This window comes from Pseudomonas sp. 1 R 17, assembly GCF_900067035.1.
Classification (GTDB): domain Bacteria; phylum Pseudomonadota; class Gammaproteobacteria; order Pseudomonadales; family Pseudomonadaceae; genus Aquipseudomonas; species Aquipseudomonas marginalis.
In genome coordinates this window covers 114100-170708 of record NZ_FKLB01000038.1, presented here as the reverse complement: position 1 = coordinate 170708, position 56609 = coordinate 114100, and the positions used below count along the sequence as shown (strand labels likewise).

At 61.8% G+C, this 56609-nt stretch carries 50 protein-coding genes and 1 pseudogene (1 of these 51 running past the window's edge); 17 read left to right on the top strand and 34 right to left on the bottom strand.

The features are described from left to right. Positions 1-376 carry the 5' portion of a SagB family peptide dehydrogenase gene (locus tag BFP99_RS31990; protein WP_083221179.1) on the bottom strand. It extends 719 nt beyond the left edge of the window, so only the first 376 of its 1095 coding nucleotides appear in the window; the start codon lies at positions 374-376; its stop codon lies beyond the left edge, outside the window. A 603-nt stretch (positions 377-979) separates the two neighbouring features. On the opposite strand from BFP99_RS31990, the pseudogene BFP99_RS31985 reads away from it, so the two are divergent. Further along, positions 980-1115: pseudogene (locus BFP99_RS31985) on the top strand (fructose-1,6-bisphosphate aldolase); the annotation flags it as partial. Positions 1116-1279: 164 nt separating this feature from the next. Here BFP99_RS31985 and BFP99_RS14295 read toward each other — a convergent pair. After that, a complete protein-coding gene (locus BFP99_RS14295) occupies positions 1280-1573 on the bottom strand; it encodes a fructose-bisphosphate aldolase (protein ID WP_065947506.1) in 294 nt (97 codons plus the stop codon). Positions 1574-2228: 655 nt separating this feature from the next. Beyond that, positions 2229-2894, bottom strand: coding sequence for a polysaccharide lyase family 7 protein (locus BFP99_RS14290; protein ID WP_065925486.1), 666 nt, complete (start codon positions 2892-2894; stop codon positions 2229-2231). A 308-nt stretch (positions 2895-3202) separates the two neighbouring features. On the opposite strand from BFP99_RS14290, the gene BFP99_RS14285 reads away from it, so the two are divergent. Genes BFP99_RS14285 through BFP99_RS14275 form a run of 3 tightly spaced genes read left to right on the top strand, consistent with a single transcriptional unit; the run spans position 3203 to position 6168 of the window. Continuing rightward, entirely contained in the window at positions 3203-5308 is a 2106-nt protein-coding gene (locus BFP99_RS14285; RefSeq protein ID WP_065925485.1) for a putative bifunctional diguanylate cyclase/phosphodiesterase, read from the top strand. A 43-nt stretch (positions 5309-5351) separates the two neighbouring features. Beyond that, on the top strand, positions 5352-5852 hold the full coding sequence (locus BFP99_RS14280; protein ID WP_065925484.1) for a M48 metallopeptidase family protein: 501 nt from the start codon (positions 5352-5354) through the stop codon (positions 5850-5852). 19 nt (positions 5853-5871) lie between these two features. Beyond that, a complete protein-coding gene (locus BFP99_RS14275) occupies positions 5872-6168 on the top strand; it encodes a winged helix-turn-helix domain-containing protein (RefSeq protein ID WP_065925483.1) in 297 nt (98 codons plus the stop codon). Between the two features lie 22 nt (positions 6169-6190). Here BFP99_RS14275 and BFP99_RS14270 read toward each other — a convergent pair whose 3' ends face one another. Then, a complete protein-coding gene (locus BFP99_RS14270; protein WP_065925482.1) occupies positions 6191-6643 on the bottom strand; it encodes a GNAT family N-acetyltransferase in 453 nt (150 codons plus the stop codon). Between the two features lie 200 nt (positions 6644-6843). On the opposite strand from BFP99_RS14270, the gene BFP99_RS14265 reads away from it, so the two are divergent. Continuing rightward, positions 6844-7581, top strand: coding sequence for a substrate-binding periplasmic protein (locus tag BFP99_RS14265; RefSeq protein ID WP_065947505.1), 738 nt, complete (start codon positions 6844-6846; stop codon positions 7579-7581). Between the two features lie 26 nt (positions 7582-7607). Here the strand turns inward: BFP99_RS14265 and yccS are convergent, their stop codons facing one another. From yccS to betI, 10 genes are all read right to left on the bottom strand, one after another. After that, positions 7608-9791, bottom strand: coding sequence for a YccS family putative transporter (yccS, locus tag BFP99_RS14260; protein WP_065947504.1), 2184 nt, complete (start codon positions 9789-9791; stop codon positions 7608-7610). A gap of 219 nt (positions 9792-10010) precedes the next feature. Further along, complete coding sequence (locus BFP99_RS14255) at positions 10011-11189, bottom strand: NAD(P)/FAD-dependent oxidoreductase (protein WP_065938167.1); 1179 nt, start codon at positions 11187-11189, stop codon at positions 10011-10013. 182 nt (positions 11190-11371) lie between these two features. Then, entirely contained in the window at positions 11372-12709 is a 1338-nt protein-coding gene (dbpA, locus tag BFP99_RS14250; protein ID WP_235865629.1) for an ATP-dependent RNA helicase DbpA, read from the bottom strand. A 130-nt stretch (positions 12710-12839) separates the two neighbouring features. Next, positions 12840-14267: a multidrug transporter subunit MdtD gene (gene mdtD / locus BFP99_RS14245; RefSeq protein ID WP_065947503.1), complete on the bottom strand. Its 1428-nt coding sequence runs from the start codon at positions 14265-14267 to the stop codon at positions 12840-12842. 36 nt (positions 14268-14303) lie between these two features. Then, the gene (locus BFP99_RS14240; protein ID WP_065925477.1) at positions 14304-15194 is read right to left on the bottom strand and encodes an alpha/beta fold hydrolase; all 891 of its coding nucleotides are present in this window, start codon (positions 15192-15194) and stop codon (positions 14304-14306) included. A gap of 222 nt (positions 15195-15416) precedes the next feature. After that, complete coding sequence (locus BFP99_RS14235; RefSeq protein WP_065947502.1) at positions 15417-16733, bottom strand: TldD/PmbA family protein; 1317 nt, start codon at positions 16731-16733, stop codon at positions 15417-15419. Further along, positions 16733-18175 carry a TldD/PmbA family protein gene (locus BFP99_RS14230; RefSeq protein WP_065947501.1) on the bottom strand — a complete coding sequence of 481 codons (1443 nt, stop codon included), beginning with the start codon at positions 18173-18175 and terminating at the stop codon, positions 16733-16735. The genes BFP99_RS14235 and BFP99_RS14230 overlap by 1 nt, the downstream gene beginning before the upstream one ends. A gap of 205 nt (positions 18176-18380) precedes the next feature. Further along, positions 18381-20084, bottom strand: a complete 1704-nt coding sequence (gene betA, locus BFP99_RS14225) for a choline dehydrogenase (protein ID WP_065925474.1) — start codon at positions 20082-20084, stop codon at positions 18381-18383. A gap of 163 nt (positions 20085-20247) precedes the next feature. After that, positions 20248-21720 carry a betaine-aldehyde dehydrogenase gene (betB, locus tag BFP99_RS14220; protein WP_065925473.1) on the bottom strand — a complete coding sequence of 491 codons (1473 nt, stop codon included), beginning with the start codon at positions 21718-21720 and terminating at the stop codon, positions 20248-20250. A 110-nt stretch (positions 21721-21830) separates the two neighbouring features. Continuing rightward, positions 21831-22424: a transcriptional regulator BetI gene (betI, locus tag BFP99_RS14215; protein WP_053128113.1), complete on the bottom strand. Its 594-nt coding sequence runs from the start codon at positions 22422-22424 to the stop codon at positions 21831-21833. A gap of 390 nt (positions 22425-22814) precedes the next feature. On the opposite strand from betI, the gene BFP99_RS14210 reads away from it, so the two are divergent. Beyond that, positions 22815-24749, top strand: a complete 1935-nt coding sequence (locus BFP99_RS14210) for a BCCT family transporter (RefSeq protein ID WP_242001078.1) — start codon at positions 22815-22817, stop codon at positions 24747-24749. A gap of 110 nt (positions 24750-24859) precedes the next feature. Here the strand turns inward: BFP99_RS14210 and choV are convergent, their stop codons facing one another. The 3 genes from choV to BFP99_RS14195 all read right to left on the bottom strand — a co-directional run bounded on the left by choV (position 24860) and on the right by BFP99_RS14195 (position 27897). Then, positions 24860-26038: a choline ABC transporter ATP-binding protein gene (gene choV, locus BFP99_RS14205; protein WP_065925471.1), complete on the bottom strand. Its 1179-nt coding sequence runs from the start codon at positions 26036-26038 to the stop codon at positions 24860-24862. Next, positions 26035-26880 carry a choline ABC transporter permease subunit gene (gene choW, locus BFP99_RS14200; protein WP_065925470.1) on the bottom strand — a complete coding sequence of 282 codons (846 nt, stop codon included), beginning with the start codon at positions 26878-26880 and terminating at the stop codon, positions 26035-26037. The genes choV and choW overlap by 4 nt, the downstream gene beginning before the upstream one ends. Before the next feature lie 69 nt (positions 26881-26949). Next, positions 26950-27897, bottom strand: a complete 948-nt coding sequence (locus BFP99_RS14195) for a choline ABC transporter substrate-binding protein (protein ID WP_027606017.1) — start codon at positions 27895-27897, stop codon at positions 26950-26952. Between the two features lie 415 nt (positions 27898-28312). Between BFP99_RS14195 and BFP99_RS14190 the strand changes: the two genes are divergently transcribed. Both BFP99_RS14190 and BFP99_RS14185 read left to right on the top strand, forming a co-directional pair. Further along, complete coding sequence (locus tag BFP99_RS14190; protein WP_065947500.1) at positions 28313-29689, top strand: L-serine ammonia-lyase; 1377 nt, start codon at positions 28313-28315, stop codon at positions 29687-29689. Positions 29690-30140: 451 nt separating this feature from the next. After that, positions 30141-31244: a choline metabolism transcriptional regulator GbdR gene (locus BFP99_RS14185; RefSeq protein WP_065947499.1), complete on the top strand. Its 1104-nt coding sequence runs from the start codon at positions 30141-30143 to the stop codon at positions 31242-31244. 43 nt (positions 31245-31287) lie between these two features. Here the strand turns inward: BFP99_RS14185 and BFP99_RS14180 are convergent, their stop codons facing one another. The 6 genes from BFP99_RS14180 to BFP99_RS14150 form a co-directional block, all read right to left on the bottom strand. Then, a complete protein-coding gene (locus BFP99_RS14180) occupies positions 31288-31551 on the bottom strand; it encodes a hypothetical protein (protein ID WP_065925467.1) in 264 nt (87 codons plus the stop codon). A 468-nt stretch (positions 31552-32019) separates the two neighbouring features. Continuing rightward, a complete protein-coding gene (locus BFP99_RS14170; RefSeq protein WP_065947497.1) occupies positions 32020-33180 on the bottom strand; it encodes a gamma-butyrobetaine dioxygenase in 1161 nt (386 codons plus the stop codon). Positions 33181-33189: 9 nt separating this feature from the next. Further along, positions 33190-33666 carry a thioesterase family protein gene (locus BFP99_RS14165; protein ID WP_065925465.1) on the bottom strand — a complete coding sequence of 159 codons (477 nt, stop codon included), beginning with the start codon at positions 33664-33666 and terminating at the stop codon, positions 33190-33192. Between the two features lie 13 nt (positions 33667-33679). Continuing rightward, positions 33680-34645 (bottom strand): L-carnitine dehydrogenase, encoded by a 966-nt coding sequence (locus BFP99_RS14160; RefSeq protein WP_065947496.1) that lies wholly within the window; start codon positions 34643-34645, stop codon positions 33680-33682. Between the two features lie 83 nt (positions 34646-34728). After that, positions 34729-35616, bottom strand: coding sequence for a 3-keto-5-aminohexanoate cleavage protein (locus tag BFP99_RS14155; protein WP_065925463.1), 888 nt, complete (start codon positions 35614-35616; stop codon positions 34729-34731). A gap of 87 nt (positions 35617-35703) precedes the next feature. Next, positions 35704-36648, bottom strand: coding sequence for a choline ABC transporter substrate-binding protein (locus tag BFP99_RS14150; protein WP_065947495.1), 945 nt, complete (start codon positions 36646-36648; stop codon positions 35704-35706). A 193-nt stretch (positions 36649-36841) separates the two neighbouring features. Here BFP99_RS14150 and BFP99_RS14145 point away from each other — a divergent pair, with 193 nt between their 5' ends. The 3 genes from BFP99_RS14145 (at position 36842) to BFP99_RS14135 (ending at position 39689) form a co-directional block, all read left to right on the top strand. Then, positions 36842-37786 carry a GlxA family transcriptional regulator gene (locus tag BFP99_RS14145; protein ID WP_027606007.1) on the top strand — a complete coding sequence of 315 codons (945 nt, stop codon included), beginning with the start codon at positions 36842-36844 and terminating at the stop codon, positions 37784-37786. Positions 37787-37854: 68 nt separating this feature from the next. After that, a complete protein-coding gene (locus BFP99_RS14140; protein ID WP_065947494.1) occupies positions 37855-39030 on the top strand; it encodes an AAA family ATPase in 1176 nt (391 codons plus the stop codon). Between the two features lie 230 nt (positions 39031-39260). Next, positions 39261-39689, top strand: coding sequence for a hypothetical protein (locus BFP99_RS14135; RefSeq protein ID WP_065925461.1), 429 nt, complete (start codon positions 39261-39263; stop codon positions 39687-39689). Between the two features lie 6 nt (positions 39690-39695). On the opposite strand, the gene BFP99_RS14130 is transcribed toward BFP99_RS14135, so the two are convergent. Continuing rightward, positions 39696-40112 (bottom strand): DUF3010 family protein, encoded by a 417-nt coding sequence (locus BFP99_RS14130; RefSeq protein WP_065947493.1) that lies wholly within the window; start codon positions 40110-40112, stop codon positions 39696-39698. A 41-nt stretch (positions 40113-40153) separates the two neighbouring features. Continuing rightward, entirely contained in the window at positions 40154-40555 is a 402-nt protein-coding gene (locus tag BFP99_RS14125; protein WP_027606004.1) for a lysozyme inhibitor LprI family protein, read from the bottom strand. Between the two features lie 219 nt (positions 40556-40774). On the opposite strand from BFP99_RS14125, the gene BFP99_RS14120 reads away from it, so the two are divergent. The 6 genes from BFP99_RS14120 (at position 40775) to BFP99_RS14095 (ending at position 48512) form a co-directional block, all read left to right on the top strand. Next, positions 40775-41752, top strand: a complete 978-nt coding sequence (locus BFP99_RS14120) for a dipeptidase (protein ID WP_010207105.1) — start codon at positions 40775-40777, stop codon at positions 41750-41752. A 52-nt stretch (positions 41753-41804) separates the two neighbouring features. After that, positions 41805-42335: a DUF5943 domain-containing protein gene (locus BFP99_RS14115; RefSeq protein WP_065947492.1), complete on the top strand. Its 531-nt coding sequence runs from the start codon at positions 41805-41807 to the stop codon at positions 42333-42335. 15 nt (positions 42336-42350) lie between these two features. Next, positions 42351-44411 (top strand): dimethylglycine demethylation protein DgcA, encoded by a 2061-nt coding sequence (dgcA, locus tag BFP99_RS14110; RefSeq protein WP_065925458.1) that lies wholly within the window; start codon positions 42351-42353, stop codon positions 44409-44411. 156 nt (positions 44412-44567) lie between these two features. Beyond that, positions 44568-46511: a dimethylglycine demethylation protein DgcB gene (dgcB, locus tag BFP99_RS14105; protein WP_065925457.1), complete on the top strand. Its 1944-nt coding sequence runs from the start codon at positions 44568-44570 to the stop codon at positions 46509-46511. After that, on the top strand, positions 46511-47731 hold the full coding sequence (locus BFP99_RS14100; RefSeq protein ID WP_065947491.1) for an electron transfer flavoprotein subunit alpha: 1221 nt from the start codon (positions 46511-46513) through the stop codon (positions 47729-47731). The genes dgcB and BFP99_RS14100 overlap by 1 nt, the downstream gene beginning before the upstream one ends. A 10-nt stretch (positions 47732-47741) precedes the next feature. Next, the gene (locus tag BFP99_RS14095) at positions 47742-48512 is read left to right on the top strand and encodes an electron transfer flavoprotein subunit beta (protein ID WP_065947490.1); all 771 of its coding nucleotides are present in this window, start codon (positions 47742-47744) and stop codon (positions 48510-48512) included. A 118-nt stretch (positions 48513-48630) separates the two neighbouring features. On the opposite strand, the gene BFP99_RS14090 is transcribed toward BFP99_RS14095, so the two are convergent. Genes BFP99_RS14090 through gspG form a run of 9 tightly spaced genes read right to left on the bottom strand, consistent with a single transcriptional unit; the run spans position 48631 to position 56574 of the window. Next, positions 48631-50544, bottom strand: a complete 1914-nt coding sequence (locus BFP99_RS14090) for a secretin N-terminal domain-containing protein (RefSeq protein WP_065947489.1) — start codon at positions 50542-50544, stop codon at positions 48631-48633. 18 nt (positions 50545-50562) lie between these two features. Continuing rightward, positions 50563-51054 carry a hypothetical protein gene (locus BFP99_RS14085; protein ID WP_065947488.1) on the bottom strand — a complete coding sequence of 164 codons (492 nt, stop codon included), beginning with the start codon at positions 51052-51054 and terminating at the stop codon, positions 50563-50565. Then, positions 51051-51587 carry a hypothetical protein gene (locus BFP99_RS14080; RefSeq protein ID WP_065947487.1) on the bottom strand — a complete coding sequence of 179 codons (537 nt, stop codon included), beginning with the start codon at positions 51585-51587 and terminating at the stop codon, positions 51051-51053. Before BFP99_RS14080 ends, BFP99_RS14085 begins: the two co-directional genes overlap by 4 nt. 6 nt (positions 51588-51593) lie before the next feature. Beyond that, entirely contained in the window at positions 51594-52151 is a 558-nt protein-coding gene (locus tag BFP99_RS14075) for a hypothetical protein (RefSeq protein ID WP_065925452.1), read from the bottom strand. Beyond that, positions 52148-52873, bottom strand: coding sequence for a hypothetical protein (locus BFP99_RS14070; protein WP_256098134.1), 726 nt, complete (start codon positions 52871-52873; stop codon positions 52148-52150). The genes BFP99_RS14075 and BFP99_RS14070 overlap by 4 nt, the downstream gene beginning before the upstream one ends. Beyond that, a complete protein-coding gene (locus BFP99_RS14065) occupies positions 52854-54491 on the bottom strand; it encodes a GspE/PulE family protein (protein WP_065947485.1) in 1638 nt (545 codons plus the stop codon). The genes BFP99_RS14070 and BFP99_RS14065 overlap by 20 nt, the downstream gene beginning before the upstream one ends. Before the next feature lie 4 nt (positions 54492-54495). Beyond that, positions 54496-55680, bottom strand: coding sequence for a type II secretion system F family protein (locus tag BFP99_RS14060; protein WP_065947484.1), 1185 nt, complete (start codon positions 55678-55680; stop codon positions 54496-54498). Continuing rightward, complete coding sequence (locus tag BFP99_RS14055; protein WP_065947483.1) at positions 55677-56141, bottom strand: transglycosylase SLT domain-containing protein; 465 nt, start codon at positions 56139-56141, stop codon at positions 55677-55679. Before BFP99_RS14055 ends, BFP99_RS14060 begins: the two co-directional genes overlap by 4 nt. 1 nt (position 56142) lies before the next feature. Beyond that, positions 56143-56574: a type II secretion system major pseudopilin GspG gene (gene gspG, locus BFP99_RS14050; protein WP_065925447.1), complete on the bottom strand. Its 432-nt coding sequence runs from the start codon at positions 56572-56574 to the stop codon at positions 56143-56145. Positions 56575-56609: the final 35 nt, after the last annotated feature.

The window sequence follows — 56609 nt, the reverse complement described above, 5'->3', positions numbered from 1 at the left end:
TTTTATGAATTGACTTGCAAAAGTTTAAGTAGCTTTTGGCATATTCAATGTACATTTCAGGCTTGTCTGGGGTTGGCGAATTCGGGTGAGATGTCCCAATATGGAATATTTTTGATAGCACGTCCCAGCCCCATTCATCGGCTGGTTTCACTTCATACAGTACTCCGGAGGTGTCTATGGATATGTCATCGGCTGTATCCGATACGAAATCGCCTGCGGAAAAACTCACTAACCGCTCAAATTCTCTTGTGCTTATTTGGTATTGGACGTGATTTCTGTAGTCCCACAAATAAGCTGCGCCATCTTTAAGCACTAAAAATATGTCGTTCGAGAGCCATTTTTTTTTCGCAGTACACATAGCCGCCTGACCACCCATGAGTGAGGTTCATTTTTAGTGGCTGCCTGGGCCGAAGCCCAGGCGGTACATCATTATTTAATCGCTAGCTTTCTGCTATTAGAAGCTTCGATAACGCTACCCCCATCGTTGGGAATAAATTTGTAGTGAGGTACAGTCACCGTCTTAATTGAGAAGTGAGGGGTCTGGTACGCGTCGTTTGACTGATTGTTGAGCGTCGGTTCTATAATTGCACGTTTCATATATAGTTCCTCTGTGTTGGTGCCTTCGCAGATTTGCGATGCACTTAAACCGTATGAGGGCTTGTTATGGATGTCAATTTGTGTTTTTTGAATTGTATTGTTTTTCAGTTGAGTCTTTGTGTGTTTTTGTAGGGGGTTGTCGGATAGTTCTGATTGCTATTTCCTACATCTCGCTCCATCGCGGATATCTAAAAATACTGATTAATACACAAGGCGGTAACATCCAGTTGCACATATGCCGAAGATTCGGTTGTCGTTGTGGTTCACATGTGTTTATTCGCGGGTGCTCAATTTAGAGCGTTCAGTCGGGGGCACCAAGTGCGGCGTATGGAATGCCTACGTTGATAGTGACCTGTATCTGGGGTTTACCCTATCGGCCTTGAACGCCATGCGTGCTGTGTATTACGCGTTATAAAGCGTGTGGTACTGCGGGTAATGCTTCGAAGATCAAACCTGTCTCGTTGGAAGCGATGTATCAGCGGTATTTGAAAGGTGAGTTGAACGCTAAGGTGAACTGAGCCGAAAGCGTTTGAAAAGAAGCCCGCAGCGATGCGGACTTTTTTGTTGGTGGAATTTTATTTGTTGTATTTATTGAAATGTCCGTTAAAGCGGACATTTCGCGGCGGGCTCCCCAAAAAGTCCGCTATAGGTGACATTCAGGTTGTTTGAAGTGAAGCCTTGATCAGCCAGGGGCTGGTCTATCGAAACCCCGGTGCTCAATCACCCGAAACACATCGCTCACGTCCTGCACCAGGATGCGTGCGGTATTGGCCACGTTATTCAAGTCGCGCTCTGCAAAGTCCGGCAGGCTGGAGCAGGCCAGCAGGTTGAGGTGTTCGAGGGCGGCGTTGAGGCGTTCTCGCAGGCAGGCGTGGAGGTCGAGCAGTGGGGCGTCGCTGTCGATCAGGAGCACGGGATTGTCGGTGGCGGTTTCGGTGCAGGGGTAGAAGCGGCGGGGTGGTACTTGGCTCTTCATGGAAAATCCTTAACTCAATAGAAGAATGGCCACCGTTTGCTGCGAAACAAATAAGGTGGCAACTGTGCGCGGGTTCGCAGACCGAGGAGTTAAGACCCGGCAGACCCGAAGGTCTCCCACGCACAGCCGCCATAACAAAGACGGCCTTCGGCAGGAATGCCGGGGCTGTTTTGACGGGTGCGGTTTTAACTCTGTAGGGCTGCGAAACCCTATCGCCAGTCAATGCCGGCGACGGGGCGAACTATAAGCGGCGATTTTGCTTGTCGCAATGGTCGTGTAGGACGAGCACAGAGTCTTCAGGCAAAGCAGATCAACTGCGGGAGCCGGGCTTGCCCGCGATAGCCATGCATATCTGCACATCTTTGGTGAAAATATTACCCGAGCCCACGAGGCTCTTGTGGTGAGCGGGCTTGTCCCGCGCTGGGCTGCGCAGCAGCCCCAATAAGGTCACCGCAGAGTGCCAGAATCACTCAAGGTGAAGGTTTTGGGGCTGCTTCGCAGCCCAACGCGGGGCAAGCCCGCTCACCACAGAGTTATGTGTCAGCACTTTAAGTGCCTATGCCGCTATCGCGAGCAAACCCCGTTCCCACAGGGATGGTGGCGTGTTTAATACGGTCGCTTCACCGAGGAATCGTCCTTGGCGTCACCGGACACTTCACTCGTGATCAATATCCAACTTGGCAAACGTCACCTTGGCGCCTTCCTTGCTGTCCCCGCTGTTGTCCTGCACATAAGCGCCTGCCTTGAAGTACAGCGGCTTGGCGGCCCACGCGGCACCGATACGCTCGTTCCACTCACTGTCGGCGGCGTACACGCTGAGCAGGCCGGCCTTGTTGAGGTTGATCACGTAGGTGAAGCTTTTCTCCAGCGGCACATTGGACGCGACGATGATCACGCGGCTTTCATCTTCGTCCGGGCGCATGCGCACCTTGGCGACGATGTTGCCGGTCTGGGTCTTTTCCTTGAACTGGTATTCGAGCTTGATCAGCGGTTTCTGGCTGTCATAGGCGTGGATCTGGCCGATGACGATCTTGCCGCTGGAGGGCACCTGGTTCACCGCCAATGTGGCCCGCAGGAAGTTGTCGGCTTCGGGGTAGGTCCAATTGCGCAGGCGGCCGTCGGCGTAGGTTTCGCGCAGTTCGCTGCGCGGGTACACGGCGTTTTCGGTGCGGGTGCCGGTGACGGGGGTCCAGAATTGCACGTTGCTGCCTTCGGCCTGGAAGTATTGGTCGTTGAAGCCGCTGAGCAGCCTGGGCGTGTCGATCGTCGCGGGGGGCGAGCCGACCGGAATGCTCAGGTTCCAAGTGGAGAGGTCGATCATGGCATTGGCCTTTTACAGGGGGTGAAGGCTTTGGCCCGGGGGCCTGACAGGTTCTTTATAGGCGGTGGCCGGCCAGTTGTTAAACGTTTGCTGGCAATTTATTGGCGCCAAGGGAATGCCAAAAAGCCATGTTTCCCATGAACCGTGGGCTGTAGAGGTTGACCGTTAGTCGGCTGACTGAACTTTGGCGCAATGATGGCGTCCACGTCACTTCTGATTTTCAGGATCCGGGGCTAGAGTGAGGCCTCAATGTTTGTCCGGGTTTTCTCTCAGAAGTGACCGGAGTAGACCCAAGGAAGAGACCTAGCATGGAATGCGCTCCACCTCATGGCGATGGCAGTTCGGTTCTTCTGGTGGTCGATGACTACCCGGAAAATCTGATCAGCATGCGTGCGCTTCTGCAGCGTGATGATTGGGTGGTGATCACCGCCGCGTCCGGGGTGGAAGCCCTCGAGTTGCTGCTGCAGCATGAGGTCGACCTGGTGCTGCTGGATGTGATGATGCCCGGCATGGACGGTTTCGAAGTCGCTCGCTTGATGCGCGGCAGCCAGCGCACGCGCATGACCCCGATCATTTTTCTGAGTGCCAACGCCCAATCCCCCGCCGCCGTGCTGGAAGGCTACGCCAGCGGCGCCATCGACTACCTGTTCAAGCCCTTCGACCCGCACATCCTCAAGCCCAAGGTCCAGGCGTTGCTGGAGCATCAGCGCAACCGCCGGGCCTTGCAGCGCCTGAGCCATGACCTGGAGTCCGCCCGGGCGTTCAATGCCTCGGTATTGGATAACGCCGCCGAGGGCATCCTGGTGGTGAGTGAAGAGGGCGTGATCGAATACGCCAACCCGGCGATTTCGCGCCTGCTCAATGCCACGATCCAGGAACTGCAAGGCCAGGACTTCCTGAGTTTCCTGCAAAAGCCCCATGTGCCCACTTGGCCGGATTCGCAAATGTACGCCGACTACCGCCGCGGTGAAACCTGGCGCCTGCACGATGCGCTCCTGCGCACCAGCCGGGGCCAGCAAGTGCCGGTGGCGTTGTCCTGCGCGCCGCTGCCCGCAGAGCAGAAGGCCATGGTGGTGACGGTGCTGGATATGTCCGAAGTGCGCCACCTGCACCAGCAGCTGGAATTCCAGGCCGTGACGGATCCGCTGACCGGGCTGTTGAACCGGCGTGGTTTCTACCAGGCGGTGGAAAACACCTTATCCCGCAGTGAGCGGACAGAGCAGTCCCTGGTGTTGCTGTACCTGGACCTCGACGGTTTCAAGCGGGTCAACGACTCCCTGGGTCATGATGCCGGCGACCGTGTATTGCGCTGGGTCTCGGAGCAATTGCAGGGCTGTCTGCGCTCCTACGACATTATTGGCCGCATGGGCGGCGATGAATTCACGGCGCTGCTGGAGCTGGAGTTCCCGGAGCAGGCGGCAAAGATCTCGGAAAAGCTGATCGAGCGAGTGTCGGTGTGCCAGCAGGTCGACGGTTTGGATGTCATGCTCGGCGTCAGCATCGGCATTGCCACCTTCCCGGATTGCGGCGCGGATTTGAGTGGTTTGCTGCGCGCGGCCGACATCGCCATGTACGAAGCCAAGCGCGCCGGCCGCCAGCAATATCGCTATTACGACCAGGAAATGAACGGTCGCGCCCGCTCGCGGCTGATGCTGGAAGACAGCGTGCGTACGGCGATTCAAAACAAGGATTTCACCCTGGTCTATCAGCCCCAGGTTTCGCTGGTGGATGGGCGTTTGCGCGGCGTTGAGGTGTTGTTGCGCTGGCGGCACCCCAGCGTCGGCGATGTGCCGCCGGGGCTGTTTTTACCGTTGCTGGAAGAGGCGCGGCTGATCAGTCAACTGAGCACGTGGATCTATCAGCAGATCGCCGCCCAGCGCCAGGCGTGGCAAGCCGCGTTCGACGATGAATTGGTGTTGAGCGTGAGCCTGAGCAGCAGCCAGTTCAATATGCCGAACCTGGTGAACCAACTGCAGCAGATGCTCGAGCGCTATGGGCTGGAGGGGTACCAGTTGGAGGTGGAAATCAGCGAGGACTGCCTGATGAGTAACCTGGAAGAGGCCGCCAAGCAGCTCAAGTTGCTGCGCCGTATCGGGGTGCGTATCGCCCTGGATGACTTCGGTTCGGGACAGTGTTCCCTGGCGCATTTGCGCGACCTGGCCTTCGATACACTCAAGCTTGATCCGCAATTGGTTGCGCGGCTGCCGGGCTCGGTGCGGGACGCGGCGATGGCGCGCAGCATTATCGAGCTGTGCAGGCATTTTGAGGTGGTCGTGGTGGCCGAGGGCGTGGAAACCCAGGAGCAGGCCCAGTGGCTCAAGGCCCAGGGTTGCCCGTTTATCCAGGGGCCGTGGGCGGCGCAGCCCCTGATGGCTGAAGAAGTGGTCGACTGGTCACGCGCCCGCGTGCGCTGAATTCGCTACACTGGCGCCCATCCGAATCCTGTTGCAGACCCCAATGACCGCGCTGAAATACCTCCAGGCCTACCCCGCTGCCCTCCAGGAGCAAGTGCGCCAACTGATCGCCAAGGACCAGTTGGGCGCCTACCTGGAGCAGCGTTACCCCGATCGCCATGGGGTGCAGAGCGACAAAGCCCTGTACGCCTATGCCCAGGCCTTGAAGCAGGAACACCTGCGCAACGCGCCGGCCATCGACAAAGTGCTGTTCGATAACCGCCTGGACCTGACCCACCGCGCCCTGGGCCTGCACACCACGATTTCGCGGGTGCAGGGCGGTAATCTCAAAGCCAAGAAAGAGATCCGCATTGCCTCGCTGTTCAAAGAGGCCGCGCCGCAATTCCTGCGCATGATCGTGGTTCATGAGCTGGCGCACTTCAAGGAATCGGACCACAACAAAGCGTTCTACAAACTCTGCGACTACATGATGCCCGGCTACCACCAGGTGGAATTCGACCTGCGGGTATACCTCACGTATCGCGACCTGCAGGGCAAGCCCTGACCGCACAAGGCGACCAACCATGGATGTGAGCAAGACCAAAAGCAGCTTCTACCGCCGGCTGTACGTGGCGTACCTGATCGACAGTGGGCTGGCCAGCAGCGTCCCGGCGCTGACCGATGTCACCGGCATGCCCCGGCGCACCGCGCAGGACACGATTGCGGCGCTGGCGGACCTGGATATTGTGTGTGAGTTCGAGCAGGAGGATGGGGCCCGCAACCATGCCGGGCATTATCGGATTCGCGATTGGGGCGCGATTGATCGGGGGTGGATCGAGGTGAATCTCAGCCAGATCAAGCGGGTTCTGGGTTACCCCTGAGTTCAGCGGTGGCTGGGCGGCCTCAAGCGCGCCGCATCCCGATATGCGGAATGTCATCCTCCAGGTATTCCTCACCCGCCACCACAAACCCATACCGCCCGTAATACCCCTGCAGATGGGCCTGGGCTGACAGGAAGATCGGCATCTCAGGCCAGATCTCGTCAATCTGCCTGAGGGTTTCTTCCATCATCTGGTGCCCCAGCCCGGTGCCCCGTGCAACCGGCGCCACGATTACACGGCCGATCACCACGTCGCCGCCCTGGGACTCCGGGTCCAGCAGGCGCAGGTAGGCCACCAGCTCGTCGTCTTTCCACGCCATCAGGTGGTGGGTATCGCCCGCCAGGTCTTGCCCGTCGATATCCTGGTAGACGCACTTCTGCTCGACAACGAAGACCTCGCCGCGCAAACGCAAAATGGCGTACAGCTGCTCCTTGCCCAGGTCGGTGTGATGTTTACAGACCCAATCGACTGTCATGGTGTGTTCTCACTTGAATGTCTGTTCTGGATAGTAAGCGCGACGGACGACTCTGTCTAAATCGAGTATTTTTGTGAATGAAATCAATTTGCCATCATTGAGTGCTCTCGACATCCGTTTCTTTGTGTAATCTGAGCTAATGTTAGAACCTCAGGCCCTGCCTGAGCCAAGGCCACCGCCCGCCGCCAAGGATTTTGAGCATGCCGCGATTGTCTCGTGCCGTTGCTTTGATTGGAGTGTTGTTGCTGGCGACACCTGTGTTCGCACAGCGTCTGCGCCTGGTCGCGGATGCCTGGCCACCGTTTACCGATGCCACCTTGATCAACGGTGGCCTGGCCACCGATATAGTCACCACGGCCTTGGCCCGTGCGGGCTATGCCAGCGACTTCCAACAGGTGCCCTGGGCGCGGGCGCTGATGGGGGTGGGCGATGGGCGCTATGACGTGCTGGTCAACGCCTGGTACGACGAGGCCCGTACACAATTGGGGCAGTTTTCCGGCGAATATCTGCTCAATCGCGTGCGTTTCATCAAGCGCCGTGACGATCCCATCGAGTTTCAGAACCTGGAGCAGTTGCACGACTATCCCATTGCCGTGGTGCGCGGTTATGCCTATTCAGCGGCGTTCGATGGGGATGGGCAGTTGCAGAAAGTGCCGGTGCATAACTTCGCCATGGCGGTGCGCATGCTGGCGGCGCAGCGGGTGCGGTTGACCGTGGAGGATGAGTATGTGGCGCGCTATTACCTGTCGCGCGAGTCGGCGCGGGTGCGCAATGCGGTGGAGTTTCTGCCCACGCCGCTGAGCGAAAACAGCCTGCATATTCTGGTCAGCCTGAAGAACCCCGAGCATGCGCAGATTGTGGCGAGCTTTGACCGCGAGATTGCCAGGATGAAGGCGGATGGCAGTTATGAGCGGTTGATGAAGGCCCATGGCATGTAGTGCCTGTGCGGGCCCCCGATAGCGACCTAAGCCGCGCTGGTGTCCTTGATCAAATGCGCCGCCAAGGTGCGCAACGGCCCCAATTGCCGGCATATCAACGCCAACTGCGTCTGCACCAACCGCTGCCCTTCATCAATCTCATCCGGCATCTGCTCCAGGTCCGCCGCCAAGGCCTCCTCGGCATCGCTCTGAATCGCAATCGGCTGCTTGTTAGCCAGCCCGGTGGCGATTTCGTCAATGCTCGCCGCCAGGCTATTGCCGGCGCCATCGATCAAGTGCGCGCGCACCTCGGCCGGCAGTTGGGTTTCGCGGTGTGCCCCGAGCCCCGACAGGTAGCTGAGCAAGGTGTGCGACAGCACCAGGAAGCGGAAGCCCACATCCGCTTCCTTACGGAAATGCCCAGGCTCCATCAGCATATTGGCCAGGGTGGTGGACAGCGCCGCATCGGCGTTGTGGGCATTGCGCCGGGCCAGGCGGTAGGCCAGGTCGTCGCTCTTGCCAGCGGCGTATTGCTGCATGATCTGGCGCAGGTAGATGCTGTTGCAGGTCAGGGTGTTGGCCAGCACTTTGTTCAGGCGCCGGCCTTGCCAGTCCGGGAGGAACAGGAACACCGCCAGGCCCGCGATCAGGCTGCCAAGCAGGGTATCGAACAGGCGTGGCAGGAACAGTCCGTAGCCATCGCCCACCTGGTTGAAGCAGAACAGCACCATCAGGGTGATCGCCGCCGTGGCCAGGGTGTAGCGGGTGGTGCGGTTGATAAAGAACACCAGGCCGGCGGCGATGGCGAACATCGATTGCACCAGCGGGCTTGGGAACAGGTCGAACAGCGCCCACGCCACGGTGAGGCCGATGGCGGTGCCGATGATTCGCTGGCCGAGCTTGCGCCGCGTGGCACCATAGTTCGGTTGGCAAACAAACAGCGTGGTGAGGATGATCCAGTAACCCTGGGAGGCGTGGATCGCATGCAGCATGCCGTAGCCGACGGTCAGCGCCAGGGACAGGCGCAGTGCATGGCGGAACAGCAGCGATGTCGGCGTGAGCTGGGTGCGCAGGCGCGTCCACATTTCCTTCAGGTTGCGTGGGGCGCGGTCCAGCAGGTTGCTGTCGGTGGCGTCGGCCAGGGCGTCGGGGTTGCTGGCGTCGCCGAGCAGGCGGTCGAGCGTGGACAGGTTGGCCGCCAGGGCGCGCAAGGACCGCAGCAGGCCGCGCCAGGCCGGGTTGCTCTGGATGCGCAGGTGTTCCAGGGAGGCATTCAGGTCGCTGAGGGCTTCGGCGAAGCTGTCGTCATAGATGAACGGCTGGCGCAGCTGGATCGACTCGGCCAGGGCCTGGCAGGCCTTGCCTTGCTGACGCAGCAGGCGTTGGCAGCGGAACAGTACATCGCTGTGGAAAAACGCATCGGCCAGGGCGTTGTAAGGATAGTGGGACGAGCTGGCGCGTTCGTGGATGTCCTGGGCCAGGAAGTACAGCTTGAGGTAGCGACTGACCTTCGACCCCGGCCGGCCATTGCCGACACGGTGCAGGATGATTTCCTTCGCCGCATTCAGCGCCGCCACCACCCGGCCGTTTTGCTGGGCCAGTTCCAGGCGGCGGGCTTCCACGTCCAGTTGGCGAATCGGTTCGAACAACGATGATTTGAGCTTCAGGTAACGCCCCAGCTCGCGGAACAACCGCGCCAGGCTCTGCTGCACCGGCTGGTTGGAGAACAGCGCCTGCCACAGCACCGATAACGCGCCGTACCAGGCGGCGCCGGCCACCAGCAGCAACGGCTCGTGCCAGAAATCACTGACGGCGCCGCCGCGCTGGTCCACGCCGATCATGGTGTAGACCGACAGGATCAAGGTGGCCGAAGCAATCGCGCCATAGCGTTCGCCCAAGGCGCCGAGCATGGTCAGGCAGAACGTGGCCAGGGCCAGGGAGATGGCGAAAATCCAGGGGTAGGGGAACAGCAGCTCCACCGACAGCGCGGCGATGCTGAAACACACCAGCGTCACCGCCAGGGCGTTGAGGCGGCCTTGCCAGCTGTCGTCGGTCTCGGCCAGGGCGCTGGCGATAATCCCCAGGAACAGCGGGATCAGCAGGGCCATTTCATCCTGATACCAGCACAGCGCCATGCTGCCGGTGAGGGCGATAAACACCCGGATGCTGTAGCTGAATTTATCCAGCGCCCACAGGCGCCGCATGGACTGCTTGAACGAGGTCGATGACATGAAGTCTGGAGTCTTCCGGGACGATGCCGCTAAATTGAGCCATCAGTGACGCCACGGCAAGGGTGGTGATCACATCTGGCAGCAAATTATTCCCAGGTATACCGTAAATCAAATGTGGGAGGGGGCTTGCTCCCGATTGCAGTGTGTCAGTCAGAACATCTATCACTGATACACCGCTATCGGGAGCAAGCCCCCTCCCACATTTTTTACTGCGTCGTGTCAAACAAACTGCGCGGCAGCGTAACCGGAAGCCCAGGCCCACTGGAAGTTAAACCCGCCCAGATGCCCGGTCACATCCAGCACTTCCCCAATAAAGTACAGGCCCGGGCTTTTCAGCGATTCCATGGTCTTGGACGAGACTTCCCGCGTATCCACCCCGCCCAAGGTCACCTCGGCCGTGCGGTAGCCCTCGGTGCCCGCCGGCACCAGTTGCCAGCTCGAGAGTTTTTGCGCGATATCGGCCACTTCAGCGTGGGTGTACTGCTTCATCGGCTTGGACGCGAACCAGGTGTCCGCCAGCAGGTTGGCCATCTTCTTGGTGAAGATTTCACCCAGCAGGGTTTTCAGCTCGCTGTTGGGGCGCTCCACCTGCTGCTGTTGCAGCCAGGTGTGGGCGTCGTGGTCGGGCAGCAGGTTGATCTCCAGCGTGTCGCCGGACTCCCAGTAGGAGGAAATCTGCAGAATCGCCGGGCCGCTGAGGCCGCGATGGGTAAACAGGAGGTTCTCGCGAAAGCTCTGGCCGTTGCAGCTGACCAGGCAATCCACCGAGGTCCCGGACAGCTCGCCACACAAGTCCTTGAGCTGGTCGGTGATGGTGAACGGCACCAGCCCGGCGCGGGTCGGCAGCAGTTCGTGGCCGAACTGCCTGGCGACTTGATAGCCAAAACCGCTGGCGCCCAGGGTCGGGATCGACAGGCCGCCGGTGGCGATCACCAGGGATTCGCAGCGCAGTTCACCCAGGGTGGTCTGCAACTGGTAGCCGCTGTCGACCTTGGCGATTTCTTCAATCGAGGTGTCCAGGTGCAGGCTCACGCCGGTCTGGATGCACTCGTCCAGCAGCATGCCGAGGATGTCACTGGATTTGTTATCGCAGAACAGCTGGCCGAGTTTCTTCTCGTGGTACGGCACACCGTGCTTGGCCACCAGCCCGATAAAGTCCCACTGGGTATAGCGGGCCAGGGCGGACTTGCAGAAGTGCGCGTTGTGCGAGAGGAAGTTGGCCGGCTCGGTGTACATATTGGTGAAATTGCAGCGGCCGCCGCCTGACATCAGGATCTTCTTGCCGGCCTTGTTCGCATGGTCGAGCAACATCACCTTGCGCCCACGCCCGGCGGCGGTCAGTGCGCACATCAAGCCTGCGGCGCCGGCGCCAATGATCACAACTTCGGTCGAGCGCACAGCAATGTCCTCACAAAAATAGGGGGCTGAAATGCAATCAAAACTGGGGGAGGGGGCTTGCGCCCCGATTCAATGGGGCTGCTTCGCAGCCCAGCGCGGGGCAAGCCCGCTCACCACAGCAAGCCCGCTCACCACAGCAAGCGCCCTCCCACATTGGATCTCCATATAGGTCGGAGACCGTGTTACAGGATCCGAACGCGCAACGAACGGCCTTTGATCTTGCCGTCGTTCAAGCGCTGCAACGCCTGCTTGGCGATGCCGCGTTCCACGGCCACGAAGGCCTGGAAGTCGAAGATCGCGATCTTGCCGACCTGGGCACCCGGGATGCCGGCTTCGCCGGTCAATGCGCCGAGGATGTCGCCCGGGCGCACCTTGTCTTTGCGCCCAGCGGCGATGCACAGGGTGCTCATCACCGGCAGCAGCGGACCACCGCTTTGCGGCTTGAGGTTGTCGAGTTGGTCCCAGTTCAGCGGCGACTTCTGCAGTTGCTCGATGGCCTGGGCGCGATGCGCTTCGGACGGCGCTACCAGGCTGATGGCGATGCCGGTCTCACCGGCACGACCGGTACGGCCCACGCGGTGGATGTGGATTTCCGAGTCGCGGGCCAGTTCGACGTTGATGACCATGTCCAGCGCGTCGATGTCCAGGCCGCGGGCGGCGACGTCGGTGGCCACCAGGACCGAAGTACTGCGGTTGGCGAACATCGCCAATACCTGGTCACGGTCGCGCTGTTCCAGGTCGCCATGCAGGCCGACGGCGGAAATGCCCTTGGCCGTCAGGTGATCGACGGTTTCCTGCACTTGCTGCTTGGTGAAGCAGAACGCCACGCAGGAGGCCGGACGGAAATGCGCCAGTACCTTGGTCACGGCGTCCATGCGTTCTTCCGGGGAGATCTCGTAGAAACGCTGCTCGATCTGGTCGTCGGAGTGGAACGCTTCGGCTTTCACTTGCTGCGGCGCGCGCATGAATTTCGACGCCAGTTGCTTGATGCTCACCGGGTAGGTGGCCGAGAACAGCAGGGTCTGGCGGCGCGGCGGGGTCTTGCTGATGATGTCTTCGATGGCGTCGTAGAAGCCCATGTCGAGCATGCGGTCGGCTTCGTCGAGGATCAGGGTGTTCAAGCCGTCCAGCACCAGCGAACCCTTGCGCAGGTGTTGCTGGATACGGCCCGGGGTGCCGACGATCACGTGGGCGCCGTGCTCCAGGGAGGCGATCTGCGGGCCGAGAGACACGCCGCCGCACAGGGTCAGGACCTTGATGTTGTCTTCGGCGCGGGCCAGGCGGCGGATTTCCTTGGCGACCTGGTCGGCCAGCTCACGGGTCGGGCACATCACCAGGGCCTGGCAGCCGAAGTAGCGCGGGTTGATCGGGTTCAGCAGGCCAATGCCGAACGCCGCGGTCTTGCCGCTGCCGGTCTTGGCCTGCGCAATCAGGTCCAGCCCCTTGAGGATCACCGGCAAGCTTTGCGCCTGGATCTGCGTCATCTCGACATAACCCAGCGAGTCGAGGTTAGCCAGCATGGCGGCGGACAGGGGCAAAGTATTAAAAGCGGTGGCGATGGTAGTCACGGGACTGGCTCTGCAAAACAAAATGTCGCGCAGTGTACCAGCCCTGTGGGAATTTCCCCGCAAGTTCTAGACGAGACGCCGGTTAATGCTCGATATGCTGTTCCGGGCTGGCCGCCCGTTTGCCGTCTTGGGGCGACAGTTGCAGGAAGATCGCCGCCGCCAGCATTGCCATGATGCCCACGGTGAGGAAGGTCAGCTGGAAGGCGCCGAGCACGCTTTCCACGCCATCGTTGCCGGACTCGGCAGTAAAGCCGCCAAGCAACGCACCGGCGCATGCTACCCCAAGGCTCAGGGACAATTGCGCCACCACTGACAGCAAGCTGTTGCCGCTGCTGGCCTGGGCGTCGTCAAGGTCGATGAGGGTGACGGTGTTCATCGCGGTAAATTGCAGCGAGTTGATTGCCCCCAGCACCGCCAGCATGGCCAGCAGCAGCGGGTAGGGCGTCTGTTCGCTGACCAGGCCCATGCTCGCCAGCATGATGCCCAGGGCCAGGGTGTTGCCGGTCAGCACCACGCGATAACCCAGGCGCTCGATCAACGGGCGCGCCACCGACTTGGCGAACATCGCCGCCGCCGCCAGGGGCAGCATGCTCATGCCGGCCTGGGACGGCGAATACCCCAGGGCCACTTGCAGCAGCAACGGCACCAGGAACGGCAAGGCACCGCTGCCCAGGCGCGCGAACAGGTTGCCGAGGATGCCCACCGCAAACGTGCGGGTCTTGAACAGCGCCGGTGAAAACAACGGGTTATCGATATGCCCGGCGCGCAGCCAGTACGCCGCCAGGCACGCCAACCCGCCGAACAGCAGCAGCATCACCCGCAGGTGGGGCAGATGCAGCTCGCCCAGACCTTCCATGGCAATGGTGATCAGCACCATCGCCGCGCCGAACAGCAGGAAACCGAGGCCATCGAAGCGCGTGCGCTCGCTGCCGCGCAGGTCGGGGATGAATTTCCACACGGCGTAGCAACCGATCATGCCCACCGGCAGGTTGATCAGGAAGATCCAGTGCCAGGTCAGGTATTGCACCATCCAGCCGCCCATGGTCGGGCCGAGCAAGGGCCCGAGCAGGCCGGGGATAGTAATGAAACCCATGATCCGCACCAGCTCGGAGCGGGGGTAGGCGCGCAGCACCACGAGCCGCCCGACCGGCAGCATCAGCGCACCGCCGAGGCCCTGGATGACCCGCGCGCCCACCAGCATGGTCAGGCTGCTGGACAGGGCGCACAGCAAGGAGCCGATGCTGAACAGCATGATCGCACCGAAGAAAATCTTCTTGGTGCCGAAGCGGTCGGCGATCCAGCCCGAGGCCGGGATCAGCAAGGCGACGGTGAGCATGTAGGCGATCACCACCCCTTGCATGCGCAGCGGGTTTTCCGCCAGGTCCCGGGCCATGGCCGGCAGTGCCGTGTTGAGAATCGTCCCATCCAGCGATTGCATGAAGAAGGCAATCGCGACCACCCAGGGGAGCCAGCGGGCGGTCTTGGCATCGAGAGGGGCACGATCTGGCATGGGGTACCTTTTTGTTAGCCGGCTATGTGTCGGCGATTATGCGCCATTCGTCGCTCCTTTTCCCACTGGCGGTTCGTCTAAGTCCGACAAGTTCGCGTGCTCTCCCACCAGGAAATCCAACAACGCCCGGTGCACCGCCAAAGCGGCCTCGCGGGACTCCAGGTCGAGTAAATGCCCAGTGTGTTCGGCCACCGCAAAGCTGCTGTGGCCCACGTACTGTTTGAACAGTCGGGCCTCGGCGGCGGGGGTGTATTCGTCCAGCGCACCATTGAGAAAGTGCACCGGGGTTTCGATCTGCCGCAGCGCCGGCAGGTAGTTGCCATCACCCAATGCCAGCACCTGGTGGATATGAAAGCGCGCCTGGCGGTACTCGGTGGTGGCCATGTTTGACAGGTGCCGATGGTTGTTGCGCTTGAGGCGTGGCGACAGGTATTTGCCGACGGTCTCGTTCAGCAGGTGGCCGACGGCGGATTTGTCATCGGCCTCGATCAGCACCCGCACGCGCTCCACATAGTCGAGCATGGCCTGGTTGAGGTTGGGCGCCAGGGCCATCACCACCGAGCTTTCGATCGACGGCGGGTTGTGCGCCAGGGTCAGCAGCGTGGAGATGCCGCCCCAGGAGGCCGAGACCAGATGGTTGACCTGGAAGCGTTCGACCAGGGCGCGCAGGATTTGCACCTCGTCATCCTTGGTCACCAGGTCGAGGTCGGTGTTGTGTTCGCGGGAATAGCCCGAGAAGGGCAGGTCGAACAACAACACATTGAAATGCTCGGCCAGGCATTTGCTGGTACGGGCGAATGAGCGTGTGGTGGACAGTGCGCCATTGACCATCAGAATGGTGTTCTTTTCCGAATCGTTTCCCAGTTGCTCAACATGAACGTTGTAGTGCTTGAACAGCTTTTCTATGACAAAACTTCCATGGTTCATGTCAACGCTCCAGCTTGCCCTTCCCGGGCAAGGTCGTGCTCTCGTGGGTGGGGTGGCGGGGTGCCACTAACCGTTATAACGAGGTTTTTCGCAGGCGACAACAGGCTGCCCGTGCAGACTGGGAGGAAGAGAATTTACGGTAGGAAGGGCTGAAACCGGGATGTCTGAAATCAGCACAGGACAAGGTGGGAGAGGGCAAGCCCGCTCCCACAGGGGGGGTATCTACAGGGTCAGGGTCAGGCGTTTAACCAGGGCACCCGGCAACAGGTTGGACGCGGTATTGCGCTGGCTATAAGTGCTGGCCGACAGCAGCAGTTCCCGCTCGACGGTCAGCGCTTCCAGTTGCGAACCGAGCAACTGGTAGACGCTGTCATCAAAACGCATGGTGCTGACCGGCGCCTTGATCTCGCCGTCTTCCACCCAGAACGTGGCGAAGCGCGTCATGCCGGTCAGGCGTGCGGCGGGCAGGTCGGAGTAGTTCAGGTACCACAGGTTGCTGATGTAGAGCCCGGTGCCCAGTTGCTTGAGGATCTCGGCCTGGGCCAGGTTGCCTGCCGCGATCTGCAAGGCGCTGGGGGATTCGTCGCCGCTGGCGCCGTTGGCGCTGAGGCCATATTCGGCGGCGCTGCGCGAGTTCACCAGTTGGCCGTCGGCCTGGCCGGCATTGATCAGCGTGACGTCACTGCGCGGGTAGCCTTCGCTGGAGAACGCCTGGCTCAGGGAGTCGGTGATGTGTTCTTTCACCGTCACCAGCGGGCTCAAGGACTGCTCGCCGGCATACAGCCGTTGCAACGAGCTGCCTTTGCTGGCGATGGCCTGGGCGGAAAAACCACCCCAGGTGATGATGCTGATGATTTCTTCCAGCGCCGCCGGCGCGAGGTAGGCGCGGTATTGTCCGGGCGCCAACGGGTGCAGCGGGCGGCCGAGGAATTCCAGCTGTTCACGCGCCAGTTGGAAGCGCCGGGCGAACTCGGCGCTGTCCCAGGCGTCGCCGGCGTAGCTGGCTTTTACCGCCTCGCCATTGGCGTGGAACAGGCTGAAATCGAAGTTGAAGCTATTGGCCTGATGCCAGCCAAACGCACCGTCCGAACTGGCGAAGCCCCGGCTGATCGGGCCGGCGGCATAGAAGCCGACCAGGTCGAGGCCATCGGCGGCCTGGCTGATTTCTTCCAGTACCTGGGCCAGGTCGGGCAGGGGGCGGGCCTGTTCGTTGTGGCTTTGCCAGGCGTTGTGGTTGAGCAGCAGGTACGGGTCATGGGGCAGCAGCGGCAGGGTTTCGCGCAATTGGCGCAGGCCGTCGGCGAGGCGCTGGCGATCCAGCTCGGGCTCGCCGGCCAGGGTGATGCCGAGGTCGGCATGGCGGCCATCGCTGATCAGCTTGAGGTTGAGGCTGGCCTGCTGCACGTGCCCGGCCTGACGCACCTTGGCGTGGTTGAAGCGCACGAACTCGGACGATTCTGCCGCGTAGCCCAGGTGGAATTGTTCCTTGTCGGTGATGGCCTGCTTGAGCCACTGCACCAATGCCTTGAAGGTGTTCATCAGGCATCTCCTCCAAATACGTCAACGTTGCTGAACACACAGGCCGGCGACGCATGGCCGACGCGGATCACCTGGTTGGGCTCGCCCTTGCCGCAGTTCGGCGTGCCCAGCACCTTGAAGGTGCTGGCGTCGCCCACGGCGCTGAGGTTGCGCCAGAACTGCGCGGAAATCGCCCGGTAGTTGGGGTTCTTTACCACGCCCTTGAGCTCGCCGTTTTCAATCAACTGGCCCCACTCGCAGCCGAACTGGAACTTGTTGCGTGCATCGTCGATGGACCACGAACGGTTGGTCGACATCAGGATGCCGCTTTCGATGCCGCCAATCAGTTGCGCCAGGTTCTTATCGCCGGCTTCGATATTCAGGTTGGCCATGCGGTCGATCGGCGCGCGGTTCCAGCTGCTGGCGCGGCTGTTGGCCACGCCGCCCATGCCCGAGCGGAACTGCGACAACGCCCCACCCAGGGGCTTGAGCAGCAGCCCTTCGCGGATCAGGAATTGCTTGCTGGCGGCGGTGCCGTCGTCGTCATGGCCGTAGCTGGCCAGTTGCTCGGGAATGTCCGGGTCGAACGTCACGTTCAACAGCTTGGAACCGTATTGCAGCTGGCCGAAGTCGCTGGCCTTCACAAAACTGGTGCCAGCGTAATTGCGCTCGTCGCCGAGGATGCGGTCGAGTTCCAGTGGGTGGCCGATGGACTCGTGGATCTGCAGGATCATCTGGTCGGGCATCAGCAGCAGGTCGCGCGGGCCCTGGGGCGTGTTTGGCGCCAGCAGCAGTTGCAGGGCTTCGTCGGCAATGCGCGGCGCGGCGCCCACCAGGCCGAAGCGGCTGATCACGTCAAACCCGCCTTGCTGGCCGAAGTTGCTGCCGCCGAGGGTGCGCGACTGGCTGTCGTTGCCGTCGTAGGCGGTGACGTTGACGCCGGGGAACACAAACCGCTGGGCCTGGCGCAGTTCGGCGCCGGCACTGTTGAGGTAGATCTGCTCGACGTGGGTCAGGCCGAGGCTGACTTCCCAGTTCACCAGGCGCTCGTCCTGGGGCACTGCAGAGGACTCATCGCCGAGCAGTTGGTAGCAGTCGCTCAAGGACGGGAAGGCGTGCTCGAGGTGCGGCGACAGGTAGTCGGCGACGTCGCTGGACACCCGTTGGTCGCGCAGGTCGAGCAGGGCGTGAGGTTTTATCAGGCGGGCTTGCTGTTCGGCGCGCTCGAGGGCGGCTTGCAGGCCAGGCAGGGAAATATCGTGGGTCGCGGCGTAGGTTTCCACACCGTTCAAACGCACGGTGAGCATGGCGCCTTCGTCGTGGTTCAGGTGCGGCGGTTCGGCGACGTTCTTGCGCACCGACAGGTACTGGCCGGACTCGCGCACGTAACGCAGGGAGAAAAATTCGGCGGTGGTGCGCAGGGCACTGAAGTGCTGCTTGAGTGTGGCGTGGTGGTCGAACATGGGGCCTTCCTTGTGGGCGGCTCAGCGCGGGCAGGCACACAGAGTAGGCCTGGGCTGGGGAGCGATCAAGGAGAGGTGATTCTTTGTGGCAAGTGCCCCTGTGGCGAGCGGGCTTGCCCCGCATTGGCTGCGCAGCGGCCCCAAAAATATTGGGAGCGCTGCGCACTCCAGCGCGGGGCAAGCCCGCTCACCACCGGGTTTAGCGTTATTGCGCCAATGGCCCCACTTCACGCAACGGCTTGCCACGCACCGGCGCGTCGCCGGCCACGTAGTAGTCGGCAGTGCTGCGCGGCAGCGGCTGGCGGCCACGGATCTTGTCGGCGATTTTCTCGGCGATCATGATCGTCGGCGCGTTCAGGTTGCCGGTGGTGATGATCGGCATGATCGACGCATCGACTACGCGCAGGCCCTGCATGCCATGCACGCGGCCTTCGCCATCGACCACGGCCATCTCGTCGTCGCCCATCTTGCATGAGCAGGACGGGTGGAACGCGGTTTCGGCGTGCTCGCGGATGAACTTGTCCAACTGCTCATCGGTTTGCACCTCGATACCCGGGCTGATTTCGCGGCCACGGTACGGGTCCAGTGCCGGCTGCTGCATGATTTCGCGGGTCAGGCGGATGCCGTCGCGGAATTCCTGCCAGTCCTGCTCGGTGGCCATGTAGTTGAAGAGGATGCTCGGGTAGTCCCGTGGGTTCTTCGACTTCAGTTGCACGCGACCACGGCTCGGCGAGCGCATGGAGCCCATGTGCGCCTGGAAACCGTGCTCTTTCACACCGTTGCTGCCGTTGTAGTTAATCGCGACCGGCAGGAAGTGGTACTGGATGTTCGGCCATTCGAATTCTTCACGGGTACGGATGAAACCGCCCGCTTCGAACTGGTTGCTGGCGCCGATGCCGGTGCCGTTGAACAGCCACTCGGCACCGATGGCCGGCTGGTTGTACCAGAGCAGCGACGGGTACAGCGACACCGGCTGGGTGCACGCATATTGCAGGTACAGCTCAAGGTGGTCCTGCAGGTTTTCGCCGACGCCAGGCAGGTCGTGGACCACCGGGATGTCGAGGCTTTCCAGCAGCTTGGCCGGGCCGACGCCGGAGCGTTGCAGCAGTTGCGGCGAAGCGATTGCGCCGCTGCACACCAGCACTTCTTTACGCGCACGGGCTTCAACGCGCTCTTCGGCGGCACCGATCAGGTAACGCACGCCAACGGCACGCTTGCCTTCGAACAACACCTTGTCGGTGAGGGCGTGGGTGACGATGGTCAGAGTCGAACGCTTCTTGGCCGTGTCCAGGTAACCGCGCGCGGTGCTGGCGCGACGGCCGTTAGGCGTGACGGTGCGGTCCATCGGGCCGAAGCCTTCCTGCTGGTAGCCGTTCAAGTCCTCGGTGCGCGGGTAACCGGCCTGCACGCCCGCTTCAACCATGGCGTGGAACAGCGGGTTGTTGCCGGCTTTAGGTGTGGTCACGCTGACCGGGCCATCGCCGCCGTGCCAGTCGTTGGGGCCGATGTCGCGGGTTTCGGCCTTGCGGAAATACGGCAGGCAGTCGAGGTAGCTCCAGTCTTCCAGGCCCGGCAGCTTCGACCAGTTGTCGTAGTCCATGGCGTTGCCACGGATGTAGCACATGCCGTTGATCAGCGAAGAGCCACCCAGGCCCTTGCCGCGTCCGCATTCCATCCGGCGGCCGTCCATGTGTGGCTCCGGATCGGTCTCGTACGCCCAGTTGTAGCGGCGGCCTTGCAGCGGGAAGGCCAGGGCGGCGGGCATCTGGGTGCGGAAATCGAGGCGGTAGTCGGGGCCGCCGGCTTCCAGCAGCAGGACGGTGACGCCTTCGTCTTCGGTCAGGCGGGTCGCCAGGGTGTTACCGGCGGAGCCGGCACCCACAATGATGTAGTCGTATTCTTGGGACATAAATGCACCCTCTTAAAAGTTTGGCCGCCCGTAGCAGCTGCCGAGGAACGAGGCTGCGTTGGGCTGCGTAGCAGACCCCAAGATCGCTACGCAGCCTCGCTTGCGCTCGTCAGCTGCTACGGCGGACCTTGGGATCGATACGCGCTGAGTTGAGTGGGGTTGCTTAGAACACCGAGGCGTAGTCGCCCAGCTCAACCTGTACCGATTTGATGCGGGTGAAGTTGTTCAGCGAGCTGATGCCGTTTTCACGGCCCACACCGGATTGCTTGTAGCCACCCACCGGCATTTTCGCGTCGGATTCGCCCCAGGCGTTGATCCAGCAGATGCCCGCTTCCAGCTGGTGAATCACGCGGTGGGCGCGGTTCAGGTCCTTGGTCACAAGGCCCGCAGCCAGGCCGAAGTCGGTGTCGTTGGCGCGGCGGATCACTTCTTCTTCGGTTTCGTAGGTGAGGATGCTCATCACCGGGCCGAAGATTTCTTCACGGACGATGGTCATCTCGTCGGTGCAGTCGGTGAACACGGTCGGGGCCACAAAGGCGCCTTTGGCCAGGTCGCCGTCGGTCAGGCGGTCGCCGCCGCACAGCACGCGGGCGCCTTCTTCCTTGCCTTTGGCGATGTAGCCCAGCACGCTTTCCATGTGGGCGAAGCTGACCAGCGGACCGAAATTGGTGTTGGCGTCCTGGGGGTCGCCAACGCGGATGCGCGCAACACGCTCAACGATCTTGGCTTCGAATGCCTCTTGCAGGTGCTTGGGCACGAACACGCGGGTGCCGTTGGTGCAGACCTGGCCGGAGCTGTAGAAGTTGGCCATCATCGCGATGTCGGCCGCACGATCCAGGTCGGCGTCTTCGAACACAATCAGCGGCGACTTGCCGCCCAGTTCCATGGTCACTTCCTTGAGCGACGAGCTCGAAGCGCTGGCCATGACTTTCTTGCCGGTGTCGGTGCCGCCGGTGAACGAGACTTTCTCGATGCGCGGGTGCTCGGTCAGCCAGGTGCCGACTTCACGGCCGCTGCCGGTCAAGACGTTGAACACGCCTGCTGGAACGCCGGCTTCGGTGTAGATCTCGGCCAGTTTCAGGGTGGTCAGCGAGGTGACTTCGCTTGGCTTGAAGATCATCGCGTTACCGGCGGCCAGGGCCGGTGCGGATTTCCACAGGGCGATCTGGATCGGGTAGTTCCAGGCGCCGATACCGGCGACCACGCCCAGGGGCTCGCGGCGGGTGTAGACGAACGAGGTGTCGCGCAGAGGGATCTGCTCGCCTTCGATGGCCGGTACCAGGCCTGCGTAGTATTCCAGCACGTCGGCGCCGGTGACGATGTCGACGTACTGGGTTTCGGAGAAGGCTTTACCGGTGTCCAGGGTTTCCAGGGCGGCCAGTTCGTCGTTGCGCTCGCGCAGGATGTCGACGGCACGACGCAGGATGCGCGAACGCTCCATGGCGGTCATGGCGGCCCAGATTTTCTGGCCTTTTTCCGCGCTGACCACGGCACGTTCAACGTCGTCGAACGTTGCGCGTTGCACTTGGGCGAGAACTTCACCGTTAGCCGGGTTGATGGCGTCGAAGGTGGCATCGCTGCCAGCGTCGCTGTAGCCGCCGTCAATGTAGAGTTTTTGCAGGTCGAAACGGGCCATAAAGTCCTCGCAAGTGCATAAGTGGTTGGCGTTACCCGCCGCAAAGTGGGCCATGAGGGTGTGGCAACACTGGGCGGCGGACGTTCAGGGGTTGAGCGTTTATAAGGGCTCTAACTCACCTGCTTGGCCAATTGGAAATCCATGTATTCGTAAGCGATCCGTTGCGCCTGCGCCGTGTCGAAAGCGTCTCCCGACAGGGCACCGCGCAACCACAAACCGTCGATCAGGGCCGCCAGGCCTCTGGCTGCTTTGCGTGCGTGCGGCAGCGGCAGCACTCGGCGGAACTGGCAGCACAGGTTGGAATACAGACGTTGATCGTTGATCCGCTGCAACCTGTGCAATGACGGGTGATGCATGCTGGTGGCCCAGAAGGCCAGCCAGGTTTTCATTGCCGGGCCATTGACCTGGCTGGCGTCGAAGTTGCCCTCGATGATCACCCGAAGGTGCGCCCGTGGGCTGTCGTCCTTCAGCGCAAGCCTGCGTTCGTGGACGTTCTCGATCAGCACGTTCATCAGGTAGCGCATCGTCGCGGCGATCAGGCCGTTCTTGTCCTGAAAGTAGTGACTGATGATGCCGTTCGAGACCCCGGCCAAACGGGCGATCAGCGCGATGCTGGCATCTCCCATTCCGACCTGGTCGATGGCCGTCAATGTGGCTTCGATCAACTGTTGGCGGCGTATGGGTTGCATACCGACCTTGGGCATGTAGCACCTCTCCTTAGGCCTGCCGACGGGCGATGAACGTTCGTCGACTTGAAGGCCAGTCTATTTTGTTTTGATTGAACGTTCAATCAACAAAGAATAAGCTCTGCGACAAATGGTCGCTGCCTACAGGTATTTCCTACGTGAAGGCCGCGACATCCGGCACCTGCAAAAACCTTTGAAACAGGCGGTATCAAGGCCTGCCCACTGCCTGGTGGGGCTCAAGGATTTTCGGGGTGTCTTTATAACACCCGTCCGTCGACTGCCGAAAAATCGATAGGCCGGGATAACCGTTGCCTTGTGTTTCTCTCTCGCACTGCCTGGAGCATCTGCGCCATGAGTTCTGCCTCTCTTATAAAGACCCCGCCGGAAAAGGTCCGGGTCAACGGTTGGGTGTTCTACACCTCCACCGCGCTGATTCTGTTGTTGACCGCCATTCTGATCATCGCCCCGCAGGAGGCCGGGCGCATGCTCGGCGTAGCCCAGGCCTGGCTTTCCAAAAGCTTCGGCTGGTACTACATGGTGGTCATCGCCGCTTACCTGGTGTTTGTGGTCGGCCTGGCGTTTTCGTCCTATGGCAAGTTGAAACTGGGCAGCAAGGACGACACCCCGGACTTCAGCTACGGCGCCTGGGCCGGCATGCTGTTCTCGTCGGGCATCGGTATCTCGTTGCTGTACTTCGGTGCCTCCGAGCCGCTGGATCACTACTTCAACCCGCCCGAAGGCGCCGCTGCCAGCAATGGCGCGGCACGCCAGGCGTTGCAGTTGACCTTCCTGCACTGGGGCCTGCATGGCTGGGCGATCTATGCGCTGGTCGGCCTGGCGGTGGCGTACTTCGCCTACCGGCATAACCAGCCGCTGGCCTTGCGTTCGGCGCTGTACCCGCTGGTGGGTGAGCGTTGGGTGAAGGGCGCGGCCGGTCACGCGGTGGATGGTTTCGGCATGTTCGTAACCCTGTTGGGCCTGGTGACCAACCTGGGCATCGGTTCGATGCAGGTGTCGTCCGGCCTGGAAAACCTGTTCGGCATGGCGCACAGCAACACCAACCTGCTGATCGTGATCATCGTGATGAGCACCGTGGCGACCATCGCCGCCGTGTCGGGCGTGGAGAACGGCATCCGCCGCCTGTCCAACCTCAATATCGTGCTGTTCAGCGGCTTGCTGATCTTCGTGCTGCTGTTCGGCCCGACCCTGCACCTGCTCAACGGCCTGGTGCAGAACACCGGCGACTACCTCAACGGCATTGTGCTGAAAACCTTCGACCTCTATGTGTACGAAGGCGACGGTGACAAGACCGAACGCTGGATGGGCCTGTGGACCCTGTTCTACTGGGCCTGGTGGATTTCCTGGGCACCGTTCGTGGGCATGTTCATCGCGCGGATTTCCCGTGGCCGCACGGTGCGTGAACTGGTGGCCGGCGTGTTGCTGATTCCCCTGGGCTTTACCCTGGCGTGGCTGTCGATCTTCGGTAACTCGGCGCTGGACCTGGTGTTGAACCATGGTGCGGTGGAGTTGGGCAAGACGGCGCTGGAACAACCGTCCATGGCCATCTACCAACTGCTGGAGCATTACCCGGCGTCGAAAATCGTCATCGGCGTGTCGATCTTCGTGGGCTTTGTGCTGTTCCTGACCCCGGCGGATTCCGGTGCGGTGATGATGGCCAACCTTTCCTGCAAAGGCGGCAATGTGGATGAAGATGCGCCGCACTGGCTGCGCATCTTCTGGTCGGCGGTGATCACCCTGGTGACCATCGGCCTGCTGTTTGCCGGCAACTTCGAAGCCATGCAAACCATGGTGGTGCTGGCGGGGCTGCCGTTCTCGGTGGTGCTGATTTTCTTTATGTTTGGTTTGCACAAGGCGATGCGCCAGGACGTGGCGATCGAACAGGAGCAGGCGCAACTGGCTGAACGCGGGCGTCGTGGCTTCAGCGAGCGCTTGACGGCACTCGACCTGCAACCGAGCCAGGGCACTGTGCAGCGCTTTATGGACAAGCACGTCACGCCGGCGCTGGAAGAGGCGGCGGTCGCGTTGCGTGAGCAAGGGTTGGAAGTGCAGACGCTGTTGGGCAAGTCCAAGCGCTGCATCGGTGTGCGCATCGAGATGGAAGAGGGCAACCCCTTCGTTTATGAAGTGAGCCTGGATGCTTACTCGTCGGCACCGAGCGACCTGCCCGAAGAAGAACGCACCCGCTATTACCGGGCCGAGGTGTACCTGCACAACGGGCCTCAGGAATACGACCTGATGGGCTTCGCCCAGGAACAGATCACCCGGGACGTGCTCGATCAGTTTGAAAGCCATCGGCAGCTCCTTGGCCGTGTCTATAGCTGATGCGTTGAAAGCCCGGTGGTGTCACTGACATCACTGGGGCAAAAAATGTGGGGGGCAAGCCCCCTCCCACATGTTTGACCCGGTTTCTGCACTGGCGTTTGCGGTGTTGGCTAGCCCAGGTTTTTGCCCAGCAGGGCGTGGTAGAGCTCACTGTCGCCAAGGATCCCCACCACCTGGTTGTTGTCATGCAACACCAGCTTGTTCCCCGTCTGGTAACGAATCTGCAGCGCATCACGCATGCCGATATTCGAATCCACCAGGGTCGGTACCCGGCCCAAACCTTCCACCGGTTGCCCCGGCGCCCAGTTCTGCAGGTTCATCACCATGCCATTCTGGCGGGCGCCCTGGATGGTGTTGCCTTCGGACAGGTCCAGCCACGAATCGCCGCCCGGGTCGAGGCACACCGAACCGTTGACGCGTTTGCAGTTGTCCAGTGTGCGCATCAGGCTGCGACCGCACAGTACGTTCAGCGGGTTGGTGTGGGCGACGAAGGTGCGTACGTAGTCGTCCGCCGGGTTCAGCACGATCTCTTCCGGCACGCTGTACTGGATGATCTTGCCGTCTTTCATGATCGCGATGCGGCTGCCCAGCTTGAGCGCCTCGTCGAGGTCGTGGCTGACGAACACGATAGTCTTGCTCAGCTTGCTTTGCAGTTCCAGCAACTCGTCCTGCAGGCCCTGGCGGATCAGCGGGTCGAGGGCGGAGAAGGGCTCGTCCATCAGCAGGATGTCGGCGTCCATCGCCAACGCGCGGGCCAGGCCGACGCGTTGTTGCATGCCGCCGGACAGCTCATCGGGCTTCTTGTTGCGCCACTGGGTCAGGCCCACCAGCTCGAGTTTCTCGTCCACCAGCTTGCGCCGTTCTTTTTCCGGGCGGCCCTGCATTTCCAGACCAAAGCTGATGTTCTCGCGCACCGTCAGCCAGGGCATCAGGGCGAACTTCTGGAACACCATGGCGATGCGCTTGGTGCGCATCATTTTCAGCTCGGCGGGGCTGCAGGAGGCGATGTCGATCTGGCGACCTTCATGCTCGACGAACAGTTGGCCACGGCTGACGGTGTTGAGGCCGTTGATGCAGCGCAGCAGGCTCGACTTGCCGGAGCCCGACAGGCCCATCAGCACGCAGATCTCGCCTTTTTCCACATCCAGGCTGGCTTTTTCAACGCCGACAATCTGCCCGGTTTTTTTCAGGATCTCGTTACGGCTCATGCCCTGGTCCAGCAGCTTGAGCGCTTCGCGTGGGTCTTTGGAGAAGATCACGTCGACATTGTCGAATCGGATAATGCTCATGCATCACCCCCTACTTTGGCGTCGGGTTGTTTGCAGATGCGGTCGAGCATGATGGCCAGCAGCACAATCGCCAGGCCGGCTTCAAAGCCCAGGGCGATATCGGCGGTGTTCAGCGCGTTGACCACCGGCTTGCCGAGGCCGTCGGCGCCCACCAGGGCCGCGATCACCACCATCGACAACGACAGCATGATGCATTGGGTAATACCGGCAGCGATGCTCGGCATGGCGTGGGGCAGTTCAATGCGCGAGAGCAACTGACGGCGCGAGCAGCCAAAGGCCTTGCCGGCGTCCATCAACTCTTGCGGTACATCACGGATACCCAGGTAGGTCAGGCGGATCGGCGCGGCAATCGCGAACACCACCGTGGAAATCAGCCCGGGCACCACACCCAGCCCGAAGAGGGTCAGGGTAGGGATGAGGTAGACGAAGGTCGGCACGGTCTGCATCAGATCGAGCACCGGCCGCATCATGGTGTAAAACAGCGGTTTGTGCGCGGCAACAATGCCCAGCGGCACACCGATGACCACGCAGACCAGGGTGGCGAACAGCACCTGCGCGAGGGTCTCCATGGTTTCCTGCCAGTACCCCAGGTTGAGGATCAGCAGGAAAGAGACGATGACAAAAACAGTCAGTCCCCATTTACGTTGAATAAAGTGAGCCAGCAGCGCAATCAGACCGATCAATGCCAGCGGATTGAACCAGGTCAGCGCGAACGTCACGCCGTGGATCATCGTTTCCAGTGTCGATGCGATTGCGTCGAAGTAGTTGGCGCCGTGTTGGGTCAACCATTCGACGAAGGCAGCGATGTACTGGCCTAGTGGGATTTTCTGTTCAGTCAGCATGGTAGTGAATGTCCACATGCGAAGAGGGAAAACATCCCGGGGCAGCGCACCGCCCCGGGGTCAGCGGGATTACTTGGCGAGATACGCTTTGACGGCCTCCAGGCCTGGTTTGCCATCGACGGTATTGACTCCGGCGAGCCAGGTGTCGAGGACTTGCGGGTTCTTTTTCAGCCAGGCCTTGGCGGCGGCATCGGGTTTCATCTTGTCGTCCAGGACGTTACCCATCAGGGTGCTTTCCATGTTCAAGGTGAACACCAGGTTCTTCAGCAACTGACCGACGTTGCTGCATTCCTCGGTGTAGCCCTTGCGGGTGTTGGTATAGATGGTGGCCTGGCCGTAGTTGGGGCCGAACGAATCGTCACCCCCGGTCAGGTACTTCATCTTGAAGCGGGTGTTCATCGGGTGCGGTTCCCAGCCGAGGAACACGATGGCCTGGTCACGCTTGGTGGCGCGCTCAACCTGGGAAAGCATCCCGGCTTCGCTGGATTCGACCACTTTGAAGCCGGCGGTCTTGAGGCCGAAAGCGTCTTTGTCGATCAGCGTCTGGATGGTGCGGTTGCCGTCGTTACCCGGCTCGATGCCGTAGATCTTGCCGCCCAGCTCATCCTTGAATTTGGCGATATCGGCGAAGTCTTTCAGGCCCTTGTTGTACAGCGCCTCGGGTACCGCCAGGGTGTACTTGGCGTTTTCCAGGTTGGCGCGCACGGTTTCCACGGTGCCGGCATCACGGTACTGCTTGATGTCGTTTTCCATGGTCGGCATCCAGTTGCCGAGGAACACGTCCATGTTCTTGCCGTCGGCCAGGGACTTGTAGGTCACAGGAACGGAAATCATCGTGGTCTTGGTCTTGTAGCCCAGGCCCTTGAGGATTTCGCTGGTAGTCGCGGTCGTGACGGTGATGTCGGTCCAGCCGACATCGGAGAAGTTGACGGTCTTGCACTGTTCCGGTTCTGCGGCGTGCGCCATGACGGGCAGACTCAGCATGGCGGCCAACAACAACGAGGGTGAACCTTTCATCTGGGTAGACTCCTGTGTTTTTTCTGGCGGCATTCGCCGCGCTTTATAAGTGTTGCGGTTGGAGCGTGCGGCAACAGCTCTGCCACGGTGCCTTGCAAACGAGTCGAGACTGATCATGTACCAGTGAAAATCTGACGCCTACAGGGGGCGTCGTATCCAGTACAGGGAGGGTCGTATCCAGTGTCGGTGACGTCGCTTACAGGTTTTTCCCAAGGTAAAACCGCTGTTTTTGCCCATCTGCACCGCTAAAAACGGCTGAAACAGGCGATCGCACGGGAGCGACGCTGGTGAGCATGGGTGCGTCGGTGTGAGACGCCGTGAGCGACAGCAAAAGCTTGATGATGCCGCCATCTGGGCGATCTGAGCGTAGCACCTCGTTCAAGCCTGGCCGTGCTTATCGAGGAGTTCTACCGTAATGGCTATCAGTGTTTTCGACCTGTTCAAGATCGGCATCGGGCCTTCCAGTTCTCACACCGTCGGCCCCATGCGCGCCGCGGCGTTGTTCGTCCAGGGATTACGTGAACGTGAACTGTTGGAACAAGTCAGGCGTGTCGAAGTTCAGCTGTACGGTTCGCTGTCCGCCACCGGCATCGGCCACGGCAGCGACACCGCCACCATCATGGGCCTGATGGGCGAGTGGCCGGACGCGATCGATCCGTCGCAGATCGGCCTGCGCATCCACACCCTGCGCGAAACCGACACATTGCTGCTCGATGGGCGTTTGCCCGTGCCGTTCGTGTGGGCCCGGGACATGCGCCTGCTCGACGAAAACCTGCCGTTCCACCCCAACGCCATGACCCTTCTGGTGTACGGCGATGAAGGCGAGCTGCACCGCGACACCTACTACTCAGTGGGCGGTGGTTTTGTGGTGGATGAAGCCCAGGCGCAGAGTGGTGTGGCGGACATGGACCGCACCGAGTTGCCCTATGATTTCTCCAGCGCGGTGGAGTTGCTGCAGCTGTGCAAGACCCACAACCTGCGCGTTGCCGAGTTGATGCTGGCCAATGAAAAAGTCTGGCGCTCCGAAGACGAAATCCGCAGTGGCCTGATGAAGCTCTGGCGCGCCATGCAGGCGTGCGTGGAGGAGGGCCTCAAGCACGAAGGCATCTTGCCCGGCGGCCTCAATGTGCGCCGTCGTGCCGCCAAGTTGCACCGCAGCCTGCAGGAGTTGAATAAGCCCAATGTGATCGGCTCGACCTTGAGTGCGATGGAGTGGGTCAACCTGTTCGCCCTGGCGGTGAACGAAGAAAACGCCGCCGGTGGACGCATGGTCACGGCGCCCACCAACGGTGCGGCGGGGATCATTCCGGCGGTGCTGCACTACTTCATGAAGTTCAGCGACGAAGTCACCGAAGCCAACGTGGTCGACTACCTGCTCAGTGCAGCGGCGGTGGGGATCCTGTGCAAGAAGAACGCCTCGATCTCCGGGGCCGAAGTCGGTTGCCAGGGTGAAGTGGGTTCGGCCTGCGCCATGGCCGCTGCCGGGCTGGCAGAGATCCTCGGCGCAACCCCGGAGCAACTGTGCAACGCCGCCGAAATCGGCCTGGAGCACAACCTCGGCCTGACCTGCGACCCGGTGGGCGGGCTGGTGCAAGTGCCGTGCATCGAGCGCAATGCGATTGCCGCGGTGAAGGCGATCAACGCGGCGCAGATGGCCCTGCGCGGTGATGGCCAGCACTTTATCTCCCTGGACCGCGTGATCCGCACTATGCGCGATACCGGGGCGGATATGCATGACAAGTACAAGGAGACGTCCCGGGGCGGGTTGGCGGTCAGCGCGGTGGAGTGCTGATGAGCTTGTTGTGATGAGTGGGGCCTTTGTGGTGAGCGGGGCAAGCCCGCTCACCACAAGTGAACATACAGACCCCACAGCGCCACCTTTTAGCGCGTCGCAAACAGATAAGTAGCTTCCAAACGATTTCCCCCTCGACCACCCGTCACCTGTGCGTGCGGTGACAGACTTTTCCTACGCGCTGAAAGCGCCTTCCCACAAGTGATACCGAACTGCTCACACACCTTGAGCAGGGCCGCTCCGACGTCTATTTCAGCCATATCCCGTACTCCTCGCGCGGGCTTATTTAGACGCGTCATCAGGTCGTTTTCAGGATTTGTTGAATAGCCATTCAAATTTAGGCATGGCATTTGCTCTACCAATTCAAAGCCTCTCGCCTTGCCGGATGAAGAGCGCAATAACAAGAGCCTCGCCTGAGGCCATCACCTGCTTTGTGTGAGGAGATACCGCCATGACGTCGTTCAACTCCGGGGCCCAACCCCAGAACCGTGCGCCTCAATCCATCGGCTTTTTGCTGCTGGACAATTTCACGCTGATTTCCCTGGCCTCGGCCGTGGAACCGCTGCGCATGGCCAACCAGCTGTCCGGCCGCGAGCTGTATCGCTGGACAACCCTGAGTGTCGACGGCAACCAGGTATGGGCCAGCGACGGTCTGCAAATCACCCCCGATGCCTCCATGCACAAAGCCCCGGCCCTGGACACTGTGATTGTGTGCGGCGGCGTGGGTATCCAGCGTACCGTGACCCGTGAGCATGTGTCGTGGCTGCAAAGCCAGGCGCGCCAGTCCCGTCGCCTTGGCGCGGTGTGCACCGGCAGCTGGGCCCTGGCCCGTGCCGGTCTGCTCGACGGTTTTGATTGCAGCGTGCACTGGGAATGCCTGGCGTCGATGCAGGAAGCCTTCCCGCGTGTGTCGATGAGCACCCGTTTGTTCACCCTCGACCGCAACCGCTTCACCAGTTCGGGCGGCACCGCGCCGTTGGACATGATGCTGCACCTGATCAGCCGCGACCATGGCCGTGAACTGTCGGCGGCGATCTCCGAGATGTTCGTGTACGAGCGCATCCGCAACGAACAGGATCACCAGCGTGTGCCGCTCAAGCACATGCTTGGCACCAACCAGCCGAAGCTGCAGGAAATCGTCGCGCTGATGGAAGCCAACCTCGAAGAGCCGATCGACCTCGACGAACTGGCGGTGTACGTCGCCGTGTCGCGTCGCCAGCTGGAGCGGCTGTTCCAGAAATACCTGCACTGCTCGCCGTCGCGCTATTACCTCAAGCTGCGCCTGATTCGCGCACGGCAGTTGCTCAAGCAAACGCCGATGTCGATCATCGAAGTGGCCTCGGTGTGCGGGTTTGTCTCCACGCCGCACTTCTCCAAGTGCTACCGCGAATACTTCGGCATTCCGCCACGGGATGAGCGCGTAGGCTCCAACACCACCCAGCAGGTGGCGATGATGCCGATTCCGCAGGCGCTGGTGTTGTCACCGCTGTCGGGACCGATGGCGGCGTTGAGCCAGGCGCGCAATGAGTCGACTTTCGCGAGTGTACGGCTCTAAACCGAGTTGACTGCATCGGGGGCTTGCCCCCGATAGCGGTCTGTCAGGCGCCGGAGTTCTGCTTGAACTGCATCAGCGCCGGCAACAGTTGCTTATCGATCGCCTGGCGCACCGCCGGCAAAATCGTCGCACTGCCGGTGTACATCTGCTCAACCATACCCTTGAGCGCCTTGGCCCGTGCTTCGCTCAAACCGCGTACGGCACATTCGCAGGCCTGCTCGGCAGTAGAGCCGCTGGAGACTTCGAAACCCAGCGAGCGCAGTTGGCTCAGCAGGTCATCCTGGTCAATCAAATCCGCATGCATCATGACGTTTATCCTGGTGAGGGGAGCGGGGTTCGACCTCGATTCTGGTAGCCACCCAAGCGGTCGGCAAGGGCAGAATGCACGAATGCCTCAGATGGCTATGGGCATGTCGTTTTCGGGCCATTTGCCGAAGGCACTTACCGGCACACTGAACCCAGGCACACAGCTTGATGGTTTGGTCACCCTCGGGATGTAACGCTCTCACAAGGCACCTCTGCCCCGATCCAGTCACGGCTGGATCGGGGCTTTTTTTGCCTGGGTTTTTTCGGTGCCTGTGCCGGCCTCATCGGGGCACAAGTATCTACACAACTTCAGTAGGATAACGCGTAGCAGCTGTCGAGCCTTGGCGAGGCTGCGTTTGCGGCGCGTCTGACACACCGCCAACGCAGCCTCGCCAAGGCTCGACAGCTGCTACGCAGGGGGCTCGGCTCAAGATGTGTAGATACCTATGCTCATCGGGGGCACCACGGTTTACCGCTGTAACACCAATATCCTTGAGAGCAACTCGTCGCGATCGATATAGCATCCCTGGAAATGCCGCGCCCCCGAAGTGGGATCAAACGCATTGCGCGCATGCAACGTGCGGCGGTTATCGAAGCACCACAGCTCGCCCGGGTTCAGGCGCTTGACCAGCCGAAAGCGCGCCTCGCGCGTCATCGCGATAAAGCGTCGATAAGCCTGATACAGCAACGGCATCTGCGCCACCGACGTCTCGAACGGCCCACGCAAAAAGTTGGCCATGCGAATCTCTGCCACATCCCCCAGTGCGTCCAATGCGATGATCGGCGCGAGGCGACGATAGTCGCTGTGGCGGTCTTTGTTGCGAAACTCCACGGGTATTTCACACAAGGCACGAAACGCTTCGGGATCTTCCTCGCGCAGGGCATTGGCGATGGCAAACCCATCGACAAAAATACTTTCGCCCCCGTCGGCATCGTTGACCAGGCAATGCAGGAATTGCAGCCCCGGTTGCAGCTCCCGGGTCGGCAAATCACTGTGCAAGGGCAGGTTGAAAGCGGTGTAGGCATTGCTGTCGGCATCGGCCTTGGATTGCACGTTGAACAGCACGCCGAAATTGCTCTCGCGGATAAATGAAATACGCTGGGCAACACGCGCCAGGGAGCCGGGTTCGGTGGGTACGCCGCGCATTTGCGTCAGGCCCGCGTCACGCAAGGCCAGCAGCCATTGCAGCAGCGCCGCAGGGTCTTGCATGACCGCCGCGTAGTCGAATATAGGCAGTTCGAAGGTGTTGTCCCAGAGCCGCGATTTTGGTTTCGCCGCCCGGCGTTCGGCGCGGGATTCATCGTCGTAGGCATGGGCCCGCAGCCAGCCGGGATCGTACTGGCTGCGATGACCGCCGTGCCATTCCACGCTGAGGAAGCCCTGGTCGATACGCACGCTGATGGCGCTGAGGTTTTCATCCACATCGACAATTTCCAGCACTTGCTCGCGGGTCACGCTGTACACGCATTGCGTGCACGGGCAGTTGTCCCGCAGCCACTGATGGTGAAACGGGCTGACCCGGCCATCGGCCCATGTCACGCGAACCTGATCGTCCAGCACCTGTGCATCGGCGAGGTCGAAGCGTTTCGGGTAAATACGGAAATCGGCAACAGCGGCGGCGGTTTGCATGATGGCTCCTTATTTTTTTGGGGGCAGTCCAATCACCCGGCCGAGGAGGGCGGGCCTTGGCAGGTCGGCTTGCTCAGCGCTGATCGCAATGAGTTTCTCCAATGTCGCCTCGGCAAATGGGGCCGAATGCGGACCCGCCAGGTCGACGTGCAGCAGCATCTGTTCGTTGCCGGCCAATGCTTTCTCATCGCCCACTAAATGCAGGCTGTGATAAAGGTGCAGGCGCTTGGCGTCGTGGGCGATCAGTTGCGTGTGCACCTCCACTTCGGCACCGAGTTTCACTTCGTGCAGGTAGTTCAGGTGCAGTTCCAGGGTGAACAGCGAATGGCCGCTGGCTTCGCGGTTTTCACTGTCCAGGCCGAGGGTGTCCATCAGCGCGTCGGTGGCGTAGCTGAAGATCAGCAGGTAGAACGCGTCGCGCAGGTGGCCGTTGTAGTCCACCCAGTCGGCAAGGACTGGGGTGGTGTAGGTGGTCAGTGCAGGCATGGTGAGGGTTCCGTTATTCGGCGAAGGTCATGCCGTGCTTGGCTTTGGTGGTTTTCACCGCTTCCAGCACCGCCAGCAGGCAATCATCACGATAGCGTTCCAGCGCCGAAATGCTGTGTTTGCCCAGTTGTTCGCTGGTGCCATCGACCACATCGTCGATCAACTTGTCGGTCAGCTCCGGAGCCGGCAGGTAGGTCCACGGCAATTGCAACGCCGGGCCGAACTGCGCCATGAAGTGGCGCATGCCCGCATCGCCACCCGCCAGGGTGTAGGTGAGGAATGTGCCCATGAACGACCAGCGCAGGCCGGCGCCAAAGCGGATGGCATCGTCGATCTCGCCGGTGGTGGCCACGCCGTCATTCACCAGGTGCAACGCCTCGCGCCACAGCGCTTCGAGCAAGCGGTCGGCGATAAACCCGGGGACCTCCTTGCGCACATGCAGCGGGCGCATGCCGAGGGATTCATACACCTTGATCGCGGCCTGGATCGCTTCCGGCGCGGTGTGCTTGCCGCCGACCACTTCCACCAGCGGCAGCAGATAGACCGGGTTGAACGGATGGCCGACCACACAGCGTTCCGGGTGGGTCGAGCCCTCGTAGAACTCACTCGGCAACAACCCTGAGGTACTCGAACCGATCAGTGCATTGGGCTTGGCCGCGGCGCTGATCCTGCTGTGCAATTCCAACTTCAGTTCCAGGCGTTCCGGGGCGCTTTCCTGGATGAAGTCGGCGTCTTTCACACATTCTTCGATGGTGGCCACAAAGCGCAGGCGGTCTTGCGCGGCGCCGGGTGCCAGGCCCTGTTTTTCCAGGGCGCCCCAGGCATTGGCGACGCGTTTGCGCAACGCCGCTTCGGCACCCGGTGCGGGGTCCCAGGCGACCACGTCGAGGCCGTGGGCCAGGGCACGGGACACCCAGCCGCTGCCGATGACACCGCTGCCGAGGGCGGCGAAGGTTTTGATCTCAGTGATAAAGCGCATGGCGACGATCCTGAAGTATTCACACATTCTGTTTTGGGAACCGGCTCAAACTGTGGGAGGGAGCAAGCCCCCTCCCACATTTTTTAGCCGCGCTTGGTCAGGCCCATCTTGATGCGGCCTTCCGCCGGGGTCATGACCCGTGCGCCCAGGCGGCTGAGAATTTCACTGGCGCGTTCCACCAGTTGGCCATTGGTGGCGAGTACGCCCTTGTCCAGCCACAGGTTGTCTTCCAGGCCGACCCGTACGTTGCCGCCCAGCAGCACCGCTTGCGCGGCCATGGGCATTTGCATGCGGCCGATCCCGAACCCGGCCCACACCGCGTCGGCGGGGAGGTTGTCGACCATGGCCTTCATGGTGGTGGTGTCGGCCGGCGCGCCCCATGGAATGCCCAGGCACAGTTGGAACAGCGGGTTGTCGAGCAGGCCTTCCTTGATCATCTGCTTGGCGAACCACAGGTGGCCGGTGTCGAAGATTTCCAGCTCGGCCTTCACGCCCAGTTCCTGGATGCGCTTGGCGCCCGCACGCAACTGCGCCGGGGTGGAGACGTAAATCGTGTCGCCGTCACCGAAGTTCAGGGTGCCGCAGTCCAGGGTGCAGATTTCCGGCAGCAGCTCTTCCACATGGGCCAGGCGGGTCAGCGGGCCGACCAGGTCGGTATTGGGACCGAATTCCATCGGGTGCTCGCCGCCGCCGATCTCGAGGTCGCCGCCCATGCCGGCGGTGAGGTTGACGATGATGTCGATGTCAGCCTCGCGGATGCGCTCCATCACTTCGCGATACAGGGCAACGTCGCGGCTGAACTTGCCGGTCTCGGGGTCGCGCACATGGCAGTGCACCACGGTGGCGCCCGCCTTGGCGGCTTCCACCGCAGCGGCGGCGATTTGCTTGGGGGTGACCGGCACGTGTGGGCTTCTGGCGGTCGTGTCGCCAGCACCGGTGAGTGCGCAGGTGATGATGACGTCGTGGTTCATGGGGCGGTTCCTTACGGGCGTGTGATTTCAAGGCGTACGGTGCCGTTCGCAGCCAGGAGCGGCTGCGACACGGTGGTTCAAGTCAGGTTATTTGCTGGTGAGTTGCAGGTTGGCTGCAGCCGGTTTGCCATCGAAGGTGGTCACGCCTTCCAGCCAGCGCGCCTGGTCCTGGGGGTGATCCTTGAGCCACTGCCTGGCGGACTCGAGGGCGTCCTTGTGATCCAGCAACGGCTGCATCATCCGGCTCTCGTCGGCGGCGGTGAAGGTCAGGTTGGTCAGCAGCTTGTGCACGTTGGGGCACTGTTCGGCGTAGGTCGGCGCGGTGACCGTCCACACGGTAGCCATGCCTTCGTTCGGGCCCAGGGCGTCATCGCTGCCGGTGAGGTAGGTCATCGCGATATTGACGTTCATCGGGTGCGGCGCCCAGCCGAAGAACACCACGGCTTCCTTGCGGCGTACCGCACGGTCCACGGCGGCAAGCATGCCGGCCTCGCTGGATTCCACCAGTTGGAATTTGCCCAGGCCGAACTGGTTCTTGGCGATCATCGCCTTGATCTGGGTGTTGGCCCCCGAGCCCGGCTCGATGCCGTAGATCTTGCCGCCCAGCTCCTTCTCGAATTTGGCGATGTCGGCAAAGGTCTTCAGGCCTTTGTCCGCCAGGTAAGTCGGCACCGCGAGGGTCGCGCGGGCGTCTTCCAGGCTGGGTTTATCGAGGACTTTGACTTGCTTGGCGTCGACGAACGGCGTGATGGTCTGGGTCATCAGCGGGTTCCAGTAGCCGAGGAACAGGTCCAGGCGCTGGTCACGGATACCGGCGAAGATGATTTGCTGGGAGGCGCTGGTTTGTTTGGTCTTGTAGCCGAGGCCGTCGAGCAACACTTGGGTCATGGCGCTGGTAGCGATGACGTCGGTCCAGTTCACCACGCCCATGCGCACGTTCTGGCAGGATGCCGCGTCGGCAGCCCATACGTTCGTGCTCAAGATGGCGCTGGCGCTGAGTGCAAGCACGCAGCGGCGAATCAGTCGGTTCATGGTGGATCCCTCGGCAGGTCGTTATTGTGGGGGCCGGCGTCTTTGTGCGCCGTGAGGCCAAGTTACGTAGCTTTGGAGGCGACAAAACGCACGGCGGCGACCAGCTCTTGCACTGCAGCGACCTGCCCCCTTGAATCCACCCGAGAACGGGAGTATCACAGTGCCACGCTGGCCGTCCTACGAGAGCGCCACCATGTCCCAGGATTTCTACTTTCTGCTGATGCCGGGGTTCTCGGCCATCGGTTTTATTTCTGCACTGGAACCTTTGCGCGTGGCCAACCGCTTTCGTGGCGAGTTGTACCGCTGGCATGTGCTGAGCGCCGATGGCGGCGCGGTGCTGGCGAGCAATGGCATGTCGGTCAATGCCGACGCCGCGCTGGAACCGCTGAAAAAGGGCGCGACGCTGTTGGTGGTGGCGGGCTTCGAACCGCTGCAGTTCGCCACGCCGGCGCTGGAGCACTGGCTGCGTCGCCTGGACCATGACGGCGTGACCCTCGGCGCCATCGACACCGGCGCCTGCGTGCTCGCCGAAGCCGGCCTGCTCGACGGCCACCGCCTGACCCTGCACTGGGAAGCCATCGATGCCTTCAAGGAGTCGTACCCGCACCTGAGCGTGACCCAGGAACTGTTCGAAATCGACCGTCGCCGCATCACCTGCGCCGGCGGCACCGCCTCCATCGACCTGATGCTCGACCTGATCGCCCAGGCCCACGGCGCCGACCTGGCGATCCAGGTCTCCGAACAGTTCGTACTCGGCCGCATCCGCCCGCGCAAGGACCACCAGCGCATGCAGATCGCCACGCGCTACGGCATCAACAACAAAAAGCTGGTGCAAGTGATCGGCGAGATGGAGCAGCACACCGAACCGCCCCTGAGCACCTTGGCGTTGGCCGACGCGATCAAAGTTACCCGGCGCCAGTTGGAGCGTCTGTTTCGCCTGCATTTGAACGATACCCCGAGCAACTTCTACCTTGGCCTGCGCCTGGAAAAAGCCCGGCAGCTGCTGCGCCAGAGCGATATGAGCGTGCTGGAGGTGAGCATTGCCTGCGGGTTCGAGTCGCCGTCGTATTTCACCCGGAGTTATCGGGCGAGGTTTGCCAAGTGTCCGAGGGAGGATCGGCGACGGGAGGTGGTTTGACGGGCAATTATAGTGAATTATACTCATCACTATAATTTATAGTTGTTTTCATAATTGAGTATAAATCCATGTCCAAACACAGCGGCTTCGTGTTCCGTCGCCCCGCCCTGGCAAGCAGTATTGCCGATGGCCTGGTGGGCGCCGGTATTCAGGATTTCACCTCTGGCCTGTTTCTCGCGGCGCCCCGTCGCACCGGCAAAAGCACTTTCCTGCGCGAAGACCTGATTCCGGAATGTCAGCTCCGGGGCTGGCTGGCGGTGTATGTGGATCTCTGGGCTGACAAGGAGAAAGATCCTGCGGAGTTGATTGCCAGTGCTATTGCGGCTGCCCTGGTTCCCTATGAAAAGGGCATCCGCAAACTGGCCAAGAATATTGGCATCGAGAAACTGAGCTTTCTGCGGACGCTCTCCTGGGACTTTACCAAGCCACAATTGCCTGTCGGTGCGACGCTGACCCAAGCCCTGGAATTGCTCCACAGTGCTGCAGAAAAACCCGTTGTGCTGGTGATTGACGAAGCGCAGCACGCCTTGACCACCGAGTCGGGTATCAATGCGATGTTCGCGCTAAAGGCTGCCCGGGATCAGCTCAACCAGGGCCGTGACGAAGAGGGCAGCGGCTTGCGCCTGGTGTTTACCGGCTCCAATCGCGACAAACTCGCCCATTTGGTATTGGGTAAAAGCCAGCCGTTCTTCGGTTCCAGCATCACGCCGTTTCCGCTGCTGGGTAAAGAGTTCACCCAAGCCTACACCGTGCACCTCAACGCGCACCTGGCCGAGACCAACCAGTTCAGCGCGGCTGATATTGATGAGGCGTTTGAGCTGGTAGGTCGGCGTCCCGAGATGTTGCGCACGATCATCGGTGAAGTCGCGTTGGAGCTGGGCGAGGCGAGCAATCTGGGCCAATTGCTGCACAGTCGCGCCGAACTGCTGCGCGCGGGTGTATGGACCGAGTTCGAAAGCGCCTGGAACGCCCTGACCATCCCGCAGCGCGCCGTGCTGGAGGTGATGGTGGAGCGTTCCCAGAACAACGAACCCTTCGCGCCCTTCACCGACAGCACCCTCACGGCTGTCAGCCAGGCGCTGGAAGCCATGGGCAGTGACGTGGTGCCGGGCACCCAGACCGTCCAGGCCTGCATCGATGCCTTGCGCGACAAGGAGTTGGTGTGGAAGTCGGGCCGCGGTGGTTATGCCCTGGAAGACAAGTCGTTCGGGGATTGGCTCAAGGTGCGCAAGGCACGCCAGTGATTTCCTCAGCCGTACTGCAGATGGCGCGTGGCAGGGAAATGTGTGGGGTAGTCGATGTGGGAAATATCTTTTTCTATGTTGCTGGCTATGTCTTGCGCAAGTGCGCTGTTACCGTCCAGTGGCCGCTGATTAAGCTGCTAGTTGGGCCGTATATAAATAAGAACGCTTGTACTTGATCAGCTCGGCATCCGCACTTGTATCCCCATTACTTGATCGATAAGAGGTCCCGTATGCTCAAAAGAATTGTTGCCGTCATCGCGTTCGCGTCCGCTCCCGCCTGGGCAGCCAAAACCCCGGCGCCCTTCACCGGGACCGATTACAGCGGGCGTTATGAGTGTACTGGCAAGGACCGTCATATTGGTGACTTCACCGGTGTTGTCGATATGAAAATCAACACCAGCCAAAGTACCGGCAAGTACGGTGCCTACACGTTCACCCTGACCCTGGAAGATAAATCCCGTTATGACGGGTTTGCCGCTGCCACCGCAGATACGCTGGCGGTTTATTTCGCCCATACCGATCCCGCCTTGAAAGACTACGGCGTCGGTATTGCGCAACTTGTTCCAACGCCGGAAGGCAAAGTGTCCTTCGTCAAATATTATTACGGACCTGAATACGAAGGCGGCGGCCACGGGGTCGAACACTGCGTCAGAAGTTAACGTGCGTTACTTCTTCATCAGGCTCGAACAGGCAGCCTTATAAGCTTCATGCTGATACTTGTTCAGCGTCGCCGGCAGATCAAAGTTGTGCTTCTTGTTCTGCGCATTGATGGTCTGCGGCGACAGCAGCGTCACCTCAACCCCCTCCAGCAACTGAAACACCCCTTCGATCTTGAAGGTTGTCGGGCCCCCGGCGAATTCACCTTTCTTGCTGCGTTTCTTGATGGCGATGCGCTGGATGGCGTTTTCCTGCACGAACGCCCTCACCTGGGCGGCGAAGGCTTTGACGTTAACGGCTTCATCGTCGTCATCAAGGGCGATTTTCTTGATGGCCAGGGCGACATGGCTCAGCGTCTGGTTGTCCAGGGAGGCGAGGGCGATGATGGCTTCGCTGCCTTTGATTTCGATGCCGCAGATAGTCATGAATGGCCTTGGTTCAAAGAGAAAGTGGCGGCGATTGTCGCTTATTCCTGCCCAATCGACTCCAAAAACTCCGACCGCTCATCACTCATCCGCGCCAGGCAGTCATTCTGTGCAATCGCATAGGCCTTGGTGCCGGTCACCGCCGGGAAGGTGTCCACCGCGCAATCGGCGTCACGCAGTTTTTCCCACTTCTGCTGGGCATCCTTCAGACGAGCGGTAATGTCGGCGAGCTTGGTCTTGTCGCTGCCATAGGTGGAATGCATACGTTCCAGCAGACCCTGATAATTATCCTTGAGCAATTGCTCGGCAGTGGTTTTGTTGTAAGTGGCGCATTCCAGGGTTTGCTTGTCGTTTTCGATGCCATCGCACGGCGTGCTGTCGGTGTCTTCGGCCGCGTGGACGCCGGTTGCGATGAGTGCCAAAGCCAGGAAAATCGATTTCATTGCGCCGTCTCATATCAGTTGATGCGGGAATTCTGGCTCAAGCGTAAGACAAATAACAGCCGCCAGTCAGACACCTCTTAACAGCCTTTGTCGTGGATTGACGCTTTCGGCAATTCCCCTGTCGTTTTTGCACCCGGCTCCGTCGTCCCCTGGGCATATGCTGGCCCCAAAGCGCCGGCAGACGATTCGGCGCATGAATCGCCAATAAGGGGACGCCTGATGAGCCCAGCCGAATTGCACGCCGACAGCATCGTTATCGACGGGCTGATCATTGCCAAGTGGAACCGCGACCTGTTCGAGGACATGCGCAAAGGTGGCCTCACCGCCGCGAATTGCACCGTGTCGGTGTGGGAAGGGTTCCAGGCCACGATCAACAACATCGTCGCCAGCCAGACCCTGATCCGCGAGAACAGCGACCTGGTGATCCCGGTGAAAACCACCGCCGACATCCGCAAGGCCAAGGAACAGGGCAAGACCGGCATCATCTTCGGCTTCCAGAACGCCCACGCGTTTGAAGACCAGCTCGGTTATGTAGAGATCTTCAAGCAGCTCGGCGTCGGTGTGGTGCAGATGTGCTACAACACCCAGAACCTGGTCGGCACCGGTTGCTACGAGCGCGACGGCGGCCTGTCGGGCTTCGGGCGCGAGATCGTCGCCGAGATGAACCGCGTCGGCATCATGTGCGACCTGTCCCACGTCGGCTCCAAGACCAGCGAAGAAGTCATCCTCGAATCGAAAAAGCCGGTGTGCTACTCCCACTGCCTGCCGTCCGGCCTTAAAGAGCACCCGCGCAACAAGTCCGATGAAGAACTGAAGTTCATCGCTGACCACGGCGGCTTTGTCGGCGTGACCATGTTCGCGCCGTTCCTGGCCAAGGGCATCGATTCGACCATCGACGACTACGCCGAAGCCATCGAATACACCATGAATATCGTCGGCGAAGACGCCATCGGTATCGGCACCGACTTCACCCAGGGCCATGGCCAGGATTTCTTTGAAATGCTGACCCATGACAAGGGCTACGCCCGCCGCCTGACCAGCTTCGGCAAGATCATCAACCCGCTGGGCATCCGCACCGTCGGCGAGTTTCCCAACCTGACAGAGACCCTGCTCAAGCGCGGCCATCCCGAGCGTGTGGTGCGCAAGATCATGGGCGAGAACTGGGTCAACGTCTTGAAGGACGTTTGGGGCGAATAAGCCAAGCACCCACGGGCAACATCACAACGAATTTTTCTGGAGTTAAGTTTCCATGGCCAAGATCGCCCCGCAATTGCCTATTGAAGTCGACAGCGAAACCGGTGTCTGGACGTCCGACGCCCTGCCGATGCTGTACGTGCCGCGCCATTTCTTCGTCAACAACCACATGGGCATCGAAGAGGTGCTGGGCGCCGACGCCTATGCCGAAATCCTCTACAAGGCCGGCTACAAGTCCGCCTGGCACTGGTGTGAAAAAGAAGCCGAATGCCACGGCCTGGAAGGCGTCGCGGTGTTCGAACACTACATGAAGCGCTTGTCGCAACGCGGCTGGGGCCTGTTCAAGATCCAGGACATCGATCTGGATAAAGGCACCGCCAGCGTCAAGCTCGAACACTCGGCATTCGTCTATGTGTACGGCAAGGTCGGGCGCAAAGTCGACTACATGTTCACCGGCTGGTTTGCCGGTGCCATGGACCAGATTCTGCAAGCCCGTGGCAGCCAGATCCGCACTGTGGCCGAACAAATCTACGGAGGCTCCGAAGAGGGCCACGATGATGGTTTGTTCACCGTCAAGCCGTTGTAAGCCGAGGACCGTGCCATGGCTTTCGAAGCAATGTTCCAGCCGATCCAGATCGGCAAACTGACCATCCGCAACCGCGTGCTCAGTACCGCCCACGCCGAGGTGTATGCCACCGACGGCGGCATGACCACCGACCGCTATGTGAAGTACTACGAAGAAAAAGCCAAGGGCGGTATCGGCCTGGCGATCTGCGGCGGTTCCTCGGTGGTCGCCATCGACAGCCCCCAGGAATGGTGGAGCTCGGTGAACCTGTCCACCGACCGCATCATCCCGCACTTCCAGAACCTGGCGGATGCCATGCACAAGCATGGCGCCAAGATCATGATCCAGATTACCCACATGGGCCGTCGCTCCCGTTGGGATGGCTTTAACTGGCCGACCCTGATGTCGCCGTCCGGCGTGCGTGAGCCGGTGCACCGTGCCACCTGCAAGACCATCGAGCCGGAAGAAATCTGGCGCGTGATCGGCAACTATGCCAGCGCCGCCAAGCGCGCCAAGGCTGGTGGCCTGGACGGTGTGGAACTATCCGCCGTGCACCAGCACATGATCGACCAGTTCTGGAGCCCACGGGTCAACAAGCGTACCGACGAGTGGGGCGGCACCTTCGAAGGCCGCATGAAATTCGGCCTGGAAGTGTTGAAAGCCGTGCGTGCCGAAGTCGGTGACGACTTCTGCGTGGGCATGCGCCTGTGCGGTGACGAGTTCCACCCGGACGGCCTGTCCCACGAAGACATGAAGCAGATCGCCAAGTACTACGACGACACCGGCATGCTCGATTTCATCGGCGTCGTCGGCTCGGGTTGCGACACCCACAACACCCTGGCCAACGTGATCCCCAACATGAGCTATCCGCCGGAGCCGTTCCTGCACCTGGCGGCCGGTATCAAGGAAGTGGTCAAGGTTCCGGTGCTGCACGCACAGAACATCAAGGACCCGAACCAGGCCACGCGCATCCTCGAAGGCGGCTATGTGGACATGGTGGGCATGACCCGTGCGCACATCGCCGACCCGCACCTGATCGCCAAGATCAAGATGGGCCAGATCGACCAGATCAAACAGTGCGTCGGCGCCAACTATTGCATCGACCGCCAGTACCAGGGCCTGGACGTGCTGTGCATCCAGAATGCCGCGACCTCCCGTGAATACATGGGCGTGCCGCATATCATCGAGAAGTCCACCGGGCCGAAACGCAAGGTGGTGGTGGTCGGTGCCGGCCCTGCCGGGATGGAAGCCGCGCGGGTGGCCGCCGAACGTGGCCACGACGTGACCCTGTTCGAGAAGAAAGAATTTATCGGCGGGCAAATCACCACCGCCTCCAAGGCGCCGCAACGCGACCAGATCGCCGGTATCACCCGCTGGTTCCAGCTGGAGCTGGCGCGTTTGAAAGTCGACCTGCGCCTGGGCGTGGCCGCCGATGCCGAGACCATCCTGGACCTGCGTCCGGACGTGGTGGTGCTGGCGGTCGGCGGGCATCCGTTTATCGAACAGAACGAACACTGGGGCGCTGCCGAAGGCCTGGTGGTGAGCAGCTGGGACGTGCTCGACGGCAAGGTCGCACCGGGCAAGAACGTGCTGGTGTACGACACCATTTGCGAATTCACCGGCATGTCGGTGGCGGACTTCCTGGCCGACAAAGGCTGCCAGGTGGAAATCGTCACCGACGACATCAAGCCGGGCGTGGCGATTGGCGGTACGTCGTTCCCCACCTACTACCGCAGCATGTACCCCAAAGAAGTGATCATGACCGGCGACATGATGCTGGAAAAGGTCTACCGCGAAGGCGACAAGCTGGTGGCGGTGCTGGAGAACGAATACACCGGCGCCAAAGAAGAGCGGGTAGTGGACCAGGTGGTGGTCGAGAACGGCGTGCGTCCGGACGAAGCGATCTACTACGGGCTCAAGGAAGGTTCGCGCAACAAGGGCCAGATCGACGTCGAAGCCCTGTTCGCGATCAAGCCGCAGCCGTGCTTGAGCGAGGCGGGCGAGGGGTACTTGCTGTTCCGTATCGGTGACTGTGTGGCGCAGCGAAATACCCATGCCGCCATCTATGACGCCCTGCGCCTGTGCAAAGACTTTTGATGAGGTGAACGCGGTCAAATGTGGGAGGGGGCTTGCTCCCGATAGCGGTGGTTCAGCGACAACTGTACCAACTGACAGTCCGCCATCGGGAGCAAGCCCCCTCCCACATTCGGGCCAGTTTCACAGTAGACCTGTGCGGTCTGTGGGAGCTTCACCATGTTGAACACCTTGCTGCCTATTCTCTTATTTACCGCCCTGGGCCTTGCCGTCCTCGGCGCCCTGCGCCGGGTGAACATGTGGCGCCGCGGGCGAGCCTCCAAGGTCGACCTGCTGGGCGGCCTGCTGGCCATGCCCAAGCGCTACATGGTCGACCTGCACCACGTGGTCGCCCGCGACAAATACATCGCCAACACCCACGTCGCCACTGCCCTGGGCTTTGTGCTGTCGGCGCTGCTGGCGATCCTGGTGCACGGCTTCGGCCTGCATAACCGTATCCTCGGCTACGCCTTGCTGCTGGCGTCGGTGTTGATGTTTGTCGGCGCCACCTTCGTTTACCTGCGGCGGCGCAATCCGCCGTCGCGCCTGTCGAAAGGCCCGTGGATGCGCCTGCCGAAAAGCCTGATGGCGTTCTCGGTGAGTTTCTTCCTGGTGACGCTGCCAGTGGCGGGGATCCTGCCCGCCGACTTCGGCGGCTGGCTGCTGGCCGCGCTGTTGAGCGTGGGGGTGCTGTGGGGCGTGTCCGAAATGTTCTTCGGCATGACCTGGGGCGGCCCGATGAAGCACGCCTTCGCCGGTGCCCTGCACCTGGCCTGGCACCGTCGCGCCGAACGCTTTGGCGGTGGTCGTTCCACGGGTTTGAAACCCCTGGACCTGAGCGACAAAAGCGCGCCCCTGGGCGTGGAAAAACCCAAGGATTTCACCTGGAACCAACTGCTCGGCTTCGACGCCTGCGTGCAGTGCGGCAAGTGCGAAGCAGCGTGCCCGGCTTTCGCTGCCGGCCAGCCGCTGAACCCGAAAAAACTCATCCAGGACATGGTGGTTGGCCTGGCCGGCGGCACCGATGCCAAGTTCGCCGGCAGCCCTTATCCGGGTAAAGCCATTGGCGAACACAGCGGCAACCCGCACCAGCCGATCGTCAACGGCCTGGTGGACGCCGAGACCCTGTGGTCGTGCACCACCTGCCGTGCCTGTGTGGAAGAGTGCCCGATGATGATCGAGCACGTGGACGCCATCGTCGACATGCGCCGCCACCTCACCCTGGAAAAAGGCGCCACGCCGAACAAGGGCGCCGAAGTCCTGGAAAACCTGATCGCCACCGACAACCCCGGCGGTTTCGCACCGGGCGGTCGCCTGAACTGGGCGGCGGATTTGAACCTGCCGTTGCTCAGCGACAAAGGCAGCGTTGACGTGCTGTTCTGGGTCGGCGACGGCGCCTTCGACATGCGCAACCAACGCACCCTGCGCGCATTCGTCAAAGTACTGAAAGCGGCCAAGGTCGACTTCGCGGTGCTCGGCCTGGAAGAACGCGACAGCGGCGACGTCGCGCGGCGCCTGGGCGATGAAGCGACCTTCCAGATGCTCGCCACGCGCAATATCCAGACGTTGGCCAAGTACAGCTTCAAGCGCATCGTCACCTGCGACCCCCACAGCTTCCATGTGCTGAAAAACGAGTACGGCGCCTTCAACGGCAACTACCGCGTGCAGCACCACAGCACCTTTATGGCCGAGCTGATCGGCGAGGGCGCGCTGAACCTGGGCCAGCACAAAGGCAACAGCGTGACCTACCATGACCCGTGCTACCTGGGCCGCTACAACGGCGAATACGAGGCGCCGCGGCAAGTGCTGCGGGCGCTGGGCATCGAGGTCAAGGAGATGCAACGCTCGGGTTTCCGCTCGCGCTGCTGCGGCGGTGGCGGCGGCGCGCCGATCACCGATATTCCCGGCAAGCAACGTATCCCCGATATGCGCATGGAAGACATCCGCGAGACCGGTGCCGAACTGGTGGCGGTGGGGTGCCCGCAGTGCACGGCGATGCTCGAAGGTGTGGTTGAACCGCGCCCGTTGATCAAGGACATCGCCGAGCTGGTGGCCGATGCTTTGCTGGAAGACGTCGCACCGGCCAAAGCTCCTAACAAGCGTGAACCTGCGGAGGTGCACTGATGAGCGACATTATCCGCCGCGACCCACGGGCCGAATGGATCGCCCGTAACCGTCTGCACCCGCTGCATGCGGCGATGCAGCCAGTGCAACACAGCTGGATGGGGCCTAACGGCATCATCCGCAAGAACGTGCATGGCGTCGGTTTTATCGGCCCCAACGGCATCAAGCGCATCGACCGCAGCGGTGCCCAGCAGGGCGGTGCGGCCAAGCGTACGGCGGCGATTGAAGTGCAGTTGCCGCTGCATCAGGTGCCTGCGCCTGCGTTCTACATCAACGTAGTGCCGGACATGGTTGGTGGCCGCTTGAGCAGCCACGACCGCGACCTGCTCGGCCTGGCGCGGCAACTCGCCGGCAACGACGGCGCGGTGCTGGCAGTGGTGTTTGGCGAACACAAGGAAAGCGCGTTTGCCACGGCCGGTGTCGATCGCCTGCTGGTGCTCGACGGCCACGAATTCGACGGTTATTCACCGGAGCAACGCGTGCAGGGTTTGCGCGCTGTGGATAACCAGTTCAACCCGCGCCACTGGTTGCTGCCCGACAGCCGCAGTGGTGGTGGCGAGTTGGGTCGGCGCTTTGCCGCCAGTCTCAAGGAGCGCCCGGCCACTCGCGTCTGGCAGATCAAGGGCGATGAGTGCATCGGCCGCGCCGGTGCGGGCCGGGAAGACTTGGCGCGGCCGCTGCCACGCCTGATTCTGGCCGCCGCCGAATGCGCCGATCCGGTCAGCGACACACGCCATGAAGTGCTGCCCGTGGAGTTATCCACAAGCCTGGCGCGCAGCCTGCCGCGTATCGAGGATCTTGGCGCGGTGGCGGTGGACCCGGCGGCGATTCCCATGGCCGAGGCCGAGTTTATTTTCTCCGGCGGCAACGGCGTGAAGGACTGGGCGCTGTTCCACCAGACCGCCGCGGCTTTGGGGGCCACCGAAGGCGCCTCGCGGGTGGCGGTGGACGATGGATTCATGGCCCGTGATCGCCAGGTCGGCGCCAGCGGTACCTGGGTGACGGCGCGGGTGTATGTGGCCGTGGGGATTTCCGGGGCGATCCAGCACCTGCAAGGCATTGGCGCCTGCGACAAGGTGGTGGCGATCAACCTCGACCCGGGCTGCGACATGATCAAGCGTGCCGACCTGTCGGTGATCGGCGAAAGCGCCGCGATTCTGCAAGCCTTGATCGCTGCGGTCGAGGCCTACCGCAACGGCGCCAAGCGCGATGCGGCTTGAGGACATGACCATGACCACGAATGTAATCAGCCTGGTGTCCATCGGCGCCCACCCCACCTCCGGCCGGCCACGCCGCGCCGAACAGGATGCGCGCGCCGTCGAACTGGGTCTGCAGATGGCTGGGGATAAGCTGCAGGTGCTGCACGCCGGCAACATCGCCGAACCGACCCTGCGCAGCTACCTGGGCATGGGCCTGCCACAGTTGCACGTGCTGGAACAACCGGAGGGCAGCGATGCGTTGCCGGTGCTCGGCGAGTACCTGCGCGACGCCGGTGCCCAGGTGGTGCTTGCCGGCAGCCAGGCCGAAACCGGTGAAGGCTCGGGCATGTTGCCGTTCCTGTTGGCCGAGCAATTGGGCTGGCCGCTGATTGTCGGGCTGGCCGAGGTGGAGTCCATCGACGGCGGTGTGGCCCATGTGCTGCAAGCCTTGCCCCGTGGGCAGCGCAGGCGCTTGAAGGTGCGCCTGCCGTTTCTGGCGACGGTGGATAACGCCGCGCCAAAACCTAGGCAAAGCGCCTACGGTCCGGCACAACGCGGTGAATTGGCGGCCCACGAAGTGGAAGTCGAGCAGGACGCGTTATTCACAGGCGCCGTGCTGCAACCGGCCAAGCCCCGGCCCAAGCGCCTCAAGGTGATCAAGGCCAAGAGCGGCGCCGACCGCATGAAAGCCGCCACCGCCAAGGCCAGTGGTGGCGGTGGGCAGGTGCTCAAGGGTGTGAGCGCCGAGGAAGGTGCCCAGGCAATCCTCAAGTTGCTCATAGAAGAAGGCGTCGTGCGCTAACCCACCAACACTGCAAAACAAATGTGGGAGGGGGCTTGCCCCCGATAGCGGTGGACCAGTCAAGGATACTGAGACTGACACATTGCAATCGGGGCAAACCCCCTCCCACATTGGATCTTCATTGGGGCGCAGGCTTGGGCACCAGATCCGGCAGCAGTGGCGGCAGGGGTTGCCAGGTGGCATCCGGCTGTTGCATCGGCGGTGGCAGCGCCGGCGTGGGGTCGCCGCCAATCGGCTTGAGGATCATTTTGTCGGTGGTGTCGCGCAGGATCATGCCCTGGGTCGAACTGCGCGCCTCGGTGCCGCTGTGGAAGGTGCTGATCTGGGCAATCGGCAGGTCCAGGTTGCGTTCGATCCTCGGGGTCAGCAGCAGGATGATCTCGGTTTTCTGCTGGGTATTCTGGTTGGTGCCGAACAACTTCTTGCCGATCCACGGGATCTGGCTCAACCATGGCAGCCCCGAGCCCTCGTCGACGTCCGCCGTGCGGATCAGCCCCGAGACGATCTGGGTTTCATTGTTGCGCGCGGTCAGCAGGGTCTTGGTGGCCCGTGAGCCGAGTTCGAAGGTGGCCGGTACGTTTTCCGAGCCGGGAATACGCTTGGTGATATGGCTCATTTCCACGTTCAGCTCCAGGTTCACCTCATCGCTCAGGCTGATGTTCGGCTTGACCGTGATCTGCAGTCCCACGTCCTGGTAGGACACCGACGAGGTGGTGATCTGGTTGGCGGTGGTGGTGGTCACCACGGGGATCTTGTCGCCGATGTTCACCTGGGCTTCTTCGCGGTTGCGCACCCGCACCCTGGGGTTGGCCAGGGTCACGGTGTTGCCGCTGCGTTGCAGCATATTGATGCGCGCCGAGGTACTGCCCGCGTCGAGCAGGATGTTGTCGCCGTTGATCCCGCGCAATGCGCTGAGTGGGATACCCGCCAGCCCGGCAGGCACGTTGGCCAGGTTGCCCACGGACAGGCCGATGCTCTCCGGGTACTGGATGCCCAGGTTCAACTCGTCGGTCAGGCTGACCTCCAGCACCTGGATGTCGATGGTCACTTCCGATTGTGCGATATCAATGGCTTCCACCAGTTTTTCCACGGCGCTCAGGGTATCCAGGCCATCGCGCACGATCACCGCGTTCAGGCGTTCGTCCACCAGCACCTCTTTGGGCTTGAGCACCTGTTTGATCTCGGCGGCGATGACCTTGGGGTCGCCATGGCTGAGGTAGAAGGTACGCACGGCCAACTCGCGATATTCCCGTTCCTTGTCCGGGCGGCGGGGGTAAACCAGGAGGGTGTTGGCGTTGAGGACCTTCTTGTCCAGTCCCTGGGTGGTCAGCAGCAGGTTCAGCGCGTCTTCGGCGGTGGTTCGGCTCGCGGTCATGCTCGCCGAGGCACTGGGATTGACGTCCTTGTCGATGACGAAGTTGACCCCCGACAGGCGCGCAATGGTCTCGAAAATCGTGGTCAGGCTTTGGGCGCTGAACTCCAGGCTCAAGGGTTTGCGCATGGCCTCGGAGAGGTCGGCGCTGAGGTAATCGGCGCTCACCAGTTCACGGGTCAGGGCATTGCGAAAGTCCAGGGCCTCTCGGTAGTTGGGCTTTTGCGCGATGATCCGGCGCACCAGGTTGAGGGCTTCCACCGGGTTGGAGCGCTTCATTTCGTAGGCCTGGGCCAGTTGCGGGCGCAGTTGTTTCATCGCCTGGATGCTCTGGATTTCCTGGCGCGCGCCGAGGTTGCTGGGATCGTATTTGAGGATGGTTTCCAGGGCGCGGATGGCAGCGGCATCGTCGCCACGCATCAGCGCGGTGCTGGCTTCGCGGCTGTATTGGGCCACCAGCAATTCCAGCTTGCTGAAGTTGGCGGTGCGCAGTTGCACATCGTCGGGGGCCTGTCTGGCTTCGGCTTGCAGCACTTCGACCGAACGGATGATGTCGCCCTTCTGGCGCAACTCGTCGCTCTCCTTGATCGCCCGCTGGGTCTGGCAGGCGCTGAGCAGGGCCACGGCCAGGCTCAAGGGTATCCACGTGCGTATGGCCATGATCGTGTCCTGCGCCGGTCAGTGAGTGTCCAGCCGCAAGGTGCTGACATGCTTGAGGGGCATGTAGGTCAGCACCACGGCGGTGTCGGTAAGTTTGTCCAGCCGGTAATGGGCGTCGAGCATCTTGCCGGGCACGATGCGCCCGGGTACCGAGCAACGGTTGCACAGGGTGTACTGGCTGCCATTGCCGCTGAGTACGACGATTTTCGCCTGGTTCTCGTAGCGCCATTGCGCGCTCACGGTGAAGGGCAGGGGCGGTGGCTTGGGCGCTGAGGTGTCGACCGGTATGGGCGGCGGTGCAGGTGTCCAGGTCTGGGCAGGGAACAGGTCGATGGCTTCGGCCACCGCCGGTGCAGGTGCGGCAACCGGTGCCGAGGGCACCTGTACAGGGCGGGCGATCACTGGCACCGGCGAGGGTGCGGGGTTGTCCGCAGTGTCCTGCCAGAACAGCCAGCCGCAGCCGATCAAGGTCAGCAGCAACAGCACGCGCAGATACAGCGGCAGCGTCATTCCACCACCCCCAGCACACTCACCTTGAGGCTGATGTTCAACATGCCGCTGGTGATTTCCTTGCGCTCCAGGGCCAGGCGTTCGATGCGCACGGCCGGCTCATTGGCGACGTCGACCAGGGCATCGCGCAGCAAGGCGTAGGGGCCGACGAGGGGAATGTCCACGTCCAGCCGTTGCAGCCCGGTGTCGCCGGGCGCGGAGTAGGCCAGGGTGGTCTGTTCGATGATAAAGCCGCGCCGGGTGAGGACGTCCAGCAGCTTTTCCAGGCGTGGGGCGAAGTCCTGTGCACTGGGCAGGCGTTCGACCACGGCCGGTTCGGTCACCTGCACATCCTGGGGCTGCTCGGCGATACCGGCCTCCAGTTCCTGGCGCCGCAGGCTGTCGGCAATGCCTGCCGGATGTATCACTGTGACTTCGATCAGCAACGTTGCCGCCATCAGCCCCAACGCCAGCAGCCCCCAAAAGCCCACGCGCTGCTGCCATTGCATCAGGTGCCAGCGCACGCGCGGGAGGTGGCGGGTCAGTGCGTCCATGGGCGACTACCCTGCACCAACCGCAAGTTTGACCTGCACCGGGTGTTGCGGGTCATTGGCCTTGCGTGCGCTTTGTTGCAGGTTCACGTGCACACCTGGCTGGGCCTTGAGCCGTTCGACAAAGCGAAAGGCATCGCCCAGCACCTTGGCTTCCAACTCCAAGTGAATCAGTCGGGCCTGGGTGTCGACCTCCACGCGCGTCAGCGCGACTTCCGCGGACCAGGCCCGGGCCACGGCGTCCATCAGCGCGAAGGGCGTGTCCTGCTGTCGGGAAAAGGCGGCCAGTTGTTGTTTCTGCTGGGGTGACAAGCGAATAGCGGCCTGGATCAATTGCTCCTGGCGACGTGTCAATTCGATAAAGCGCTGCTCCAGTGCGTCGGTCTGTTGTTGCTGATGCTCCATGCGCTGCCAGTGTTGCCAGGTCACGAAGACAAGCCCGGCGGCGACCAGCCACAACACACTCACCAGCGGCCGATAGACGGCATTGGGGTGCAGGAAGTCGATGCCCGGCGCCTGCCGCTGTCGCCAGGCACCGGCGAGTTGTGATTTCAGCTGAGCGATCATGCCAGCGGCTCTCCGAGCCAGGGATGCAGTGGCCCCAGCCAATGTTCAGTGGGGTGATTGGCGACGACCCATGTGGCCGCCGCGTGCCGTTGCGCCAGCAGGTCGGCGGTGAACAGGTTGTCGCTCAAGTGGCTGCCGGGTGGGGTTTGCAGCACGCAGACTTGTTGAGCCACACCCTGTTGCCGGTAAAGGCAACTGAGACCTCGCGCCTCAGGTACCGCCAGCACGCAATCGTCAGGCAATTGCTGCCAGTACCGTTGGGCCACGGCCGTCAACAATGGCGTGCATCTCACCAGCGGCAGGTGCTGTCGCTTGAACAACTCCCGCAGGTCTTGCAGCAAATTCCGTGACGTCGCGACCGCCAGGCGTTCATCTCCAAAGGTGCTGTTGGCGACTTGCACTTGCCACTGTCCGGGGTCGATGCCTGCCTGTTGGTTGAAGGTCACTTCGGCCAAGCCTTGCCAGTCGGCCTGGCTGTACACGCCGGTTTGCCACGCCAGCATCAGGTAGTGCACATGGGGGAAGCCCAGCAGCACCGTGGCCCGGTCCAGAAACCCGACGCGGCCGCGCGGCGCCTGTTCCAGCAGTTCGGCACAGGCGGCCAATGGCTCGCCAGTCTGTTGCGCACGCCATACTGCTGCACCGCGCCAACGCGGTCGCGCGGCCCATTCGGCGCCGTCGCTGTGCAGCCACACCACATGCTCAATAAAGGGAAATGACACGGTGGATCTCCTTGAGCGTGGTGTCGCCCTGGGCGGCGTGGGCCAGGGCGATGTCGCGGATAAACACGTGGCCGGCTTCACGGGCCAGTTCGCGCAGGGTGGAGGCCGAACTGCGGTTGAGCAGGCCCTCCTTGATGCTGTCGGTCAGTGTCAGCACTTCGGCCAGGGCGAGCCGGCCGCGATAGCCGGTGTGACGGCAGGCCTCGCAGCCTTTGCCCACGCGATAGTGACCCTGTTGGAGTTGAGCCTCGGCGAGTTGGGCGAGGTGGGTGATCTCGGGGTCGGGGGCGGCATCCGTGCCGCAGTCCGGGCAGATGCGCCGCACCAGGCGCTGGGCGACCACGCCGTTAAGGGCTTCGACAAAGCTGGCCGGGTCCACGTCCATGTAGGTAAAGCGCTCCAGCACACTGAACGAGCTGTTGGCGTGCACCGACGACAACACCAGGTGCCCGGTCAACGCCGCTTGCACCGCAATGCCGGCCGTTTCACCGTCGCGTATTTCCCCCACCAGGATGGTGTCCGGGTCGTGGCGCAGGATCGAGCGCAGGCCGCGGGCGAAGGTCAGGCCCTTCTTGTCGTTCACCGGGATTTGCAGGACCCCGGGCAGTTCGTATTCCACCGGGTCTTCGATGGTGATGATCTTTTTCTCGCCGGTATTGGTCTCCGACAGGGCGGCATATAGCGTGGTGGATTTGCCGCTGCCGGTGGGGCCGGTCACCAGCAACATGCCATAGGGTTCGCCGGCCAATACACGGATGCGCGCGATGGTCTCGGCGTTCAACCCCAGGGTTTCCAGGCTCAGGGACTCACCGCGCTGGGACTTGTCGAGAATCCGCAGCACCGCATCTTCACCGTGGATGCTGGGCATGATCGACACGCGAAAGTCCACTTCGCGACCCTGGATTTTCATCTTGAAACGCCCGTCCTGGGGCACCCGCCGCTCGCCGATATCCAGCTCCGACAACACCTTGATCCGCGACAGTGCCTGCTCGGCCATGTCCAGGCCGCTGGCCTGGCCCATCTGCTGCAACACACCGTCGATGCGGTACTTGATCACCAGGCCCTGGGGCGTGGTTTCCACATGCACATCGCTGGCACGGCTTTGCAGGGCATCGAACAGCATGGAGTTGACCAGGCGCACCACCGGGTTGTCGTCGCGGGCGATGCTGCTCAGGGAAATTTCCTGGGCGGCCTGGCTGACGCGGGCATTCTCGTCGTCCTCACCGAAAGGTTGCATCACCCGTTGGCTGGCTTCGGCCAGGCTCAACTGGGCCTTGACCGCGCCGGGCAGGCTCATGGCCAGGGGCAGTTGACGCAAGGTTTTCGAGGATTGCAGCCAGTGCCGGCTGGCCAGGGTGAAAGGGTCTCCCAGTACCAGGCACGGCTGGCCGTGGTTATCCACCGGCAGCACGTTATGGATCAGCGCCTGGGGCAGTGCCAGCAGATCGAAGCGCCAGTGTTCACTGAGGTTTTCCGGGGCGATGGCAAGCAGGCCCAGGGGCTGGGCGATGGTGCTTAATTGGTCGGGCGCTTTCTCCAGCACCTCCAGCAGGTAATTGGACAAGCTCAGCCCGCGTTGCTCTGCAAGGGCCTGCCATTGCCGTGTCTGTTCGCTCATCGCACTACCCCTGGATGGAGCCTGCCAGTTCGAAAATCGGCATGTACAACATGAATACGATCAGGCCGATCAGCCCGCCCACCACCAGCATCAACAACGGCTCGAAGACTTTGCTGAACAGCTCGATGGCACGCTCCAGCGCTTCATCGTGGAACTGCGCGATGCGCTCGCACATCGCCGCCAGCTCACCGCTTTGTTCACCCACGCGTAGCAGGCGTTCGGCGACGGCGGTGGTCAATCGATGGCGGGCGAGGGCAGTGGACAGTGGCTGGCCGGCCTGGATGTCGGTCATGGCCTGGCGCAGGTCCGCCTGGCGTTCCACGGGCAGCAGCGCACCGGACAGCTCCACCGCAGTGACCACCGGCATGCCGCCCATCAGCAACATGCCGGCGGTGCGATAAAAGCGCGCGAGGATAAACAGCGTGCGTTGGGCGCCCAGGCTGGGGATCTTCCAGAACAGCTGGGCGATGCGGCGCTTGAACCCGGCGCTGCGCAACAACAGCACCAGCGCGGCAATCGCCAGCACCAGGCCAAGCAGCAACTCCATGCCACGCGTGTCTACCAGTGCGCCCCACCACACCATAAAGCGTGCGGTGGCCGGCAGATCGGCCACGGCGTCGAACACCGAGGCAAAGCGCGGGATCACGAAGAACAGCAGGAACAGCAGGATCAACGCGCCGACGCTGAGTACCACCAAGGGGTACATCAGGGCGCCGCTGACGCGCTTCTTCACGGTTGCCAGGTGGGCTTCAAAATGATGGTAGCGGCGCAGGGCCACGGCCAATTGGCCGCTGTGTTCCGAGGACGCCACCGTGGCAATCAACAGCGGCGGAAAGGTCTGCGGCTTGAGCTGCATTGCCCTGGACAGCGAGTTGCCCTCATACATCGAGGCGAGCAGATCGCTCATGACCTGCCGGTTGATGCCGGCGGGCGCCTTGTCGCGCAGGGTTTCCACCGCTTCCACCAGCACCAGGCCGGCATCGAGCAGGACTACCAGCTCCTGGATAAACAGGCCCAGGGCGAACGTACTGCGACGGCTGGGCAATTTGAGTGGGCGGCGGGCTTTCAGCGAGATGACCTGGGCGCCGTCGGCCTGCAGTTGCTGGCGCGCCTGGGCGACGTCAACGGCTTGCAGGCGCAGGGTCTGCACATGGCCGTCACGGATGATGCGCACGTCAAAGTCGGTCATGGCATTTGCCCCGCCCGTTGTTGGCGCTGTTGCAACAACAACGCGTAGTAACGCCACACCGCCAGGGCGTAGCGTGAGCGCCGTGCTTCCCGGTCCGGCTTGGCCCCGGCGTTATAGGCGCCCACGGCCTGCCAGCCATAACCCTGCTCGCGGATAAACCCGGCAAGAATCCACGCGCCCACCATGACGCTGGTGCAGGGCTGGGTGATCAAGTGCTGCTCGGTGATGCCGAACCGGGCCAGTGCGGGCAAGTGGCGGCTGTTGATTTGCATCAGGCCGATGTCCTGGCTGCCATCGCTGTTGAGGTTGCGTGCGCTGGGGTTGAGGCCGGATTCGACCTTGGCGATGGCGTACAGCAACAGCGGGTCGACGTGGTAACGGCTGGCTGCCAGTTGCCAGCAGTTGGCCTGTGCGGTACCCGTGAGGCACAGCAGTATCAGGACCAGCCGCAGCGTGTACATGTCAGAGGCCGTACACAATGTCGGCGTAGGTATTCACCCCGCCGGCCTTGCCGTCACGGCCCAGGCAGATGATCTCCGCATCGTTGGGCGGTGTGCCGGGATTCTTGTAGAGATACGGGTTGCCCCAAGGGTCTGGCGGCAGCGTCTTCACATAGGGGCCCTGCCAATGGCTGGCGGTGGCGGGCCGGGCGGTGAGGGTGTCGAGGCCGAGGGTTTCGTCGGGGTAGTTGCCGTTGTCCAGGCGGTACTGGTTCAAGGCATCGGCAAGGGCTTTCATCTGGCCCTGGGCGGTTTGTACCTTGGCCAGTTCCAGGCGGTCGAACATCTTCGGGCCGACGTAGCCGGCGAGCAGGGCGATGATCAGCAGGACGACCAGCAGCTCCAGCAAGGTGAAGGCACGCTGGGGGCTGTGGATAAATGAGTGAATACGCATGGAAATACCCTGTTGGGAGTGCCAAGGTACGGCGG

Bases quoted from the DNA above. Each gene is read 5' to 3' on its own strand.
- BFP99_RS14190 (WP_065947500.1), top strand. From the start codon at position 28,313: ATGGCTATCAGTGTTTTCGACCTGTTCAAGATCGGCATCGGGCCTTCC.
- BFP99_RS14115 (WP_065947492.1), top strand. From the start codon at position 41,805: ATGGCCAAGATCGCCCCGCAATTGCCTATTGAAGTCGACAGCGAAACC.
- BFP99_RS14160 (WP_065947496.1), bottom strand. From the start codon at position 34,645: ATGCGCTTTATCACTGAGATCAAAACCTTCGCCGCCCTCGGCAGCGGT.
- BFP99_RS14080 (WP_065947487.1), bottom strand. From the start codon at position 51,587: ATGGACGCACTGACCCGCCACCTCCCGCGCGTGCGCTGGCACCTGATG.
- BFP99_RS14290 (WP_065925486.1), bottom strand. From the start codon at position 2,894: ATGATCGACCTCTCCACTTGGAACCTGAGCATTCCGGTCGGCTCGCCC.
- BFP99_RS14075 (WP_065925452.1), bottom strand. From the start codon at position 52,151: ATGATCGCTCAGCTGAAATCACAACTCGCCGGTGCCTGGCGACAGCGG.
- BFP99_RS14100 (WP_065947491.1), top strand. From the start codon at position 46,511: ATGAGCGACATTATCCGCCGCGACCCACGGGCCGAATGGATCGCCCGT.
- BFP99_RS14135 (WP_065925461.1), top strand. From the start codon at position 39,261: ATGCTCAAAAGAATTGTTGCCGTCATCGCGTTCGCGTCCGCTCCCGCC.
- yccS (WP_065947504.1), bottom strand. From the start codon at position 9,791: ATGTCATCGACCTCGTTCAAGCAGTCCATGCGGCGCCTGTGGGCGCTG.
- BFP99_RS14280 (WP_065925484.1), top strand. From the start codon at position 5,352: ATGACCGCGCTGAAATACCTCCAGGCCTACCCCGCTGCCCTCCAGGAG.
- BFP99_RS14235 (WP_065947502.1), bottom strand. From the start codon at position 16,733: ATGAACACCTTCAAGGCATTGGTGCAGTGGCTCAAGCAGGCCATCACC.
- BFP99_RS14065 (WP_065947485.1), bottom strand. From the start codon at position 54,491: ATGAGCGAACAGACACGGCAATGGCAGGCCCTTGCAGAGCAACGCGGG.
- BFP99_RS14185 (WP_065947499.1), top strand. From the start codon at position 30,141: ATGACGTCGTTCAACTCCGGGGCCCAACCCCAGAACCGTGCGCCTCAA.
- BFP99_RS14170 (WP_065947497.1), bottom strand. From the start codon at position 33,180: ATGCAAACCGCCGCCGCTGTTGCCGATTTCCGTATTTACCCGAAACGC.
- BFP99_RS14090 (WP_065947489.1), bottom strand. From the start codon at position 50,544: ATGGCCATACGCACGTGGATACCCTTGAGCCTGGCCGTGGCCCTGCTC.
- BFP99_RS14125 (WP_027606004.1), bottom strand. From the start codon at position 40,555: ATGAAATCGATTTTCCTGGCTTTGGCACTCATCGCAACCGGCGTCCAC.
- gspG (WP_065925447.1), bottom strand. From the start codon at position 56,574: ATGCGTATTCACTCATTTATCCACAGCCCCCAGCGTGCCTTCACCTTG.
- BFP99_RS14095 (WP_065947490.1), top strand. From the start codon at position 47,742: ATGACCACGAATGTAATCAGCCTGGTGTCCATCGGCGCCCACCCCACC.
- BFP99_RS14085 (WP_065947488.1), bottom strand. From the start codon at position 51,054: ATGACGCTGCCGCTGTATCTGCGCGTGCTGTTGCTGCTGACCTTGATC.
- BFP99_RS14270 (WP_065925482.1), bottom strand. From the start codon at position 6,643: ATGACAGTCGATTGGGTCTGTAAACATCACACCGACCTGGGCAAGGAG.
- betB (WP_065925473.1), bottom strand. From the start codon at position 21,720: ATGGCCCGTTTCGACCTGCAAAAACTCTACATTGACGGCGGCTACAGC.
- dgcA (WP_065925458.1), top strand. From the start codon at position 42,351: ATGGCTTTCGAAGCAATGTTCCAGCCGATCCAGATCGGCAAACTGACC.
- choV (WP_065925471.1), bottom strand. From the start codon at position 26,038: ATGAGCATTATCCGATTCGACAATGTCGACGTGATCTTCTCCAAAGAC.
- choW (WP_065925470.1), bottom strand. From the start codon at position 26,880: ATGCTGACTGAACAGAAAATCCCACTAGGCCAGTACATCGCTGCCTTC.
- BFP99_RS14140 (WP_065947494.1), top strand. From the start codon at position 37,855: ATGTCCAAACACAGCGGCTTCGTGTTCCGTCGCCCCGCCCTGGCAAGC.
- BFP99_RS14240 (WP_065925477.1), bottom strand. From the start codon at position 15,194: ATGAACCATGGAAGTTTTGTCATAGAAAAGCTGTTCAAGCACTACAAC.
- BFP99_RS14180 (WP_065925467.1), bottom strand. From the start codon at position 31,551: ATGATGCATGCGGATTTGATTGACCAGGATGACCTGCTGAGCCAACTG.
- BFP99_RS14120 (WP_010207105.1), top strand. From the start codon at position 40,775: ATGAGCCCAGCCGAATTGCACGCCGACAGCATCGTTATCGACGGGCTG.
- BFP99_RS14295 (WP_065947506.1), bottom strand. From the start codon at position 1,573: ATGAAGAGCCAAGTACCACCCCGCCGCTTCTACCCCTGCACCGAAACC.
- BFP99_RS14195 (WP_027606017.1), bottom strand. From the start codon at position 27,897: ATGAAAGGTTCACCCTCGTTGTTGTTGGCCGCCATGCTGAGTCTGCCC.
- BFP99_RS14165 (WP_065925465.1), bottom strand. From the start codon at position 33,666: ATGCCTGCACTGACCACCTACACCACCCCAGTCCTTGCCGACTGGGTG.
- BFP99_RS14060 (WP_065947484.1), bottom strand. From the start codon at position 55,680: ATGACCGACTTTGACGTGCGCATCATCCGTGACGGCCATGTGCAGACC.
- betI (WP_053128113.1), bottom strand. From the start codon at position 22,424: ATGCCCAAGGTCGGTATGCAACCCATACGCCGCCAACAGTTGATCGAA.
- BFP99_RS14145 (WP_027606007.1), top strand. From the start codon at position 36,842: ATGTCCCAGGATTTCTACTTTCTGCTGATGCCGGGGTTCTCGGCCATC.
- BFP99_RS14230 (WP_065947501.1), bottom strand. From the start codon at position 18,175: ATGTTCGACCACCACGCCACACTCAAGCAGCACTTCAGTGCCCTGCGC.
- dgcB (WP_065925457.1), top strand. From the start codon at position 44,568: ATGTTGAACACCTTGCTGCCTATTCTCTTATTTACCGCCCTGGGCCTT.
- BFP99_RS14275 (WP_065925483.1), top strand. From the start codon at position 5,872: ATGGATGTGAGCAAGACCAAAAGCAGCTTCTACCGCCGGCTGTACGTG.
- BFP99_RS14150 (WP_065947495.1), bottom strand. From the start codon at position 36,648: ATGAACCGACTGATTCGCCGCTGCGTGCTTGCACTCAGCGCCAGCGCC.
- BFP99_RS14130 (WP_065947493.1), bottom strand. From the start codon at position 40,112: ATGACTATCTGCGGCATCGAAATCAAAGGCAGCGAAGCCATCATCGCC.
- mdtD (WP_065947503.1), bottom strand. From the start codon at position 14,267: ATGCCAGATCGTGCCCCTCTCGATGCCAAGACCGCCCGCTGGCTCCCC.
- BFP99_RS14265 (WP_065947505.1), top strand. From the start codon at position 6,844: ATGCCGCGATTGTCTCGTGCCGTTGCTTTGATTGGAGTGTTGTTGCTG.
- betA (WP_065925474.1), bottom strand. From the start codon at position 20,084: ATGTCCCAAGAATACGACTACATCATTGTGGGTGCCGGCTCCGCCGGT.
- dbpA (WP_235865629.1), bottom strand. From the start codon at position 12,709: ATGCTGGCTAACCTCGACTCGCTGGGTTATGTCGAGATGACGCAGATC.
- BFP99_RS14155 (WP_065925463.1), bottom strand. From the start codon at position 35,616: ATGAACCACGACGTCATCATCACCTGCGCACTCACCGGTGCTGGCGAC.
- BFP99_RS14055 (WP_065947483.1), bottom strand. From the start codon at position 56,141: ATGTACACGCTGCGGCTGGTCCTGATACTGCTGTGCCTCACGGGTACC.
- BFP99_RS14285 (WP_065925485.1), top strand. From the start codon at position 3,203: ATGGAATGCGCTCCACCTCATGGCGATGGCAGTTCGGTTCTTCTGGTG.